The organism is Nocardiopsis salina YIM 90010, from assembly GCF_000341025.1.
In the GTDB taxonomy this organism is placed as follows: domain Bacteria; phylum Actinomycetota; class Actinomycetes; order Streptosporangiales; family Streptosporangiaceae; genus Nocardiopsis; species Nocardiopsis salina.
The window spans coordinates 1-42,086 of record NZ_ANBF01000232.1; the positions used below are offsets into that span (position 1 = coordinate 1).

At 69.4% G+C, this 42,086-nt stretch carries 30 protein-coding genes and 3 pseudogenes; 14 read left to right on the forward strand and 19 right to left on the reverse strand.

The genetic code is table 11. The features are described 5' to 3' along the window. Positions 1 to 99: 99 nt before the first annotated feature. On the reverse strand, positions 100 to 1,416 hold the full coding sequence (locus D474_RS0125375; RefSeq protein ID WP_083931996.1) for an ABC transporter substrate-binding protein: 1,317 nt from the start codon (positions 1,414 to 1,416) through the stop codon (positions 100 to 102). Positions 1,417 to 1,734: 318 nt separating this feature from the next. Between D474_RS0125375 and D474_RS0125380 the strand changes: the two genes are divergently transcribed. The 3 genes from D474_RS0125380 to D474_RS0125390 all read left to right on the forward strand — a co-directional run bounded on the left by D474_RS0125380 (position 1,735) and on the right by D474_RS0125390 (position 4,910). Beyond that, on the forward strand, positions 1,735 to 2,859 hold the full coding sequence (locus tag D474_RS0125380) for a Gfo/Idh/MocA family protein (protein ID WP_017616292.1): 1,125 nt from the start codon (positions 1,735 to 1,737) through the stop codon (positions 2,857 to 2,859). A 50-nt stretch (positions 2,860 to 2,909) separates the two neighbouring features. Continuing rightward, positions 2,910 to 3,797: an NAD-dependent epimerase/dehydratase family protein gene (locus tag D474_RS0125385; protein ID WP_017616293.1), complete on the forward strand. Its 888-nt coding sequence runs from the start codon at positions 2,910 to 2,912 to the stop codon at positions 3,795 to 3,797. A 78-nt stretch (positions 3,798 to 3,875) separates the two neighbouring features. Beyond that, positions 3,876 to 4,910, forward strand: coding sequence for a LacI family DNA-binding transcriptional regulator (locus D474_RS0125390; RefSeq protein WP_017616294.1), 1,035 nt, complete (start codon positions 3,876 to 3,878; stop codon positions 4,908 to 4,910). A gap of 28 nt (positions 4,911 to 4,938) precedes the next feature. Here D474_RS0125390 and D474_RS0125395 read toward each other — a convergent pair. The 5 genes and pseudogenes from D474_RS0125395 to D474_RS0125415 all read right to left on the reverse strand — a co-directional run bounded on the left by D474_RS0125395 (position 4,939) and on the right by D474_RS0125415 (position 11,077). Then, positions 4,939 to 6,016, reverse strand: a pseudogene (locus D474_RS0125395) (mandelate racemase/muconate lactonizing enzyme family protein). A 16-nt stretch (positions 6,017 to 6,032) separates the two neighbouring features. After that, the gene (locus D474_RS0125400) at positions 6,033 to 6,941 is read right to left on the reverse strand and encodes a sugar phosphate isomerase/epimerase family protein (RefSeq protein WP_017616296.1); all 909 of its coding nucleotides are present in this window, start codon (positions 6,939 to 6,941) and stop codon (positions 6,033 to 6,035) included. Then, positions 6,938 to 8,098 carry a dihydrodipicolinate synthase family protein gene (locus D474_RS0125405; protein WP_017616297.1) on the reverse strand — a complete coding sequence of 387 codons (1,161 nt, stop codon included), beginning with the start codon at positions 8,096 to 8,098 and terminating at the stop codon, positions 6,938 to 6,940. The genes D474_RS0125400 and D474_RS0125405 overlap by 4 nt, the downstream gene beginning before the upstream one ends. Next, positions 8,095 to 9,249, reverse strand: a complete 1,155-nt coding sequence (locus D474_RS0125410; RefSeq protein ID WP_017616298.1) for a Gfo/Idh/MocA family protein — start codon at positions 9,247 to 9,249, stop codon at positions 8,095 to 8,097. The genes D474_RS0125405 and D474_RS0125410 overlap by 4 nt, the downstream gene beginning before the upstream one ends. A gap of 559 nt (positions 9,250 to 9,808) precedes the next feature. Continuing rightward, complete coding sequence (locus tag D474_RS0125415) at positions 9,809 to 11,077, reverse strand: ROK family protein (RefSeq protein WP_017616299.1); 1,269 nt, start codon at positions 11,075 to 11,077, stop codon at positions 9,809 to 9,811. Positions 11,078 to 11,651: 574 nt separating this feature from the next. Between D474_RS0125415 and D474_RS30070 the strand changes: the two genes are divergently transcribed. From D474_RS30070 to D474_RS0125435, 5 genes are all read left to right on the forward strand, one after another. Further along, complete coding sequence (locus D474_RS30070) at positions 11,652 to 12,602, forward strand: extracellular solute-binding protein (protein ID WP_051051123.1); 951 nt, start codon at positions 11,652 to 11,654, stop codon at positions 12,600 to 12,602. After that, on the forward strand, positions 12,587 to 12,946 hold the full coding sequence (locus D474_RS30670; protein ID WP_051051124.1) for a hypothetical protein: 360 nt from the start codon (positions 12,587 to 12,589) through the stop codon (positions 12,944 to 12,946). The genes D474_RS30070 and D474_RS30670 overlap by 16 nt, the downstream gene beginning before the upstream one ends. A 281-nt stretch (positions 12,947 to 13,227) precedes the next feature. Then, on the forward strand, positions 13,228 to 13,899 hold the full coding sequence (locus D474_RS0125425) for a carbohydrate ABC transporter permease (RefSeq protein ID WP_449289374.1): 672 nt from the start codon (positions 13,228 to 13,230) through the stop codon (positions 13,897 to 13,899). Between the two features lie 30 nt (positions 13,900 to 13,929). Next, complete coding sequence (locus D474_RS0125430; protein WP_051051126.1) at positions 13,930 to 14,799, forward strand: carbohydrate ABC transporter permease; 870 nt, start codon at positions 13,930 to 13,932, stop codon at positions 14,797 to 14,799. Positions 14,800 to 14,867: 68 nt separating this feature from the next. After that, positions 14,868 to 16,274: a glycoside hydrolase family 5 protein gene (locus D474_RS0125435; protein WP_017616302.1), complete on the forward strand. Its 1,407-nt coding sequence runs from the start codon at positions 14,868 to 14,870 to the stop codon at positions 16,272 to 16,274. A 180-nt stretch (positions 16,275 to 16,454) separates the two neighbouring features. Here the strand turns inward: D474_RS0125435 and D474_RS0125440 are convergent, their stop codons facing one another. From D474_RS0125440 to D474_RS0125475, 8 genes are all read right to left on the reverse strand, one after another. Next, positions 16,455 to 17,456, reverse strand: a complete 1,002-nt coding sequence (locus D474_RS0125440) for a DUF6807 domain-containing protein (RefSeq protein WP_017616303.1) — start codon at positions 17,454 to 17,456, stop codon at positions 16,455 to 16,457. A 47-nt stretch (positions 17,457 to 17,503) separates the two neighbouring features. Then, the gene (locus tag D474_RS0125445; protein ID WP_017616304.1) at positions 17,504 to 19,420 is read right to left on the reverse strand and encodes an ABC transporter substrate-binding protein; all 1,917 of its coding nucleotides are present in this window, start codon (positions 19,418 to 19,420) and stop codon (positions 17,504 to 17,506) included. Between the two features lie 68 nt (positions 19,421 to 19,488). Next, on the reverse strand, positions 19,489 to 20,493 hold the full coding sequence (locus tag D474_RS0125450) for an ABC transporter ATP-binding protein (protein WP_017616305.1): 1,005 nt from the start codon (positions 20,491 to 20,493) through the stop codon (positions 19,489 to 19,491). Next, positions 20,483 to 21,556, reverse strand: a complete 1,074-nt coding sequence (locus D474_RS0125455; protein ID WP_017616306.1) for an oligopeptide/dipeptide ABC transporter ATP-binding protein — start codon at positions 21,554 to 21,556, stop codon at positions 20,483 to 20,485. Before D474_RS0125455 ends, D474_RS0125450 begins: the two co-directional genes overlap by 11 nt. Before the next feature lie 13 nt (positions 21,557 to 21,569). Beyond that, positions 21,570 to 22,724 carry an ABC transporter permease gene (locus D474_RS0125460; protein ID WP_017616307.1) on the reverse strand — a complete coding sequence of 385 codons (1,155 nt, stop codon included), beginning with the start codon at positions 22,722 to 22,724 and terminating at the stop codon, positions 21,570 to 21,572. A 5-nt stretch (positions 22,725 to 22,729) separates the two neighbouring features. After that, positions 22,730 to 23,731, reverse strand: coding sequence for an ABC transporter permease (locus tag D474_RS0125465; protein ID WP_017616308.1), 1,002 nt, complete (start codon positions 23,729 to 23,731; stop codon positions 22,730 to 22,732). A gap of 70 nt (positions 23,732 to 23,801) precedes the next feature. Continuing rightward, positions 23,802 to 24,917, reverse strand: coding sequence for a Gfo/Idh/MocA family protein (locus D474_RS0125470; RefSeq protein WP_017616309.1), 1,116 nt, complete (start codon positions 24,915 to 24,917; stop codon positions 23,802 to 23,804). A gap of 158 nt (positions 24,918 to 25,075) precedes the next feature. After that, positions 25,076 to 27,550, reverse strand: coding sequence for a beta-xylosidase/alpha-l-arabinosidase (locus D474_RS0125475; RefSeq protein ID WP_017616310.1), 2,475 nt, complete (start codon positions 27,548 to 27,550; stop codon positions 25,076 to 25,078). Between the two features lie 309 nt (positions 27,551 to 27,859). Between D474_RS0125475 and D474_RS0125480 the strand changes: the two genes are divergently transcribed. Further along, entirely contained in the window at positions 27,860 to 28,858 is a 999-nt protein-coding gene (locus tag D474_RS0125480) for a LacI family DNA-binding transcriptional regulator (RefSeq protein ID WP_083932000.1), read from the forward strand. 10 nt (positions 28,859 to 28,868) lie between these two features. Here D474_RS0125480 and xylA read toward each other — a convergent pair whose 3' ends face one another. The 4 genes and pseudogenes from xylA to D474_RS33720 all read right to left on the reverse strand — a co-directional run. Next, positions 28,869 to 30,026: a xylose isomerase gene (gene xylA / locus D474_RS0125485; protein WP_017616312.1), complete on the reverse strand. Its 1,158-nt coding sequence runs from the start codon at positions 30,024 to 30,026 to the stop codon at positions 28,869 to 28,871. Between the two features lie 447 nt (positions 30,027 to 30,473). Beyond that, on the reverse strand, positions 30,474 to 32,783 hold the full coding sequence (locus D474_RS0125490) for a rhamnogalacturonan lyase (protein ID WP_017616313.1): 2,310 nt from the start codon (positions 32,781 to 32,783) through the stop codon (positions 30,474 to 30,476). Positions 32,784 to 32,854: 71 nt separating this feature from the next. Then, on the reverse strand, positions 32,855 to 34,678 hold the full coding sequence (locus D474_RS30075; RefSeq protein WP_239647185.1) for a beta-galactosidase: 1,824 nt from the start codon (positions 34,676 to 34,678) through the stop codon (positions 32,855 to 32,857). Positions 34,679 to 34,710: 32 nt separating this feature from the next. Next, a pseudogene (locus D474_RS33720) lies at positions 34,711 to 34,764 on the reverse strand (hypothetical protein); the annotation flags it as partial. A 521-nt stretch (positions 34,765 to 35,285) separates the two neighbouring features. Between D474_RS33720 and D474_RS0125500 the strand changes: the two are divergent. After that, positions 35,286 to 36,515 carry a hypothetical protein gene (locus D474_RS0125500; RefSeq protein ID WP_017616316.1) on the forward strand — a complete coding sequence of 410 codons (1,230 nt, stop codon included), beginning with the start codon at positions 35,286 to 35,288 and terminating at the stop codon, positions 36,513 to 36,515. 58 nt (positions 36,516 to 36,573) lie between these two features. On the opposite strand, the pseudogene D474_RS30080 reads toward D474_RS0125500, so the two are convergent. Then, positions 36,574 to 37,799, reverse strand: a pseudogene (locus D474_RS30080) (Gfo/Idh/MocA family protein). Between the two features lie 440 nt (positions 37,800 to 38,239). Here D474_RS30080 and D474_RS0125515 point away from each other — a divergent pair. From D474_RS0125515 to D474_RS30085, 4 genes are all read left to right on the forward strand, one after another. Then, on the forward strand, positions 38,240 to 39,205 hold the full coding sequence (locus tag D474_RS0125515) for a carbohydrate ABC transporter permease (protein ID WP_017616319.1): 966 nt from the start codon (positions 38,240 to 38,242) through the stop codon (positions 39,203 to 39,205). Further along, positions 39,195 to 40,082, forward strand: a complete 888-nt coding sequence (locus tag D474_RS0125520) for a carbohydrate ABC transporter permease (protein WP_026118796.1) — start codon at positions 39,195 to 39,197, stop codon at positions 40,080 to 40,082. Before D474_RS0125515 ends, D474_RS0125520 begins: the two co-directional genes overlap by 11 nt. Before the next feature lie 27 nt (positions 40,083 to 40,109). Further along, positions 40,110 to 41,249 carry a Gfo/Idh/MocA family protein gene (locus D474_RS0125525; protein WP_040704482.1) on the forward strand — a complete coding sequence of 380 codons (1,140 nt, stop codon included), beginning with the start codon at positions 40,110 to 40,112 and terminating at the stop codon, positions 41,247 to 41,249. Beyond that, a partial coding sequence (locus D474_RS30085; RefSeq protein WP_017616322.1) for a DUF6807 domain-containing protein occupies positions 41,242 to 42,086 on the forward strand: 845 nt, incomplete at its 3' end. The genes D474_RS0125525 and D474_RS30085, both read left to right, overlap by 8 nt.

Consider the following 42,086-nt stretch of genomic DNA (forward strand, 5'->3'; position numbering starts at 1 on the left):
CGGGCAGAGGGCTTACGGGCCCGCCGCTTGACATAGAAGCGTCCCCGACCCAAAACCGACCATGAGGGGGCCGACCGGGCCGGACCGGCGCTCGACGGGTCAGGGGCCGGACGGTTCCGTGGCGTCCTGGACCTCGGAGGTGAACTGTTCGCTCGCCTGGTCCGGGGTGATGTCGCCGAAGCCGAGCGCCTCGATCACGCGCAGGTTGATGTCGACGACCTCGCCCGCGCCGACGGGCTGGGGCGGATTGCCGTCGATGACGGAGTCCTCGATCGCGTCGATGAACTCCGCGGCCTTGGTGTCGGCTTCCCCGAGGTCGTCGGCGATCGTGTCCCGCACCTCCAGGTTCGGGGGGATCCCCATCTCCCCCTGGGTCACCTCCGCGGCCGCGGGGTCGTTGAGCAGGTGGTCCACGAACTGCCCCGCCTCCTCGGGATGGTCGCTGCCGGCCGCGACCGAGTAGTAGATGCCCGGCTTGTAGAAAAGCCCGGTGCGCTCGTGTTCGGTCTCCCCGGGCATCCGCAGCAGTTCCAGATCACGCCCGGCGGCGGCTTCGATCGCGACGAGCTGGTTGCTCCAGAAGAAGGCCATCGCGCCCTCGTTGAGCCCCACGAGGGACTGTTCGGGCCCGGCTGCGGTCAGTTCGACGCTCCGGGACGCGCTGGGCTGGACGCCCTCGTCGACGAGGCGCTCGTTGAATTCGTACCAGGAGGTCAGGGTGGTGTCGCTGTAGGCCGTGTCTCCGTCCTCGTCGAAGAGGTTCTCGCCGTGCTGGCGCGCGTAGACCTGGAAGACGTTCTCGTTCGCGGGGCTCTGGGTGCCGTAGACCTCGCCGTCGGTGGCCTCGGTGATCTCTGCGGCGGTCTCGGCGTACTCCTCCCAGGTCCAGTTCTCGTCGTCGGGCATCTCGACCCCTGCCTCTTCGAACGCCTGCGGATCGGCCACGATCGTCATGGCGTTGACCCCGCCCACGGCTCCGATCGTCCCGTCGTCGGTGTCCCCGCTCTCTGCGACGAGCGGGTCCAGGTCCGTCAGGTCGACCGTGTCCAACTCCCCGAGGTCGGCCAGGGCACCGCGGTCGCCGTACTCACGCAAGTAGGCGTCGTCCTGCATGATGATGTCGGGTGAGTCGTCGGCCGCGGTGTTGGTGGCCAGACGGTCCCAGTAGTTGGCCCAGTCGGTGTAGTCGCCGGTGACGCTGATCCCGGGGTTGTCGGCCTCGAAGTTCTCGATGACCTCCTGGAGCGCGGCGTGCCGGCTGTCAGAGCCCCACCAGGAGAAGCGGAGTTCGACCGTGCCGTCGTCCCCGTCCCCGCAGGCGGTGGCCAAGAGCGCGAACACACCCCCTGTGGCGACCGCCCGGAGGAGCGGATTGCGGCGGTGTCCCGGCGGGTGTGCGCGGAGTCGAGGTGGCATGGGGGGTCCCTCCGGTCGAAGGTTTGGTAAGCGCTATCCCTTGTGGGTGTGCAATTTCTACCCCTGCCACACGACGACGTCAACGGGGGGAACGACTCCCCACTCTCCGGCGAACCCTCCCCTCAGCCGCTCGGACACCCCGATTCAGGGGCCACTTCGGGCGCAACCGCCGAGCCGCACAAGTGACGGCAACTCTTGCCCGAGCCTCGGTAACCGCTTACCATCCAGTCCGTGCAACATGGCCACACCCCTCAGCCCCCGTCCCCCGACACCGACCCACGCAGCACACTGCCACCGGACCCCGTACCGGTCCTCCTGGTGGGCGTGCACGGCTACGGACGCGTGTACCTGCGTTCACTCCTGACCCTCGCGCACAGCGGGGCCATCGACCTCGCGGGCCTGTGCGACCCGCGCCCGCCCGGACCCGACGACGACCTCGAGGGCCACGGATTCCTCCCCTGCTTCTCCGACCTGGACGAGGCCCTGCGGCACACCGGCGCCCGGATCACCGTGGTCGCGACGCCGATCCACACCCACCTGCCCTTGGCGCTGACGGCGTTGCGGCACGGCTCCCACCTGATGTTGGAGAAGCCCGCCACACCCTCGCTCGAGCAGTTCGACCGGCTCACCGAGGCCCTGTCCGGTTCCGGCCTCGTGTGCCAGGTCGGTTTCCAGAGCCTGGGGTCGGCCGCGATCGGTCGGGCGCGCCGGCTCGTCGCCGAGGGCGCCGTGGGCGAGCTCCGCGGTATCGGGACGGCCGGAACCTGGAAACGCACCTCCGCCTACTACGAACGCGCCCCCTGGGCGGGACGGCGCCGCATGGACGGCGCCGACGTGGTGGACGGTGCGCTCACCAACCCGTTCGCACACGCGGTCGCCACGTCTCTGGCCCTGGCCGGGGAGGGCCACCGCGCACCGCAGCGGACCGAGGTCGAGCTGTACCGCGCACACCCGATCGAGGGTGACGACACCTCGTCCTTGCGCCTGCACACGCGCTCGGGCACCCCGGTCACCGTGGCTGTGACCCTGTGCGCCTCCGGGGACCCGGCCCCGGAACTGGCCGTGCACGGGGACGCCGGGCGCATAGAGCTGTCCTACACCGAGGACCGTCTCACCCTGCGCCGCGAGGGACAGGACCCGCACACCGAGGCCCTCCCCCGGGCCGACCTCATGGGGAACCTCGTGGCGCACCTGCGCGACGAGGCTCCGCTGCTGTGCCCGCTCGAGGCCACCCGGGGTTTCGCGCACGTGGTGGAGGCCGTGCGCACCGCACCGCCACCCCGCCCGATCGGCACCGAATACCAGGAGGTGTGGCGGGAGAGCGGCCACACCCACCGGACCGTGCACGGGATCACCGGCCTGATCCGCCGCAGCGCCGAGTCCCTGGCCCTGTTCAGCGAGCTCGGGGCCCCCTGGGCGCGATCGAACGCCTCCGCGATCTGACCGGCCTGTCCCCCGACGGCCCCTGCCCGGGGCCCGGAAAGGAGCGCTCCATGCGCGTACTCGTCACCGGCGGCTCCGGACGCCTCGGCAGCAGCACCGCTGCGGTGCTCGCCGCCCGGGGCCACGAGACGGTCTCGGTGGACAGTCGGCCCGGCCCCGCGGCTCCGGGTGTGCAGCAGCGCACCGCCGACCTGCTGGACGCGGGGGCGCGCGGGGACCTGTTCCGGCGGACCGCCCCCGAGGCGGTGGTGCATCTGGCGGGGATCGCCGTTCCCTTCGCCGAGCCGGACGATCGGACCCTGACCGTGAACGCGGCGCTGGCCTGGTCGGTGTTGTCCGAGGCAGCAGCGGCGGGAGCACGGTGTGCGGTGGCGGCGTCGAGCCCGACCGTCTACGGGTACAACCGTCCTTCGTGGTCGCCGCTGTGGTTGCCCCTGGACGAGGCACACCCGGTCGCGCCCTGGCACGCCTACGGGTTGAGCAAGGCGGTGGTGGAGGAGACCGTGCGCACGCTCGCACGCAGCGGCGGGGACTGCGTCCTCAGCGCCGTGCGGCCGGGGTACGTGATCACGCCCGAGGAGTGGGCCGGGGCGCTCACCCAGCAGGGGCACACCGTCCGTGAGCGGCTCGAGGACCCGTCCCTGGCGGGTGCGTCGTTGTTCAACTACGTGGACGCCGAGGACGCGGCCCTGCTGTTCGCGTTGATCGTCGAGAACCCCGACCGGGTGCGCAACGGCGGTGTGTACAACGCCGTGGCCCCCGACCCGCTCTGGCCGGGTCCGGTGGACGCGCTCGTCGCGGATCTGCATCCGGGCACGGCTCCCTCCGCCGGGTCCCTGGCCGACGGCCGGGGTGTGTTCTCCTCCGAGCGGGCCCGCAGCGAGCTCGGGTGGCGCCCGGAGGGGACGTGGCGTTCCCGGCTCGGTACCGGAGGTTGACGGGGAACAGGTGCACGTACGGGTTCGGTTAATGTGGGAAACGATTTCCCATCACGACGAGCGAGAAGGACGCAGGGGTTGAGTTCGGGGTACGTGACTCTGGGACAGGTGGCCGAGGCGGCAGGTGTGTCCTTGGCGACCGCCTCGAGGGTCCTCAACGGCAGCACCAGCACCCGCCAGGTCGGCGAGGAGCTGCGGGAGCGTGTGACCTCGAGCGCACGGGCGCTGGGATACCTGCCCAACGCCTCGGCCCAGTCACTGGCGCGCAACTCCAGTTCGCTGGTGGGGCTGGTCGTGCACGACATCGCCGACCCCTATTTCTCTTCGGTGGCCGCCGGGGTCACACAGATGGTGGAGGAGCACGGCCTGGTGTTGGTGCTCGGGACCACCGACCGCGCCCCCGGCAAGGAGAGCACGATCCTGGCCGCGCTGCGCTCGCACCGTGCCAAGGCGGTGGTGCTGGTGGGGTCCCGTTCCACCGATGCGGAGAGCACGGAACAGCTCACGCGCGAGATCGAGATGTTCCGGCAGCAGGGCGGCCGTGTGGCGTGTGTGTCGCAGCCGGTGCTGCCGGCCGACACCGTCTGCCCCGACAACCACGCCGGCGCGGCGGAGTTGGCGCGGCGCCTGATCGAGCAGGGGCACCGCAAGTTCGCGCTCCTGGCGGGTCCGAACAACCTCAGCACGGCGCGCGAGCGCATGGACGGTTTCCACTCGGCGCTGGCGACGGCGGGTCTGGAGCCGGACCACCAGGACGTCATGCACGGGGACTTCACCCGCGACGGCGGTTACGCATCGACCGAGAGGCTGATGAAGCTGGGCACGGAGGCCACGTGCCTGTTCGCGGTCAACGACGTGATGGCCACGGGGGCGATCGCTGCGCTGCGCGACCTGGGCGTGCAGGTGCCCGGGCAGCTGTCGGTGGCCGGTTTCGACGACATCCCGACCCTGCGCGACCTCACACCGTCGTTGACCACGGTGCGTCTGCCCTTGGAGCAGATGGGGCGCCAGGCAGCCGAGCTGGTGCTCGGCGAAGAGGAACACGACGAGCCGCGCCTGATCGACGTGCACGGCGAGGTACTGATCCGGGAGAGCACCCGGCCCCCCACCTGACGCCCCGAGGCGGAGGACCTGGGGTCCGTCATCCCGTTGCGCACTCCGGGCCGGTGAAGACCAGGCCGTGGCCGGGCGCGGTCTCGGCGCTGAGCCACCCGTTCCCGATGGTGACCCCGGTCGGTTCGGCCAGGGCCCCCAGGTCCGCGAACCAGGCGTGGTCGATGTCCTCGACCATGGCCACCCGCGGCAGGCACAACGCCAGCTGACCGGACAGTTCCGGGAGCAGGTGCGGAGCCACGGGCACGCTGCGTCGGGCGGCTAGTTCGGCGATGCGCAGGAACGGCGTGATGCCCCCGACCCGCACGACGTTGGGCTGGACCACGTCGCAGGCGCCCTCGTCGAGGTAGCGCTCGAACTCGTCGACGGTGCGCAGGTTCTCCCCCAGCGCGAAGGGCACGTCGGTGCGCGCACGCAGCCGCACGTGGGCCGCCAGGTCCCCGGCCGGGAGCGGTTCCTCCACGAACAGCGGGTCGTACTCGGTCAGGTGTTCCAGGGCCCGGACGGCGCGCGGCACGTCCCAGCGCTGGTTGGCGTCGACCATCAGCAGACCTTCCGGGCCGAGGAGTTCGCGTACCGCGGCGACCCGTTCCAGGTCCCGACCGGGGTCGGCCGACCCCACCTTGATCTTGACGGCGTGGTGCCCGGCCCCGGTCCAGGAGCGCACCTGCTCGAGCAGGTCAGGCAGGGTGCGGTCGAGGTTGACGCCGCTCCCGTAGGCGGCGACCCGGTCGCGGCGCCGGCCGAGGAGGGCGACCAGCGGGAGCCCGGACGCTCTCGCGGCCAGGTCCCACAGGGCGATGTCCACCCCGGCCAGCGCCATGAGGGTCAGCCCGCTGGTGCCGGCCTCTCGCAGGGACCACAGGAGTTCGTCCCACAGGCACGGGTGAGCGCGGCGGCCCTCCAGCAGCGGAGCCAGGTCGCTTGTTGACCAGCGCCTCCACCGCGGCGCCGCCGACCACGGGTGTCCAGGAGAACCCGGTTCCGCTCACGCCGTCGTCGGTCTCGACACTGACCACGACCACGTCGTTGCGGTCCACGCCGCCGTCCCAGACCCGGTGCAGTCCGAGCCTGCGCAGGTACGCGCACACGCGGGTGACCCTCATGGCTGCCCACACCTCCTCAGTGCACGTACTGGACGTGTCGGCGCACCATCGTGTCGATGACGTCGTCGCTGTCGGCCGCCCAGATGTCGGCGTTGAAGATCTCGACCTCCACGTCGCCCTCGTAGCCGGCGCGCTGCACGGCCCGGTGCAGGGAACGCACGTCGATGTGGCCGTCGCCGACCATCCCGCGGCCCAGCAGGGGGTCCTCGGGCAGGGGCAGGACCCAGTCGCACACCTGGAAGGAAGCGATGCGCCCGAGCGAACCGCCCCGTTCGATGTGGTGGTACACCTCCGGGTCCCACCAGACGTGGTAGGCGTCCACGACCACCCCGACGGTCTCGGTCGGGAACCAGGTGGCCAGGTCGAGCGCCTGGCCCAGGGTGGACAGCACCGCACGGTCGGCGCAGAACATCGGGTGCAGAGGTTCGAGGCCGAGTTTGACGCCGCGGTCGGCGGCGCGGGGCACGAGGTACTCCAGTTCCCGGGCCACCCGGTCCCGGGTAGCGCGCAGGTCCCGTTCGCCTTCGGGCAGCCCGCCCACGACCAGGACGAGGGTGGCCGCGTCGAGGGCGGCTGCCTCGTCGATGGCTCGCAGGTTCGACTCGCGGGCCTGTTCGGTCAGGGCCGGGTCGGTGAGGAACCCGCCGCGGCAGTAGGAGGACACGCGCAGCCCCGCGTCGCGCACCATGCGGGCGGCGCGTTCGTGTCCGGCCTCCTGCACGTGTTCGCGCCACAGGCCTATGGAGGGCACGCCGGCGCGCAGGCACCCGTCGACGGCCTGGGCGAGGTCGGCCCGCTTCACGGTGGCCTGGTTGAGGGAGAGCCGTTGGATCCGCGCGTCTCCGGGTGCGGGGGTGGGCAGTTCGGAGGACCGGCCGGAGGGGATGTCCACCGGTCGGGGACCGGATTCCGTTTCGGTGTTCACTGCGGCACCCCCGAGACCTCCAGGAGAAAGCGCATGCGGGCGGTTGCGCGGTCGGGGTCGTCCAGGAGCCCGGCGCGGTCGGCCAGCCGCATGACCTCGGCCAGGTGCGGCAGGCTGCGTCCACTGTGCAGGCCCGTCACCATGTGGAAGCCGTCCTGGTGGCCGTTGAGCCAGGCCAGGAACGTGATCCCGGTCTTGTAGTAATAGGTGGGCGCGGCGAACAGGTGCCGGGACAGCGGCACGGTGGGTTCGAGGATCTCCCGGAACCGGGCGGTGTCGCCCTCGTCGAGCGCGGCCAGTGCCCGGGAGGCGGCCGGTGCGATCGCGGCGAAGATGCCGAGCAGGGCGTCGGAGTGGCCCTGTTCGTCCCCCTCGATGAGTTCGGGGTAGTGGAAGTCGTCGCCGGTGTAGAGCCGCACCCCCGCGGGCAGCAGGCGGCGCAGGCGGACCTCGTGTGCGGTGTCGAGCAGCGAGACCTTGATGCCCTCGACCGCGTCGGCGTGCTCGGTGATGAGTTCGGCGACCGGTTCGACGGCGTCGGCCGGGTCGGCGTGGCCCCAGTACCCATCGAGTGCGGGATCGAAGGCGGTGCCGAGCCAGTGCAGGACCACGGGCCGCTCGGTCTCGGACAGCAGTGCGCCGTAGACCCGTCTGTAGTCGGCGGGCCCCTCGGCCGCGGCCGCGAGGGCGCGCGAGGCCATGATCACGGGGGTCGCGCCCGCCTCGGTGACCACGCGGAGCTGTTCACGGTAGGCGTCCAGGATCCCGTCGGTCCCGGGAGCGGTCCGGGTGAGCTGGTCGGTGTTGACTCCGCAGGCGAGGGGGGCCGAGCGTGCCGAGGCCTCCTTGCCGGAGCGGCGGACCAACTCGGCGGTGGCGACCCAGTCCAGACCCATCCCGCGTTGTGCGGTGTCCATGGCGTCGGCGACCCCGAGCCCCTGGTCCCACAGGTGGTGGCGGAAGGCCAGCGTGCGGTCCCAGTCGAGCGCGGCGGGCTCACCGGGAGCGTTGTGGCCGCGGGCGTCGGCGACCACGTGAGCGGCCGCGTAGGCGGTGCGGGTGCGCGGTGCCGGCATGGGAGCGGCCCCGAGCGGGGTTCCGGTGAGGGTGTGGGGGGCGGTCGTGCCGTTCTGCGTGGGCAGGTTCAGTGTGTTCACGTGTTCGGGACCTCGTCGAGGACGATGCGTTCGCCGGTACGGGCCGAGCGCAGACCCGCCTCGGCCATCTGCAGGCCGCGGGCTCCGGAGAGCAGGTCGTGGGGGAAGGGGGTCCCCGCTGCCACGTGGCGCAGGAAGTCCTCCCACTGGGCGCGGAACCCGTTGGGGAAGTCACGGTTGTCGGGCACCTCGGTCCAACCTGCGCGGTGGTCGACGGGGTCGGCGACATCGGGGTCCCAGACCGCCTTGGGGGTGGCCGTTCGGTGCTGGATGCGGCAGCCGCGCAGCCCGGCGACGGCGCTGCCCTCGGTGCCGTCGACCTGGAACTCCACGAGTTCGTCCCGGTCGACCCGCACGCTCCAGGAGGAGTTGATCTGGGCGATGGCGCCGCCCTCGAGGTCGAAGATGCCGTAGGCGGCGTCGTCGGCAGTGGCCTCGTAGGGCTCGCCGTTCTCGTCCCAGCGGCGGGGGATGTGGGTGGCTGTGCGGGCGGTGACGGTTCGCACGGCGCCGAAGAGGTGCTCCAGGACGTAGTGCCAGTGCGGGAACATGTCGAGCACGATGCCGCCGTCGTCCTCGGAACGGTAGTTCCAGCTGGGGCGCTGGCCGGGCTGCCAGTCGCCCTCGAAGACCCAGTAGCCGAACTCGCCGCGCACCGACAGGACCTCGCCGAAGAAACCGCTGTCGATGAGTCGGCGGAGCTTGAGCAGGCCGGGCAGGAACAGCTTGTCCTGGACCACGCCGTTGCGCACGCCGGCCTGTTCGGCCAGCTTGGCGAGCTCGAGGGCCTCGTCGAGGGTCGCAGCGGTGGGCTTCTCGGTGTAGATGTGCTTGCCTGCGGCGATGGCGGCGCGGACCGCGGACTCACGGGCGTGGGTGATCTGGGCGTCGAAGTAGACGGGGATGCCGTCGTCGGACAGCACCGAGTCCAGGTCGGTGGTCCAGCGCTCGATGTCGTGGCGCTCGGCGATGGTGCGCAGCTTCTCGGGTGAGCGGCCGACGAGCACGGGTTCGGGTATCACCCGGGTCCCGTCGGCGAGCTCCACCCCGCCCGCGTCGCGGATCTCCAGCACGGACCGGCTCAGGTGCTGCCGGTAGCCCATCCTGCCGGTGACGCCGTTCATGGCGACACCCAGTGTCTGGACGGTCATGGGTCGGTACCACCTTTCTGTGAAAGCGCTTTCCAGGCTAATCCACAGCGACGCCGCGCGCCAGCCCCAGGATGACCGGATCCGGTCGGCTCCGCGGAAGCGGCGATGACCGGTCGGGGGTCGCACGCATCCCGCCGTATCCCGCCCCGACCGCGGTACCGGTATGAAAGATGGCTGCGCAGGTCGGCCGTACACCGCCCGCTGGCAGGCGATGCCCACCGGCACCGGGGTGTTGGACGACCCGGGCACCGACCAGATCCCCCGACCCTCGCCCGGGGCCGAAACCTCCCACGCGCTGGGCGTCACCGTGGCCGGGGCCTCGGACTCGCCGAAGGGGCCGTTAGGGGCACATGCCCGCTGCCGGCGGCCCAGCATTCCTGAATGCGCTTTCCATCGACGTCGTGGCCGACCAGGGCGGCGTGTGCGGTCTCCGCGCCGAGACCGCGGAGGACTCGCAACCGTCGAGGCGGGCCGCCCCGGCCAGGCACCGCTCCCCCGGTCGGCACACCCGTTCCGGTTCAGGAAACCGCCACTACGGGGCCCGAGAGCCGAACCGCGCTCAGATGACCAGGACTGGGGTGTCCTCCGCCCGAAGACGGGTCACCCGTGCGGGATCGTTCATGACGGCCTCGATGCCCAGGCCCGCCGCCCCGCGCACCGCCGCGTCGGAACCGAGCACGGAGACGGCGACGCGGGGCGGCGACCACCGGGCGGCGATCGTCTGGCGGTGCAGGGCATCGGTGAAGCGATCGACGAGCCAGGGGGCGAGAGGCGCGAAGACCCCTCCCAGGACAACGGTGTCGGGGTCGACCGTGTTCACCACGTTGGCCATCCCCACCCCGAGGTGGTCGGCCGCCCGACCGACCGCCTCGAGCGCCTGCGGCTCCTCACGTTGCAGGGCGGCGACCAGCTGGGAGATCGGACCGGTGGGGTCGCCGATGCTGGTGGTCAGTTCCGCGGGGGACAGGCCCGCGCCGCGCAGCATCGCCTCCAGGCCGCAGTACCGCTCCAGGCATCCGCGCCCGCCGCAGCCGCACGGCTCACCGTGAGGGTCGACGCTGATGTGCCCGATCTCGCCGGCGAACCCCCGGGATCCCCGGTCCATACGGCCTTCGGTGATGATCCCTGCACCGACGCCGATCTCTCCGGAGATCTGCACGAAGTCGCCCCAGTCGCCGCCCCCGCCGAAGGAGAGTTCTCCCAGGGCCGCGAGGTTCGCCTCGTTCTCGACCCGGATCATCTCGGGCCGCAGGTCCAGCCGTTCGGCGAGCATGTCGGCGATCGGCAGATCGCTCCAGTCCAGGTTGGGGGCGTGGAGCAGGTGGCCCTCCGCGACGTCGACGAGGCCCGGCAGGGCGAGGGCGATCCCCACCGGTTGCAGCTCTGCCTCGCGCGCGGCGTTCAGCGCCTGGCCCAGAACCCGGGAGAGCCGGTCGAGCACCGCTCGCGGAGCGCCCCGGTTGTCGGCGCACTCCACCCGGTGGTAGCGGATCCGGTGGCCCAGATCGCTCACACAGGCGGCCAGGTAGTCGACGTTGACCTCGAGGCCGATACTCGCGTGGGAGCCACCGCCCATGTCGAGCACACTGCCCGGGCGCCCGGCGCCACCGTTCGCCCGCACGCCCAGTTCGGTCAGCAGCCCGGCCTGGGTGAGTTCGGCTACGAGGCTGGAGACCGTCGCCTTGGTCAGTCCAGTGGCCGCCGCGAGCTGTGCCCGCGTGGCGGCGCCGTGCGTGCTGACCCTGCGCAGGATCATCCTGAGGTTGTTCTCGCGGACACCGCGCTGGTGCACGGAGGCACCTGTCGGGACGGGCGTGTGAGCGGCCATGGACCCGATCCTCTCCCACCACGAGCGGGACACCAAAGCGCCGGGAGCGCCGCGCGGGCCGGCATGCGCCCTCGAAGCAGATTTCGTTTGGCGCGCGAATGATTGATGCTCCACTCACCTTAAGGCACGCGGCCATCCCGGCGAGCTCCCTGGGCAAGCCCTCGAGGAACGGGGGTGTCCATGTGGTCCCTGAACAGACGGGGGGCCGGACCTCCGCGATCCCGAGCAGGCGATTCTGTTGACCCCACTCTCTTGACACCCGTGTTGCGCCGATATTAGTTTTCTGGCCATACAAATTAGATACATCACACCCCCCGGGGCGGATCGCCTGCCTCCCCCACTTTCGGCCGCTTCACCGGAGGATCCACCGCGATCCCCTCCCCCGCCTTCGCAACGCCTTCGAGACGAAGGCCATCGACCGTGACCGCACCACAGCGATGCGCACTCCCCCGAACCCTCCACCGCACGAGCCAACACTTCGACCAAGACCGTCGCGGTCGTCCCCGGTGACCGTCCAGTCACCCGGGACGCCGTTCGACCTTCGGGATGCCGGACCCGGGAAGGAGGATCAGCCATGGTGAGGCGGTCCACGCGCCGGGAACTGCTGTCCGCGGGCGGAGCGGCCGCTCTCGCCCTGGCGCTCCCCGGCTGCGGATTCGGCGTAGGTGGCTCCCGGACGGAAACGGGCGTCACCGTCTGGGACATCTCCACCGACGGGGAGCAGGACCTCATCAAGGACGTCGCCGCTCGGTTCAACTCACGGCACGACGGGGTTCCCGTCACCGTCCAGTTCTTCCAGAACGACCCGTACAAGAACCGGCTCCGCACGTCCGTGATCTCGGGGACTCCGCCCGACCTGTTCTACGGCTGGGGCGGCGACCAGCTGAAGGCCTTCGTCGACGCCGGAGAGGTGATCGCGGTCCCACCCTCAGTCGACACCGACCGCTACCTCCCCTCCGTCATGGACGCGGTCACGTTCGACGGACAGATCTACGGCGTGCCGAAGGCCGGGACCCAGCCCAAGGTCTTCTTCTACAACAAGGAGGTCTTCGAGGAGCACGCCCTCACCCCGCCCGCGACCTGGAACGAGCTGATGGGAACGGTCGACACCCTGTCCCGGGCCGGCGTGGTCCCCATTTCGCTCGCCGGCCAGAACATGTGGACGAGCATGATGTACCTGGAGTACCTGGTGAACCGGGTGGGTGGACCGGACCCCCTCGACAGGGTGATTTCCGGAGACCCCGGCGCGTGGTCCGATCCGGCCTTCGTCGAGGCGAACGCCATGATCCAGGACCTGGTGTCCGCCGGTGCGTTCCCGGACGGGTTCGCCGCGCTCAACGCCGACACGAACCAGGACACGCAGCTCCTCTACTCCGGGCAGGCGGGGATGATGCTGCACGGCGCGTGGACGTACGGAAACCTCCTGAACGACGCGCCGAATTCGTGGACAACGGACTCGGATGGTTCCCCTTCCCCGCCGTCGAAGGGGGCGCGGGGGATCCGGCGACCGTGGTCGGCAACCTGACCAACTTCTACTCCCTCACCGAGTCGTCGAGCCACAAGGACCGTGCCACGGAGTTCCTCGACGGGGCGGTCTTGGACGATTTCATGATCGACAGGCTCATCGCCATGGGGCTGGTCCCTCCCGTGAAGGCGCTCGAGGACAGGCTAGCGGACGAGGAGAGCTCGGAATGGCTTCTTTTCGTCTACGAGACCGCGAGGGACACCCCGCACTTCGATCTGTCGTGGGATCAGGCATTGGACCCCGAGGCCGCGCAGAACCTGATGACCAACGTGGAGCGCGTCTTCTCGCAGGAGATCACCCCTGACGAGTTCTCGCGGAACATGAACCAGGCCATGGACCTGTAGGCAGCGTTCCCCAACCGACGCCCGCCCGATGTCGTTCCCAGCCCCCGGCCCGAGGACAGGTGAGTCGAGTGGATCACAGACCTGACTGGAAGATATGGGCACTGCTTCTTCCAGCGGTGTCCTTCTTCCTGGTCTTCGCGCTCGGTCCGCTGGTCGCCGCGTTCTACATCAGTTTCCTCGAATGGGACGGGATATCCGACCCCGAGTGGGCGGGGGCGGCGAACTGGACCCGGGCCCTGACCGACCCGGTGACCCTGAAGTCGATACTCCTGACACTGCAGGTGATCGTCCTGTCCTGGCTCATCCAGACGCCGTTGAGCATCCTGCTCGGCACCTTCACCGCCGGCTACCAGCGCTACCGCGCGGTGCTGAGCGTCTTCTTCTTCCTGCCGCTCCTGTTCTCGGCGGGGGGCCTCNTCATCTGGCAGGCGATCCTGAGCCCCGGGGGCGCGGCGAACTCGTTCCTGGAGGCGATCGGGGCGTCCGCGCTCACGGAGCCCTGGCTGGGGAACCCGGACACCGCGCTCTACGCCGTCATCATCGTCATCGCCTGGCAGTTCATCCCTTTCCACACGCTGCTCTACCAAGCGGGTGTCCGGCAGATCCCCACGGTTCTCTACGAGGCCGCCCGTATTGACGGCGCCGGCGCGGTGAGACAGTTCTTCACCATCACCCTGCCCCAGCTCAAATACACGGTCATCACGTCGACGATCCTCATCGTCAGCGGATCCGTGACGTATTTCGACATCATCTTCATCATGACCGGGGGCGGCCCCGAGAACGCCACCCGAATACTGCCGATGCACATGTACACCACCGCGTTCCAGGAAACCCAGATCGGTTACGGGAGCGCGATAGCCATGCTCCTCATCGCGCTCGGGCTCATGTTCTCCCTCGTGCTGCTCAAGATCTCGGGTTTCGCACGCATGGAGAGTCAGGCGGAGGGGGCGTAGGCCGTGGTAACCAAGACCGACATTCGCGACGTGCGACCGACCCGCGACCAGGGCGGGCCGCCCGGCGCCCGCACCCGGAGGAAGCCCACCCCGAGAGCTGTGGTGGCCGCCCTCCTCGGACTCCTCTGGTTCGCGGTGGCGTCGTATCCCGTCTACTACATGCTCGTCAGCAGTCTCAGGCAGCAGGGGGACCACCTGGAGGGCAGCCCCTGGTTGCCGCCCCTCCAGCCGGTCTTCGAGAACTACCTCTCAGTCGTGCGCGGCGGTCTGGGCCTGTACCTGCTCAACAGCCTGTTCGTCGTGGTGCTCTCGGTGGCGCTCATCGTCTTCGTGAGCTTCCTGGCCGCCTACGCGATCACGCGCACCCGCAGCCGGACCGTTCGGCTGGTCTTCAAGACGTTCCTGCTGGGCCTGGCCATCCCGCTCCAGGCGGCGATCATCCCCGTCTACCTGCTCATCGTGCAGCTCGGCCTGTACGACACCCTCTATGCGCTCGTCCCGCCGCAGGTGGCGTTCGGAATCCCACTCACGGTGCTGATCCTGGTGACCTTCATCCGGGACATCCCCGACGAGCTCTACGACTCCATGAAGCTCGACGGAGCGGGGCACAGGAGGATCCTGCGTGACCTGGTCTTCCCGTTGTCGCGTCCCGCGCTGGTCACCGTGGTCATCTACAACGCGCTCCAGGCGTGGAACAACTTCCTGTTCCCGCTCATCCTCACGCAGAGCTCGAACGTCCAGACGGTCCCGCTGGCCCTCCAGCAGTTCCAGGGGCAGTACGGCGTCAACGTTCCCGGGCTCATGGCCGCAGTGTTCCTGTCGACACTCCCCCTCATCCTGCTGTACATCGTCGCCCGGCGGCAGCTCCTCGGCGGGCTGACCGCCGGTTTCGGAAAGTGAGAGATCGGCGGCGTTCCAGAGACCCCATGGCTCTGGCAGACACGCCGCCCCGATCGGAAGGACCCCTCTTGCCCAAGGACCCCTCCTCGACCGACGCCGACGCACTGCTCTCCGTCCGGGGATCGCACCTGGTGAACCAGCGAGGTGAGACCGTCACCCTGCGGGGGTTCGGGCTCGGCGGCTGGATGAACATGGAGAACTTCGTGACCGGTTATCCGGCCAACGAGGAGGCCCACCGTGAATCCGTGCGCCGGGTGCTCGGCCAGGAGAAGTACGAGCTGTTCTTCGACCGGTTCCTGGAGTACTTCTTCACCGAGGGGGACGCGCGCTTCATCAGCTCTCTCGGCCTGAACCTCCTCAGGATCCCGATCAACTACCGGCACTTCGAGGACGACATGCGGCCCTTCGAGATCAAGGAGGAGGGGTTCCGGCACCTGGACCGGGCCATCGACCTCTGCGCGCAGGAGGGCATCTACACGATCATCGACCTGCACGCCCTGCCCGGTTACCAGAACCAGCACTGGCACTCGGACAACCCGACCCACAAAGCACTGCTGTGGCAGCACAAACACTTCCAGGACCGCACAGCACACCTCTGGGAAGCCATCGCGCGCCGGTACAGGGACCACCCCTGGGTGGCCGGCTACAACCCGGTCAACGAACCGGCGGACCCCTCCGAAGAGGCGATCATGCCGCTGTACGAGCGCCTCTACGAGACGATCCGCTCCGTGGACCCGCGGCACATCATCTTCCTGGAGGGGAACAGGTACTCGCAGGACTTCCACATGTTCGGGGAGCCCTGGGAGAACGTCGTCTACACCAACCACGACTACGCCCTGCCGGGGTTCATCGACGGCGGGCCGTACCCGGGGACGAGCCGGGGCAAGTACGTCGACCGCGACGTGCTGGAGAAGACCTTCCTGAAGCGCAGCGCCTACATGATGGAGAACGGCCTGCACGTGTGGGTCGGGGAGTTCGGCCCCGTCTACACCGGCGAGCCCGAGGCCGACGCGGTCCGATACCAGGTCCTGCGCGACCAGCTGGAGATCTACGACGAGTACGGCGTGAGCTGGGCGATCTGGCTCTACAAGGACATCGGGTTGCAGGGCACCGCCTATGTCGCTCCGGATTCGCCCTGGCTCACGCGCGTGCGCCCGGTCCTGGACAAGAAGCAGCGCCTGGGCACGGACTCCTGGGGCGGTACCGAGCAGGACATCACGGAGGTCATGACGCCGCTCAAGGACCTCTTCGCGCAGGAGTTCCCCGATTACTCCCCCTTCCCCTTCGGCTACACGAGGGAGATCCAGGAGCTCGTGCGGCACATCCTGCTGTCGGAGCCGCTGTCGGAGGAATTCGCGGAACTGTTCCGCGACCTCGGGGAGGAGGAGATCGACACGCTCATGCGTTCCTTCCTGTTCGAGAACTGCCACGTGCGCACGCCCCTGGCCGACCTCCTGGCCGAATTCGCCCGATGAGCTGAGCGGACAGGCGGGCCTGCGGCCGGCGGCCGCGGGCCCGCACATCCATGGTCCGTTCCCACGGTCGGGCCGCCGCCGGCTTCCACGTCCCCGCCCACCCGGAACCCCCTCGCCCCGAACGTCGAGCGGCCCCGTGAGGCTGATCGGTCACGGGGCCGCTCGACGGTCACGGACCGTTCACTCCCAACGCTTCTCCGCCCGTTCGAGCTCGGCCCGGCCCGCCTCCGCGATCAGCGCCGAGCCCTCCCGCTCGCGGTCCCCGTCGGCGATGACGACCGCGTAACTGTAGGAGGAGGTGGCGCCGGGTTCGACCGGTACCTCCTCGCTGAAGAACGGTGCCGGGCAGACACAGGCGTAGATGCCGTTGCGCACGAACCACTGCGTAGGGTGCCCCGGGTTGTCCGGCGCGTCGACGAACACGAGCGTTGAGGAGCGGTCGTGCTCGTCGTGGCGCCCCGCGTACGCCATCCACGGAGCGCGCTCTCCCATCAGGTCGTCGCCGCCTTCGGCGCTCGGTGTGTAGACGCGGCCGCCGCTGAACGAACGGGGCCCCCGCCAGAACAGTCCGCCGTATCCGGCGTTGGGCCTGCCTTCGGTCGTGGGGCTGCCGATGGGGATCGTCCGCTCCGTGAGGTTGGTGAACGACGTCGAAAAGACCAGTGTCCACGTCCCCTGTTCGGGGTCGGCCGTGGCCTGGAACCCCCGGCGCTCCGAGAACCAGGTCTCCCCCTGCTCTGTGACCCAGTCGAGGCTCTCGCCGACGACCGCCGCGTCCTCGAAGGTCCCGACGCGGTCGAAGGAGCGGTGCACCGTGGAACCGTCGTTGTTCAGCTGCTGGTAGCCCTGGTCCCGCAGGTAGGTGGGCCCGCCCCAGAAATTGGCCGACCCGACGTTCGGCAGCGACCAGGCGATGCCCTTGTGCCAGACGTGGTCGTGCGGCCGGTAGAGGCTGACGAGGTCGCCGCTGAGAGTGCGGATCGGGTGGAAGTAGGGGCGCGGGGACTCCAGCTGGGTGTCCCAAGGACGGTAGACGTACCGGACCAGGTCCACGCCGTCGTGGGTGAGGGTCAGTGAGCGCTCGTGCTCGTGCGTCAGCCCGATTCCCCGGGCGGCCGGCTCGGTCCCGTCGTGCGTGCGCGGGTCCGCACCCGAAGGCGCGGCGCTGTGATCGGTGGTCATCCCTGTTCCTGTCGATGTCGGCGGTGAGGATCCGTGTGCGGGGTCGGCTATTCGATGAAGTACTGCTCGGGGTTGCTCGGTCCGGGATCGTTGTAGATGGAGGAGCTGGGCATCGAGCCCGGCACGTTGTGGAAGTCGTCGGCGACGATGCCGTAGCTGGGCGGCGGCAGGCTGACGCCGATCGCGTAGAACTGCTCCTGGGAGATCTCCAGCAGGTCGTGCATGAGCTCCTCCTGCCGTTCGGGGTCCGGTTCCGCCTTCACCTCGTCGTAGATCGCGAGCTGCTCGCGGACGTCCTCCGGCGGCTCCTGGCCGCGGTCGTCATTGCCGCGGGAGACGTACCACTGCGCCCACGGGATGGCGAAGTTCGATTCACCGCCCTGCGTCGGCGCGTACCAGCGCGGGTCGTACAGCAGGTCCTGCGTGCCGTTGTCACCGGAGAACACGTTGGCGTCGTGTTCGTTGTTCTGGTTGCGCTCGACCCAGAGGTCCCGGTCCTCGGCCTGCAGATCCACGTCGATGTCGAGGGCCGCCCACTGGTCGACCACCATCTCCATCGAGTCCACGATGTCGGGGCGGAAACCGGTGGGGACCGAGAGCGTGAAGGAGACACGGGCGCCGTCGGGGCTCATCCGGACGCCTTGGCCGTCGCGCTCCTCGTATCCGGCCTCGTCCAGGATCCGGTTGGCCAGGTCGACGTCGTACTCGGTGTACTGCTCGGCCAGGGTCTCGTTGTAGAACGGGCTGTCCTCGCGGGGCGCCAGCTGCCAGGGCTCGCCCTGCTCCTGGTAGACGACGTCGACGATGTCCTGGCGGTTGATCGCGTGGGACATCGCGATCCGGAAGTCCTTGTCGTTGAAGATCTCCCGGAGTTCTTCGTCCTCGTGGGTCAGGTTGAACGCGATGGCGTTGGTGTTCATCTCGCTGGTCTCGAGTTCGAAGAACTCGAAGCCACCCGGCTCTCGGGCGTGGCCGACCGTCGGCCGGTTGTGGAGGGTGTTGAAGTGGCGGGCGTGCATGTTGATGTCGCCGTTGAGCGCCCGCGTGAGCATCATTTCCTCGTCCTGCAGGATGTCGAAGACCACGCGGTCCAGGTAGGGCAGCTGGTTGCCCTCGGAATCGACCTTCCAGTAGTAGGGGTTGCGATCGAGAACCATGCGCCCCGCGTCCGACAGCGCTTCGGTGGTCTTCCAGGGGGCCATGGTCGGGATGTCCGGGTTCTGCCAGTACCTGGCCGAATTGCTGACACCCGCTTCGCGCTCGAACAGGTCGACCCAGCTGCCGTACCCCTCCTGCTCGGCGAGCGCGTCCGCGTCGGGGTTGTGATCCTCGTGGAACCTTTCGAGGTAGTGCTTGGGTTTGGTCACGACCTGGTACTGGAGCAGGCTGTGGCCGGCCCAGAGCGCATCCGGCTCGCTGAAGAAGATGGTGAAGGTGAGGTCGTCGGTCTTCTCCGCCGATATCGGTTCCACCCCGGGCGCGAGGTCGTCGTGGTCGAGGACGTCGTTGATGGCGAAGACGACGTCATCGGAGGTGAAGGGCTCACCGTCCGACCACTTCAGCCCTGCCCGGAGTGTGAACGTGAGCTCGGTGGCGTCGTCGTTGTACTCCCAGTCCTCCGCGAGGTTGGGGATCGCCTCCTCGAACTCGGGGTCCCACCGGGTCAGCTCCTCGTAGCCGACGGTCCGCCCCAGCCACGGCCAGTCGTTGACCCCGAGGGTGGCCGAGTTCCACTCACCCCCGTAGCGACCGATGCGTTCCACGGGTTCGACGACCACGGGGTCCTCGGGCAGGCGCTCCTCCACCGCTTCGAGCTCGCCCGACTCGACGAGCTCGGCGAGCGCGGGGGCCTCACCGGACGCCTCCACGGTGCTCTGCTCCCCGCCCGCCCCGGCCGGGCCCAGCGTGAAGAAGCCGCAGCCTGGGACGAGCACCAGCGTGAGCGCAGCCGCGCACGCAGGCACGACCGCTCGTGATCTCTGCTGCCCAAACACTGGCACGCGCATGTTCGCTCTCCCCTCGTGTGGCGCCCTCATCCGGCACCGGCGAGCTTCAGTTCGTCCGCGTAGTGGCAGGGGGNNTCGGTGGCGTAAGCGCACCGCAGGTGGAACGGGCAGCCCGGCGGTGGGTCGGAGGGGTCGGGGACGTCTCCGGCGAGTCGGATCCGGTTCTTCCTGCCCCGCGCCCGCGGGTCCGGGACCGGTACCGCGGAGATGAGTGCCTCGGTGTACGGGTGGCGCGGCTCGGCGTAGAGCTCAGCGGTGTCGGCCAGCTCGACGATCCGGCCGAGGTACATGACCGCGACGCGGTCGCAGAGGTGCTCGACCACCGAAAGATCGTGCGAGATGAACAGGTAGGTCAGACCGAGGTCGTCCTGGAGTTCCTGGAGCAGGTTGAGGACCTGCGAGCGCACAGAGACGTCCAGGGCGCTGACCGCCTCGTCCGCCACCACCATCCGGGGACCGGGGACCAGCGCCCGGGCGATACTGACGCGCTGGCGCTCCCCTCCGGAGAATGCGTGCGGATACCGGCGCAGGTGGTCGGGGCGCAGCCCCACCTTTTTGAGCATGCCGGCGACCCGGTCCTCCAGTTCGGGCCCCTTGAGGCCGAGCAGCACCCGCAGTGGTTCGCCGATGATCTCCAGGAGTGTCAGCCGCGGGTTCAAAGAGGCGTGCGGATCCTGGAAGATCATCCGAACCTCGCGGTAGTAGTCCGCGAGATCGTCCCGTTCGAGCTTCGCGGCGTCCAGGACCCGCCCGTCAGCGGTTCGGTACAGCACCCGTCCGGTCATCTCCGGACGTGCCCGCATGATGCTGGAACCGAGGGTGGACTTCCCGCACCCCGACTCGCCCACCAGCCCGAGGGTCTCCCCCTTCTCGATCCCCAGACTCACGTTCTCCACGGCTTTGACCTTCCCTGTGCCCCGGCGGCCCGAGCCGCCTCGCACCGGGAAGTGCACCCTGAGGTCCCGGACCTCGAGGAGGGTGCGTTCGTCCTTCATCACCGACTCGTCGGGCGCCTTGCGCTCATCGGGCATCGGGTGCCTCCTGTCCGGGCATGGACCCCGTCACCGTCTCGGTCCCCTCGTAGAGCAGGCAGCGGACCTGCCGGTCGGGACCGATCGCGATCGGGGGCGGTGTGATCCGGTCGCAGCGGCCGGCCATGAACTCCTCGCACCGGTCGCCGAACACGCATCCGGTGGGCTGGTTCGCGGGATCGGGCACGGAGCCCCGGATGGTGGTCAGACGCCCCCGCCCTCCGCTGCCCAGACGCGGGATCGAGTCCAGCAGGGCGCGTGTGTAGGGGTGCTTCGGGTCGTGGAAGATCTCGTCGACCGGCCCCTTCTCCACGACGGACCCCAGATACATCACGGCGACGTCGTCGGCCAGCTCGGCCACCACGCCCATGTCGTGGGTGATGAACATGATGCCCATCCCCCGTTGCTCCTGGAGCCCGGTCAGCAGGTCGATGATCTGCGCCTGCGTCGTGACGTCCAGAGCCGTGGTCGGTTCGTCGGCGATGAGCACGCGGGGCTCGCAGGAGAGCGCCATCGCGATCATCACCCGTTGGCGCATACCTCCGGAGAGCTGGAAGGGATAGGCGTCGATGAGCCGTTCCGGGTCGGGGATGCCCACCTGGCCGAGCAGATCGACGGCCCTCCCGCGTGCCTCCTTCTTGCTCATCCGCATGTGCACGCGGATCGCCTCGCCGATCTGGTTGCCGACCCTGTGGACCAGGGACAGGGACGCCATCGGCTCCTGGAAGACCATCGCGATGTCCCGGCCGCGGACCTGGCGGATCCCGCGGTCGCGGTGGCCCATGGCGGCGACGTCCACCGTCGTTCCGGGTTCGCCCTCACGGCCCTCGCGGTGCAGAAGGACCTCACCGCCGACGATTCTGCCCGGCGGGTCGATGAGCCGCAGGATCGAACGCGCGGTCATGCTCTTACCGCATCCGCTCTCACCGACCACGCAGAGTGTTCGGCCGCGCCGGATCGTCAGGTCCACCCCGTTGACGGCCTTGATCTCCGCTTCGTCCGTGAAGAAGTGCGTCCTCAGACCCTTCAGCTCGAGAAGCGTCTCATCGGTCGCGATACTCACGTGTGTCACCTCCTTACCGGTAGGGGTCGGCGGAGTCGCGGATTCCGTCGCCGACGAAGTTGAGCACCAGGACCGCCACCGTCACGGCCACACCGGGCAGGAGTGTCCAGGGCGCGTTGGCGATCGAGTGGATGTTCTGCGCCTCCTGGAGCAACACGCCCCAGCTCACGACCGGTGGCTGGAGTCCCAGCCCCAGGAAGGAGAGCGCGGTCTCGGCCAGGATCATCAGCGGGATCGCCAACGTCAGGGAGGCGACGATGTGGCTGGTGAACGAGGGGAGCATGTGCCGGCCGATGACGCGTGGGGCCTTACAGCCGTCCATGCGCGCGGCCAGCACGAAGTCCTCCTCCCGTAAGGAGAGGAAGCGGCCGCGCACGACACGGGCCAGGTCGGTCCAACCGATCAGCGACAGGATCACGGTGATCGCGAAGTAGGTCTGAAGCGGACCCCAGTCATTGGGGATCGCGGCGGAGAGCCCCATCCACAGCGGAATCGTCGGGATCGACATCAGGAGTTCGATGAGCCGCTGGATGGCGGTGTCGGTGCGGCCCCCGACGTATCCGGAGATGCCCCCGAACACGACTCCGAGGACGAAGGCCATGCTGACCCCCGCCAGACCGATGGACAGCGACACCCGCGTGCCGTGGATGATGCGGGAGAGCAGGTCCCGGCCGTTGCGGTCGGCTCCGAGGAGGTACATGGGCTCCCCGGGCTCCTTCGGCCCGATCAGGTGGCGGTCGGTGGGAAACAGCCCCCACATCTCGTAGGGCTCACCCTCCACGAAGAGACCCACGGGGATCTTCTGGGACTCGTCCGGCGCGAACTCCCGCTCGAACGTGTCCTCGTCCCTGGTGATCTCGTAGCCGTGGACGTACAGTCCGAGGTCGAAACCGTCCGACGTGTCCACCACATGCAGCCTCTGCGGCGGCGCGAAGGTGTACTCGGCGTCGTAATCGGTGGGTGTGGTCGGCGACAGGAACTCGGCGAAGACCGAGACCAGGACGAACAGGAACACGATCACCGCGCTGGCCATCGCGAGCTTGTGCTTGCGGAAGCGTCGCAGCACGAGGCGCCACTGGGAGGCCGTCGCGGCCGTGTTCTCACGGCCGGGCCCGGACTCGGTGCGGGCGCCCGAGCGTCGCCTTCCGAACGGGACTCTGATTCCCATGTGCCTCACACCTTCTCGGCCTGCGCGTGGCGGATGCGCGGGTCCCACCACGCCAGCAGGAGATCGGAGAGCAGCGTGCCGACGACCGTCAGCGCGCCGAGGATGAGGATGAACGCCCCCGCCAGGTACATGTCCTGGCTCTGGAGAGCGCCCATCAGGAGCGGACCGGTGGTCTCCAGGCCCAGCACGATGGAGACCATCACCTCGCCGCCGATGAGCGTGGGCAGGATCCACCCGATGGTGCTGATGAACGGGCTCATCGCCATGCGAACGGGGTACTTGAGGATGAGCCGCCACTCGGGGAGGCCCTTCGCCCGAGCCGTGGTGACGTAGGGCTTGCGCAGCTCATCGAGGAGGTTGGCGCGTAGCACGCGGATCAGGACGGCCGTGCCGGCCGTGCCGATGATGAGCACCGGGATCCACAGGTTCGACACCACGTCGAGGACCTTGCCGAGGTTCCACGCGGCATCCGCGTACTCGGGCGAGCCCATCCCGCCCACGGTCTGACCGAAGTACCGGTAGGAGACCCACACGAAGATGAGCGCGAGCAGGAAGTTCGGGGTGGCGAGACCGAGGAAGCCGAGGAAGGTGAAGGAGTAGTCGGCGACCGAGTGCTGTCGCACCGCGGTGTAGATACCGATGGGGAAAGCGATGAGCCAGGTCACCAGCATGGTGATGACCGACAGTGCGATGGTGAGCCCCAGCCTGCCCCAGATGAGCTCCGATACCGGTTGCTGGTACTGGAAGGACTGGCCGAAGTCACCGTGCAGCACGATGCCGGAGATCCATTTCATGTACTGGACGTGGAAGGGGTCGTTCAGCCCGTAGCGCTCCTCCAACGCCTGGATCTGAGCGCTGTTCACGTCCTGGCCCTGGGCGGAGAGTTCGGCGACGTAAGTCGTGAGGAAGCTCCCGGGCGGGAGCTGGATGATCGCGAACGACACCAGGGAGATCGCGAAGAGCATCGGGACCATGTAGAGGACGCGCCGGATCACGAAAGCGCGCATGATGCCTCCCAGCGGGGGACGGTGCCGGGACGCCCACCGGCGTGTGCGTCCCGGAGGAACCGGGCCGCGGTCACCATCGCGGGCCGTCACCGTTCATGCGGTCGTGGAAGGGCGATCCGGGGACCAGATCAGCGGGGCCGACCGGGCGCCGCTGGAAGGCCGACGCGTAGACACCCGCCACGAGCCGCAGCGTCCGCAGCGATTCGGTCGAGGTGACGGGCGGTGCCTCCTTCTCCCGCAGGGCCCGGACCACGTGCGTGAGCTGGGCGGCGTGGCCGCTGTTCACACCCGACTCACCGTTCTTCCAGGCGGAGGTCACCTTCTCCTCGAACCCGGGGGCGGGGGTGATCCGCCAGTCGTCGTCCCCGTAGCCGTAGATGTGGGTGAGTTCGACGGTCGCGTGTTCGAAGTCGATCCTGATGTAGCTCTCCTCGCGGGGCGACACCAGGCTGTTGACGATGCTGGCCACGGCTCCGTCGGCGAAGACCACGTGGGCGAGGGAGACGTCCTCGGTCTCGACGTCCCGGGCCTGCTGGTGGGCGGTGGCCGAAACCTCGACCCATTCCCCGAGCAGGGCGGTGAGCAGATCCATCTGGTGGATGCCGTGCCCCATGGTCGGTCCGCCGCCCTCGGTCTCCCAGCGGCCCCGCCACGGGGCGTCGAAGTAGGACTGCTCCCGGTACCAGGACGTGTGGCACACGGCCACCAGCGGTCGGCCCAGCTCGCCCGAGTCGATCAGGGCCCGGAGGCGGCGCGCTCCGGAACCGAACCGGTGTTGGAAGAGCGTGGCGACCCAGGGGCCGCCCTCCCCCTCCGCGGCGGCCATCTCCTCGAACTCGGCCAGGCTCAGCGCCGGAGGCTTCTCCACCAGAACGGACGAGCCGGCCTTCAGGCACGCCAGGACCTGCTCGTGGTGCAGCCCCGGCGGCGTGCACACGTGGACCAGGTCCGGCTCGGCCCGGCGCAGCATCTCCCCGATGTCGCTGTAGTGGTCGTGGACCCCGTGGTCGTCTCCGAACCGTGCGAGGTTCTCACCGTCGACATCGACGGCGGCGACGATCTCGGCCTGCTCGGGCATCGACCGCAGCGCCTGGGCGTGGAAACGGGCGATGTTGCCCGTACCGACGACAGCCGCGCGTACGGGGGGTGCTGTCGATCCGATGTCCGCTGGAGTGTGGGGGGCCATTCTTCTCCTCCTCGGTCGGTCCCGGCCGGCACGGTTCGCCGGACGGGGCCGCGTCGCCGCGGCTGATCTTGGTAATCGCTTTCCAGAACGGCGTACTCCGCTGCTCCGGACGGGTTCTTCTCCGGTGGTGGGACGTTGCTGTGCCCGGCCGCGGGGCCTCAGGGGTGGGCGAAGGCTCCGCGCGGGTCACCCAGGTGGGCGCCGGTCGTCAGGTTCCTGGTGTGATCGACGGTGCGGACCGCGCCTTCGAGGCGGACCCGGACGGTGTGGCGCGTCTCGGCGCTGGAGGCAGCCAGCGACAGTTCCAGGTCACCGGGTTCGACGATGCGGCGGCCGTCCTGCCCGGTGTAGGCGGACAGGTCGGTGTGTACGGCGAACTCGACGTCCCGGGCCTCCCCCGGCTCCAGGTGGATTCGGGCGTAACCGATGAGCTGCCGCGGCGGGCGGGTCACCTGGGCCACCGGATCGCTCAGGTAGAGCTGCACGACCTCGGTGCCCGGGACGTCGCCGGTGTTGCGGACCGTGCAGCCGACCGCCACCGACGCATCCGTGCCCACGACCACCGGCTCCTCGGCGTCGGCCGCACGGCCTCCGGCCCTCGGCGACTCCCAGGAGAAACGCGTGTAGGACAGGCCGTGGCCGAACGGGTAGAACGGGGTGGGGTCGACCGAGCTCACCTCGCTGCGGTGCGCCAGGGGCGGGCCGATGTAGGACGCTGGCTGTGCCCCCGGGCCCCGGGGCACGCTCACCGGCAGCCGCCCGCTCGGGTTGACCCTCCCCGAGAGGACCCCGGCCACGGCCGGCCCCCCTTCCTCGCCCGGGAAGTAGGCCTGGACCACCGCGGCGAGCCGGTCGGCGACCCCGCCCAACGCGTAGGGCCGGCCGGAGGTGAGCACCAGGACCACCGGGGTCCCGGAGGCGATCACGGCTTCGAGCAGTTCGCGCTGGACGCCGGGCAGGGTCAGGTCCTGGGCGTCGCACCCCTCCCCCGAGGTGCCCCGGCCGAAGAGGTCGGCCCGGTCGCCGAGGAAGACGAGGCACATGTCGGCCAGGCGCGCGGCGTCCGCCGCTTCCCGGATGCCCGACCTGTCGGCCCCGTCGACCTCGCAGCCGTGCCGGTGGTCGATCCGGACCCCGGGCATCTCGGCGCGCAGCGCGTCGAGCATCGTCGGTATGCGCACCCCGAGGGGGACCTCGGGAAAACGGAACCCGACGTGGCTGGGGAAGGAGTAGCACCCCAGCATGGACGTGGTGGTGTCCGCGCACGGACCCACCACCGCCAAGCGGTGCGCGCCGTCCAGCGGGAGCGCTCCTTCACTGTTGGCGAGCAGCACCACGGACTCCTCCGCGAGCCTGCGGGCGGTTTGCCGGTGCTCGTCGGGGTCGAGGTCGACGCCGTCCTCTCCAACGGGGCGGCCGCCCTGTTCGCCCGGGCCACGGGCCGGACTCGGGGCCGCGCCGCCGTGGAGCGGGTCCCACCCGGGGTCGAGCAACCCCAGTTCGAACTTCTGGGCCAGCACGCGCCGGGCCGCACGGTCGACCAGGGACTCCGGGACGTCTCCGCGAAGGACCGCCTCGACCAGCCTGGCCCCGTAGCAGTGGACCGTGGGCAACTCGACGTCCACGCCGGCCCCGAGCGCGATGGCACCGGCCCGTTCCGGGGAGTCCGCCACCCGGTGCAGGGTCTCCAGGAAGCTCACGCCGAAGTAGTCGGCGACCACGGTCCCGTCGAACCCCCACACGTCGCGGAGCAAGCCGGTGAGCAGGGCGTGGTCCGCGGCCGCCGGGACCCCGTCGTTGTCGTTGTAGGCGTGCATGAGGGACTTCGCACCGCCCAGGCGCACCGCCATCTCGAACGGCGGCAGCAACACGTCGAACAATTCGCGGGGACCGACGGAGGCCGGTGCGAGGTTGCGCCCAGCACGGGAGGCGGAGTAACCGGCGAAGTGCTTGAGCGTCGCGATGACGCCGGAGGACTGCAGGCCCCGGACATAAGCAGTACCGACCGTTCCGACCAGGTAGGGGTCCTCGCCGATCGTCTCCTCGGTACGGCCCCAGCGCGGATCCCGGGCGACGTCGAGCACGGGTGCCAGCCCCTGGTGGACACCGACCGCGCGCATGCTCTCACCGATCTGCGCGGCCATCCGCTCCACCAGTTCGGCATCGAAGGACGCGCCCCATGCCAGCGGGACCGGATAGACGGTCGCACCCCAGGTCGTGAACCCGGCCAGGCATTCCTCGTGGGCCAGTGCCGGGACACCGAACCGGTTCGCGGCCATGATCTCCCGCTGGGAGCCGGCCAAGGCCTCGCGCCCGGCGGCCGGGTCCACGGGGACGGTCCCGAAGGGGCGGGTCAGCTGACCGAGTCCACCGGCGATGAACTCGTCCCAGGCCGTCGACCGACCGGCCATGTCGTCCTGGTGCGGCGCCACCTCCCCTCCGGAGTCCGACCCCACCCAGACCCCGTGGAGCTGGGCGACCTTCTCCTCCAACGTCATGAGCTGGAGCAGCTGTTCGGTGCGCTCATCGACCGGTCGTGACGGGTCCCGCCACGGTGCGGTGTCGTCCGCCGCGCCCGCGGTGCTCCCGTCGGTGCTGTGCGCATCGCCGGCGGAATCGGGCGGAGGCGTCATGGGATCACCCTTCTACGTCAGTCATCGAACCGTGGGCGCGGGGTGGAACAGAGGCCCGCCTCCGGAGCGCTCCGGTCGCGGCGGAAGGTTCGGCCGTCCTCGGATGGCTTTCGAAAGTTTCGACGGTATTTCCGAAACATTGAAGGCCGATCCTAGGTACGGCCATCTTCGAGGTCAATACTTATCGGAGATCCACCTCACATCCCGGCCATCGCCCGCCGATGAACAGGCCCCGACAGCCGGGTAAGGTCGGATGGTGTGACTTCAGATGCGACATCCAAGTCCCGAGAATCCACCGAGTCCGAACCGATGACGATCGCGAAAATTGCGGAATCGGCGGGTGTCTCGGTGTCGACGGTCTCCAAGGTGCTCAACGGCCGCGCCGACGTCTCCCCCGCGACGCGGTCACGCGTCGAGGAGCTGATCAGCGAGCAGGGGTACCGGCGGCGCCGCTCCTCGAAGAGGACCAGTTCCCCGACCATCGACTTGGTGTTCCACGAGCTCGACAGCGCGTGGTCGATCGAGATCATCCGCGGGGTGGAACAAGCGGCCCGCGCCGCGGGCCTCAGGGTCGTACTCTCCAGTTCCGGCGGGCAACAGAGCCCTGAGGACGCCTGGATCGGCTCCGTGCTCGCACACCGGTCCACGGCAGCGATCCTCGTGCTCTCGAACCTCTCCCCGGAACAGCACGAGCAGCTGGCCACCCGTGGCATCCCCTTCGTCGTCATCGACCCCAACGGCGACCCCGGGGACGGCGTCCCCTCGGTCGGCGCGACCAACTGGAACGGCGGCCTCGCGGCCACCCGTCACCTCATCGCCCTCGGGCACGAGCGGATCTCCGTGATCGGCGGCCCGAAACAGTTCCTCTGCAGCCGCGCGCGCGTCGACGGTTTCCGTTCCGCCCTGGAGTCCGCCGGCCTGGAGGCGGATCCCGCCCTCGTCCAGGAAGGTGACTTCAGCGTGGGGAGCGGACACGACCGGGCCGAGGAACTGCTGTCCATCGAAGATCCTCCGACGGCGATCTTCGCCGGCAACGACCTCCAGGCCATGGGCGTCTACGAGGCGGCGCGCGAGTCTGGGGTACGCATCCCGGAAGACCTGAGCGTGGTCGGGTTCGACGACCTGCCCACGGCACGCTGGGTCGGACCGCCGCTGACGACCGTGCGCCAACCACTCGTCGAGATGGCCGAGGAGGCCACCCGCCTCGCACTGAGCCTCAGCCGAGGCGAGCGGCCCGCCAACCTGCGCCTGGACCTCGCGACCGACCTCGTCGTCCGTCAGAGCACGGCCGTCCCGCGGTCCGGCTGAGCACGATTGCTCAGCGCAGGCCGAACAGGTGCTCCAGCGCAAGCTGGTCGAGGCGCTCGACGTGGTAGCCGCGCTCCCCGGCGCTGTCGATGTCGAGGGTGCCGCTCAACAGGTCCGCCACTGTCTCATCGGGGCCGAGCGTGGGGCGGGACAGCTCCTCGACGCCGGTGACGGCCCGCGCCTCGATCACCTCCGGATCGGCTCTGAACGCAGCGGCCTTGTCCTTCAGGATCAGGTAGTTGCGCATGCACGCCTCGGCCGAGGCCCATACCCCGTCGAAATTCTCGGTCCGGGCCGGTTTGAAGTCGAAGTGCCGGGGGCCGGTGTAACCCGCGTTCTCCAGAAGGTCCACCAGGTAGAAGGCCTCCTTGACGTCCCCGGCCCCGAAGCGCAGGTCCTGGTCGTACTTGATCCCGCGCTGGGAGTTGAGGTCGATGTGGAAGAGCTTGTCGTGCCACAGCGCCTGGGCGACACCGTGCGCCGAGTTCAGTCCCGCCATCTGCTCGTGTCCGACCTCGGGGTTGACGCCGACCATCTCCGGGTGCTCCAACTCGGAGATGAACGCCAGGGCGTGGCCGACCGTCGGCAGCAGGATGTCACCGCGCGGCTCGTTGGGCTTGGGCTCCACCGCGAACCGCATGTCGTAGCCCTGCTCGCGCACGTAGTTGCACAAGACGTCGAAGGCCTCGCGCAGCCGGTCGAGGGCGGCGCGGCTGTCCTTGCCCGCCTCGCTCTCCGCCCCGTCCTGGCCGCCCCAGCAGACGAAGGTCTTCGCACCCATCTCGGCCGCCAGGTCGATGTTGCGGATGACCTTGCGAAGCGCGTAGCGGCGTACTTCCCGACTGTTCGAGGTGAACCCGCCGTCACGGAAGAGGGGGTGGCTGAAGAGGTTGGTGGTGACCATCGGCACGACCAGTCCGGTCTCCTTCAGCGCCGACCGGAACCGGCGCAGGATCGAGTCGCGCGTCGCGGCGTCACTACCGGGCGGGACCAGGTCGTCATCGTGGAAGGTGACTCCATAGGCCCCCAGGTCACCGAGGTTGCGGACCGCGTCAGCGGGGTCGAGCGGCGGCCGCACGGCCGAGCCGAAGGTGTTGACGCCCTGCCAGCCCACGGTCCACAGGCCGAAGGTGAACTTGTCGTCAGGGGTGGGGCGGAAGTCGCTCATGATGGATCCTCGTTCTCTGGTCGGTTTCCACTGGTTGCACAGTCGGTTCCGGCCTGTGGGCTTCTCGGCGCCTCACTCCCGGGGCACTCCACACGGCCGATGCAGCGGCCCTGGCCCGCCATGGCGTCCCGGGCCGACGCGTACTGGTCACGGAGTGCCGGCGGCGCGGGGCCGGCGAAGGATCTCCGGGTCGGTCGTATCGGGCCACACCGGGACACTGGAAAAATTAGTTTGGTTACTAAACGAACTATTGTCAAGAGGATGCCCGGCCTGATCGGGAGCCGACGTGCGCGGGCTGCGGATCCGGTCACCGGACAGAACGCGGGCCCCCGATGAGCCGTGTGCGACCGGTTCCCTCCGGCGGTGTCCGGACCCCGGAATCTGCCGAGTGGGAGACGTATTGCTCGACGACTTCAATTCGAGTGCTTCCCGGGGCCCGGGACGGCGTTACCGGTCGGGGTAGTGGATCTGCGGTTCGGGCACCTGCGACCAGTCCGTGCCGGAGGCCAGCATGAACGAGGGATAGGTCGGCTGGTTGTAGGCCGTCTGCTGCCAGGCGATGCCCACCCGGTACTGCGGGTCGTGCATCAGCGTGTGCACCTTGAGGTCGGTGACCTCGGGCGAGCTGAAGATGCGCAGCGCCGAGCTGTCCTCGGTCCGCACGATCAACTCCTCTCGCCAGTCCCCCAGCACGTCCGCCACCAGAGACGGGGTGCCCTTGGTGTCGTTGTTGGTCAGCGTGCCCTCTGCGGTCAGGAGAGTGCCCTCGTTCCAGTCCTCGATCCGGGGCGGTTCGGAGCCGTCCTCGGTGTCGGCGCCGTGCACGATCTGGGTGGTCATGTCGCCCGACCAGCGAATACTCATGTTGGTTCCCGGCACGTCCTCACCCAGGAACTCGCCGTCGGCCGTGTACGATCCGGCCTCGCCCTCACCCGGACCCATCTGGTACCAGGCCTCGACACCGGCGCGATCGGGGTCGATGTCACCGACCATCCCCCGGCCCACGTCACCGCCCACGAAATCACCGAAGAGCACTTCGCCGGTCTCGGCATCACGCATGGCGTACCCGTAGGGGGCCGTGGAGTCCTCGTGGACCGACCAGATCTCCAGACCGTCCCGGTCCGGGTCGAAGTCGCCCACGTGCAGAGCGTCCCCGTGGCCGAACTTCACGCACTCGTCCCCGTCCACGGCCGGGCTCTCGCCACAGGAGGAATGGAGCAGGGAACCGTCGTGGTCGAGAACGGCCGAACCGTAGACGATCTCCTGGCGCCCGTCGCCGTCCACGTCGGCCACGCTCAAGGAGTGGAAACCCTGTCCGGCCAAGACCCCCAGCTCCGGGTCGGCCGCGTCCCGCATGTGGATGCCGTCGTCGTCGAAGGGGTTGTCCATCTCGACGTGCCCGCTGTCGGAGGACCATCGCTTCTGAATGCGCTTGCCGTCGAAGTCGTAGGCGACCACGGCCGTTCGCGTGTAGTAGCCGCGCGCGAAGACCGCTGAGGGGGCCTCCCCGTCGAGGTGGGCCACGCCCGCGAGGAACCGGTCCACCCGGTTGGCGGGTTCGATGCGTTCCATCGCGTAGTCACCCCAGCGGAGACCGTCGTCGCCGCGCTCGGGTTCGTAGCGCACGGTGTCCAGTTCCGCGCCGCTCTGACCGTCGAAGACCGTCAAGTACTCGGGCCCCTCGACGACGAACCCTTCGAAGCCGCGCAGGTCGTTGTTCTCGTTCCTGTCCGGGGCGTACTCGTCGATGAAGAAGTCGGCCAGTTCCCGCGCCTCACCCTCGCCCAACGGGTAGTCGTAGCGCGGCTCCTCACCCAGACCCTCCTCGATCGTCGCGGGCCACTGCCCGGCCTCGACCTCGGGTTCGGCGTGCCAACCCTCGAACCTCTCCACCAGGTTCTCGTAGTAGTCGTCGGCGCTCGAGCGGTGGTCGTCCCCGTGGGAATGGCCGGCCTCCAGGTCCTCCTCCGGCATGGTGATGTACTCGGAGCCGGCCTCTTCCCCGTTCTCGTCGAGCTCGACGGTCCGGGTACCCGGCGCGGTCCTGAACATCAGCTCCGCACGGCCGTCCCCGTCGAAGTCGTGGACCAGGAACTGCGTGTAGTGCGCACCCGCCCGGATGTTCGGGCCCAGATCGATGCGGTTCAGCAGCTCACCGCCGAGGGTGTAAGTGTCGATGAACACGTTGCCTGTGTAGCCCGTGTGCGAGTTGTCCTTGGAGTTGCTCGGGTCCCACTTGACGACGAACTCGTACTGCCCGTCGCCGAGCACGTCGCCCACACTCACGTCGTTGGCGGAGTACTCGTACTCCACACCGTCGGGCGTCGTCCCGCCCTCGGGGCGCTGGAGCCCGATGTCGTGGAACCCGTCCTCCCACACCGACGCCTCGCCCTCGGGGCCCTCGCCGTCGACGCGAGCCACGGAGTAGGCGGCCTCGGTGCTGCCGTCCTCGTCGAGGAAGTTGGTGCTGTCCCCGACCACGCCGAGGGACTCACCATCACGGAAGACCTCGAAATCCGGGCCCTCCATACCGTTCTCACTCTGCCCGGACACCTCGTGGCCCAGCAGGCGCCAACTCAGCAACACCCCTTCGTCGGACTCCACGGCCACCAGGCCGCGGTCGAGGTCTTCCATCTGTGCATGCGGATCCTGTTCGGGTCGGACGGTCGGCGCGTGGGTGGCGCCCGCGGTGAGCAGCACACTCATACCGGCCGCGAGCACGCTTGCGCTGCGCAGCCTGTGTCGGGGGACGGACACGGTCGATCAGCCTCCATGGGGTCGTGATCGGATGGGGGAGAAGCAGGCCCGGCCCCGCGGCCGGGCCTGTGTCAGGGCCGCTCCGCACGCAGGACCGCCACCCCGTCGGGCGGCAGCAGCGCTGCGGCCCCGGTCAGCGGGGTGCCTCCAACCCCGGCGAGGTCCACGGGTTCGCCGGTGCGGCTGGACAGGAACCAGTACTCGGTCTCCTCCGTGGCGCGCACGGCCAGCTCGACGCGGCCCCGCAGGGGTTCGGGGAGTTCGGAGCCGATCCCGGCCTCCTCGGTCAGGCGGCGCACGAACCGCTCCCGGGCCTCGGCCGAGAGCCGGGTGGAGGTGTAGGAGGCCGTACCGCCGCCGGGGAGGCGGCGCAGCGTGCAGGCGGGTGTGCCCCGGAGCGGTCCTTCGCCGTACCGGGCGAGGGTCTCCACGCCCTCCCCGATCACGGTGGTGTGCTCGGTCCACAGGTCGCCGCTGCCCCCGGTGTCCAGTGCCACCGACGCACCGCAAGGCAGAGGGGAGAACTCCTCCACCCGGACCCCGAGCACGTCCCGGAAGGCGCCGGGATAGCCGCCCGGGTGCACGTGGTCGTCGGTGTCCACCGTCCCGGAGAAGTAGGTGGTGACCAGGTGGCCGCCGCCCTCGGCGTACCTGGCCACCCGGTCGGCCAGGTGGCCCGGCACGATGTGCAACAGCGGCGCGACGACCAGGTCGTAGGACTCCCAGTCGGCGTCGAGGGGCACGATGTCGGCACGCACACCGAGGTCGAGGAAGGCCTGGTACCACTCCAGGGCCTCACGGTGGTAGTCGACCTCGTCCGAGGGCAGGGAGAGGCGCTCCACCGCCCACCACGAGGGGTGGTCGAAGACGATCGCGGCACGTGCGGGACTCCGCCGGGAGCCGACCACCTCGGCCAGGTCCTCGCGCAGGACACGGCCGAGCTCGACCACGTCGCGGAAGACACGGCTGTCGGGTCCGGCGTGCGGCACCATCGCCGAGTGGTACTTCTCCGCCCCTGCGCGCGACTGCCGCCACTGGAAGAAACAGACGGCGTCGGCCCCGTGCGCGACGTGCAGCAGGGAGTCACGTGCGAGTTGCCCCTCCCCCTTGGGCAGATTGACGGGTTTCCAGTTCACGGCGCTGGTCGAGTGCTCCATCAGGAACCACGGGCGCCCCTGCGCCAACCCGCTCGTCAGGTTGGCGGAGAAGGAGAGTTCGTCGCGGCCGTGCTCGTCCAGGCGCACGTAGTGGTCGTTGGACACGAAGTCGACCTCATGGGCCCATGCTCCGTAGTCCAGGTCGCGGGTGTGGTGGTTGACCATGAAGTTGGTCGTCACCGGGATCCCGGGTGTGAGCCGGTACAGCAGGTCGCGTTCGGCCCGCAGATGCGCCAGCAGGGCATCGTTGGAGAACCGGGTGAAGTCCAGGTCCTGGGTGGGGTTGGGGATGAACGCGGCCGCCCGCGGGGTCAGGATCTGTTCCCAGTCGGTGTAGTGCTGGGACCAGAACGCGGTGCCCCACGCCTGGTTCAGGGTGTCGAGGTCGCCGTAGCGGGAGCGCAGCCAGGCGCGGAAGGCCGCGGCCGCGTCGTCGGAGTGGTCGAAGAGGTTGTGGCAGCCCAGTTCGTTGGACACATGCCAGGCCGCCAGCACCGGGTGCTGTCCGTACCTTTCGGCCAGCGCCCGCGTCAGGCGCAGCGCGTGCTCCCGGAAGACCGGCGACGTGGGACGCCAGTGCTGCCGGCTGCCCGGCCACACGGTCGCGCCCCCGTGCGAGACCGGCAGGACCTCGGGGTGGGCGGTGACCAGCCACGGGGGAGGCGACGCGGTCGCTGTGGCCAGGTCCACGGCGATGCCGCTCTCGTGCAGGCGCGGTCCATCAGCTCGTCCAGCCACGAGAAGTCCCAGCTGTCCGGCCCGGTCTGGATCCGGGCCCAGGAGAAGATGCCCAGGGAGACGATGGTGACCCCCGCCTCCCGCATCAGGCGCAGGTCCTCCTCCCAGACCTCGCGGGGCCACTGCTCGGGGTTGTAGTCGGCCCCGTAGCCGAACCTTCGCCGGTCGGGGTCGCGGGGCCACCGGATCCACCTGTGTGCGGGCCGTCCGTGGGTCACGCCCACTCCTTCCGGTTCGTGTTCTGGAGCTATGGGCCGGCGGGGTCGGCGCCGCCCTCCTCGACGTTTCCGGGCCCCGCCCACGGGGCGTCGGATCCCCGTGGGCAGGTCGCGGTGGAGAGCACCCCGGGGCTGGGGAGGCACTCATGGGCACTCCTCTGGTCGTGTGAGTGACGACCGTAGGCGGAAAGCGTTTTCTAGCCAACCCCCTCACGCGTTCGACACCCCTCCATGCCTGGCCATCACTGCTCTGCTGACCTGGCCCCCGTACCCCGAGCCGCGGAGAAAAAAGAACCCCCGTTCCGGGAAGGAGTCCCGCGTGCTACCTTCCACCCTCACAGGAAGCGCTTTCCCACTCGGAGCGCATTCCGGCAGGACAGGAGAGAACAGTGGCAAGACACGAACGCACGCCCCCCGGTCACGCCCGCCCCCGACGCTTCCGGCCGCCCCTGCCCGTACTCGTCGCCGCCCCCGTGGCCCTGACCCTCGGCGCGGGACTCCTGGCGACCGCGCCCACCCCCGGCACGGAACCCGAACTGACAGCGGGCGGCCCAGGGGCCACCCAGTGCGGCTCCGGCGACCACGCCGCCGAGGTCGAGGGAGGCGACGAGAGCGGCTGGACCGTCACCTCCTCCGGTGAGACGGTGCACGAGGGCGAGGCCCTGCTGGAAGCCATGCGCGCCGCAGTGGACTCCCTGGACCCCGACCGCTCCGAACAGGCAGGGGTCCTCGTCGAGGGATCGGGTGAGGTCCCGGCCGACGCGTCACTCGACCTGCCCAGCCACACCCTGCTGGAGGTGTGCGGCTCCCTCGACGTGGTCGGAGAGACGGACGGCCCCGAAGCCCCGGTAAGCGTTCAGAACGCGACCGACGTGGAGATACCGCACCTGGGCATGACCGGTGCCCCCTACTTCGGGGTGTTCGTGCAGAGCTCTGAGGAGGTGCATCTCGGACAGATCGACCTCGACCTCTCCGGCGGACTGGGCATCCGCATCGACAGCCGGGACGACGAGGGCACACGCGCCGCACGCAACATCAGCATCGACGAGGTGGACGTGTCCGGCGCCTCCAGCCACGGCGTGGAGACCTACGGGGTCGAGGGGTTCACCCTGGGCACGCTCACCGCCCGTGACGTGGGCGAGTCGGGGCTCCTGCTCAACGACACCGAGAACGCCGACGTCGGCCTGATCGACGCCGAGGACGTCGGCGAGGGCACCGGATACGCTGCCTTCCGCATGGCCAACCGCAACGGTCTGGTCGACGGCGCCCACCCGGACAACATCCACGTCGAGCAGGTGCGTGCCCGAGGAGGCGGCCGGGGCGTCTTCTGCGTTTCCGAGAGCGGCGGGGCCACCATCGACCGGGTGGACATCGCCGGGACCGGCAACGACGCCGTGCTGATCGAGAACTGCCACAACGTGACCCTGGCCGCAGAGGAGGGCACTGTCGAGGGCCCTGGTTCCGTCAACATCAGCGCGCGGGACGAGTTCGACAACAGCTCCGACGTCACGCTGTCCAACCTGACGGTGGTCGACTCGGCCCTCGGGGAGGACCCCTGCGCCGAGAACACGGTCGTGGAGAACGTCGAGCTGGACAACAGTGAGGACGGGACCTGCTGAGGCCCGGAACCGGAACACAGTACCCCCGGTGCCCCCGCGTGCGGGGCCACCGGGGGGCTCAGCCCAGGAGCTCGGCCACGCGCACCGGGCGGCCGCTCTCCATGGAGGCGTTGGCGCAGAGCCCGGTGACCAGGGCGTGGGCGCCGTCGGCGTGGTCGGGCCGGATACCGTCGTCGATCCCGCCGAAGAGGGTGTCGAGCATGAGAGCGTCTCCCCCGCCGTGGCCGCCGTCGCCGACCACGACCGGGATCTCCTGGGGCGGTTCCCAGTGCCGGCGCAGCCACAACCGGGCCTCTCCCTGCCGGTGTTCGTGGTCGGGCATCCCCCGCACCGGCGGGGCGCCNCGTTCTCGACCATGTCGAGCTCCAGCCGCCCCCGGCTCCCGGTGAGAGAGAGCCGATAGCCCTCCCAGGGCGCGTAGGCCACCAGGTGGTAGCTCAGTCGGACCCCGGTGTCGTAGCGCACGAGTACCGACAGGTCGTCCTCGATGGTGATGCCGGGGCCGAAGACGTTGAGGTCGCGCCGGTAGCCGTCCTCGTGCTCGGCCTCCAGGTACAGCTCGGTCAGCTCGGCACTGTCGGCCATGTGCAGCGCGAAGGGGTCGGCCTCGGACTCCGGGGAACCGTGGCTGCGCGTGTAGCCGGAGGCGGTGCCGTGCCGGCGCCCGTTCTCGTCCCCGTAGAAGAACAGGCGCCCGGAGGCGTAGACCTCCTCGGGCCGGGCGTTGATCCACCAGTTGACCAGGTCGAAGTGGTGGCTCGCCTTGTGCACGAGGAGTCCGCCGGAGCTGTGTTTGTCCCGGTGCCAGCGCCGGAAGTAGTCAGCGCCGTGGTTGCCGTCGAGCAGCCATTCGAAGTGCACCGAGCCGACCTCGCCGATCGTTCCGGAGGCGACGAGCTCGCGGACCTTGCGGTGGACGGGGTTGTAGCGGTAGTTGAAGCCGACCGTGACGCGGCCGCCGGTGCGGTCCTGGGCGTCGTTGATCCGCTCGAGCCCGTCGAGGTCGGCAGTGAGGGGTTTCTCGGTGATGGCGTCCGCGCCGGCCTCGAGTGCAGCGACGACGTAGTCGGCGTGGAGCCGGTCGACGGTGCAGACGACGGCCTCGTCGACGGCCTGCTCGCGGAGCATGCGGGTGAAGGCCTCGGCGGGATAGGTGGGGACGGGGGCGAGGCCCGCGTCGGAGACGATCCGGTTGTGCACGTCCATACGGGTGCGGTTGGTGTCGCACAGGGCCACGAGCCGGCCCTGGTGGCGGTGTTCGTGCACCAGTGCGTTGGTGTACATCCGGGCCCGTGAACCCGTCCCGACGATCGCGTACCTGCGTTGCTGGCTGGAATCGTTCACCCAGAGAGGGTAAACGCTTTCCAACTCCTGGACAAGACTCGGGTGGAGCGTTCGGACCACGGGCGGGCACGCGACACCGCTGTGCAACACGGCGCGCACCGTCCGACACTTTCCGAGGGGCGGAGAACCGCCGGTCAGCAGCGGAATCAACCCTCCGGCCGAGCTGACGTGACCATTGACACCCACGAAAGCCGGTGTTAAAAAATCCCCAACTTGGATAGCGCTTGCCAGGGCCCGGGCCGAGGTCCCCGAACCCCCGCCGACCAGCCCTTCCCGAGCGCCGAGCCCTTCTTCCCACTCCCACGAGAACGGCGGAACCCGAGCATGACCCCCTATCCGCAGCCCTGTGCTCCGAGCACGGCCAGAGGCGGTGGACCGGTGTGAGCACCCTCCAGACCAGCAGACCGCCGTCGCCGACCGTTTCCGAGGACCCCCGCCCCCGGAAACGCCGTCCCGCCCCGCGCACCGGCCTCAAGAACAAGGACAACCTCGCGGCCCTGGGGTTCCTCGCACCGTGGTTCCTGGGGCTGTTCCTCATCACCGCCGGTCCCCTGGCGGCCTCCCTCTACTTCTCGTTCACCGACTACAACCTGATCGGCGAACACGAGTGGGTGGGCCTGGAGAACTACACGCGCATGCTGGAGGACACCCGGCTGCACAGCGCGCTGTGGGTCACGTTCGTCTACGTTTTCGTCTCGGTCCCGCTCCAGCTCGCCGCCGCCCTGGCCCTGGCGATGCTCCTCGACCGCGGGCTGCGGGGACTGGCCCTTTACCGCTCGGTCTACTATCTGCCCTCCCTACTCGGCGCCAGTGTGGCGGTGGCCATCCTGTGGCGCCAGATCTTCGGTGAGGACGGGCTCATCAACCAGGTCCTGGCCTTCGTCGGGATCCAGGGCGAGGGGTGGGTCTCCCACCCCGACTACGCGCTCGGCACACTCATCGTGCTCAACGTGTGGACCTTCGGTGCGCCGATGGTCATCTTCCTCGCGGGTCTGCGGCAGATCCCTGCGATGTACTACGAGGCCGCGGCAGTGGACGGTGCGGGCCCGCTGCACCGGTTCCGGCACATCACGGTGCCCATGCTGACCCCCATCATCTTCTTCAACCTCGTCCTTCAGCTCATCCAGGCGTTCCAGACCTTCACCCAGGCGTTCATCGTCAGCGGGGGCACGGGCGGACCGTCCGATTCCACCCTCTTCTACACGCTCTACCTCTACCAACGGGGGTTCGGCGCCTTCGACATGGGTTACGCGTCGGCCATGGCCTGGCTGTTGTTGCTGATCATCGGCGGTTTCACTGCGGTGAACTTCCTCGCCTCCAAGTACTGGGTCCATTATGAGAACTGAGACAGCCCCGCCCACCACACAGACGCAGAAGCCCCCGAAGCAGGGGCCGAGCCGGCCGCCACGGCGGTATCTCATGCACGCGGGTCTGATCGTCTTCGGGCTGATCATGCTGTACCCGCTGCTGTGGATGGTCTCCAGTTCGTTCAAGCCCACCGAGGAGATCTTCCGGGATCCGGGGCTGATCCCCACGAACTTCACACCGGAGAACTACACGGAGGGGTGGAACGCGCTCGACCGGCCGTTCCACCACTACATGTGGAACTCGGCCGTGGTCGTTCTGGGATCGATCGTCGGCAACCTCGTCGGGTGCTCGATGGCGGCCTACGCCTTCGCCCGGCTGGAGTTCTTCGGCAAGAAACTCTTCTTCGCGATCATGCTCGGCACGATCATGCTGCCGATCCATGTCCTGATCGTGCCGCAGTACATCATGTTCTCGCAGCTGGACTGGATCAACACGTTCTACCCGCTGATCGTGCCCAAGCTCCTGGCCACCGACGCCTTCTTCATCTTCCTGATGGTGCAGTTCATCCGTGCCCTGCCCAAGGACCTGGACGAGGCCGCCCGCATCGACGGATGCGGGCACGTCCGCATCTTCTGCCGGATCATCCTGCCGCTGTCGCTGCCCGCCCTGGCCACGACCACCATCTTCACCTTCATCTGGACCTGGAACGACTTCTTCAGCCAGTTGATCTTCCTGACCGACCCGGACATGTACACGGTCCCGGTGGCCCTGCGCACCTTCGTGGACGCCACCTCCGACACGTCGTGGGGCCCGTTGTTCGCCCTGTCGGCCATCGCCCTGGGACCGGTCTTCGGCTTCTTCCTCGCCGGCCAGAGATATCTGGTCAAGGGCATCGCCACGACCGGCATCAAGTAGGGCCACACCTCGACCCACGGAGCTTCGATGAACCCTCTACCCTCCTCACCCGTGCGCGCGGCCGTGGTCGGCTGCGGCGGCATCGGCCGGGGCGCGCACCTGCCCGCCCTGGCGGCGCAGGGCGAACGTGTCACCGTGGTCGCGCTGGTCGACCTCGACCCCTCCCTCGTGGAGGCCACGGCGGACCGATGGAACGTACCGGGGCGCTACACCTCGCTCGAGGCCATGCTCACGGCCGAGTCCCCCGACCTGGTCGTGGTGGGCACGCCGCCGTCCGACCACAACCGGGCCGTGTCCGCGAGCCTGGACGCGGGGGCCTGGGTATGGTGCGAGAAGCCCCCGGCGCTGTCCCTGACCGAGTACGACGACGTGTCCTCCCACGAGCGCGAGGGCGGCCCCTACGCCGGTTACGTCTTCCAGCACCGCTTCGGGTCGGCCGCCCAGCACCTGCGCGGCCTGATCGACGACGGCGTGCTGGGCCGCCCGCTCGTCGGCGTGTGCCACACCCTGTGGTTCCGCGGCCCCTCCTACTTCGAGGTGCCCTGGCGCGGGCGGTGGGAGACCGAGGGCGGCGGGCCGAACATGGGCCACGGCATCCACCAGACGGACCTGATGTTCTCGCTGCTCGGCGACTGGTCGGAGGTCACCGCGGTGATGGAGACGAAGGCGCGCGACATCCGGACCGAGGACGTGGCGATGGCCATCGTGCGCCTGGAGTCGGGCGCGAGCGTGTCGGTGGTCAACAGCGTGCTCTCCCCGAGGGAGACGAGCTACCTGCGTCTCGACTTCGAGCACGCCACGGTCGAGCTGGAACACCTGTACGGTTACGACAACTCGCACTGGCGCGTCACCCCGGTGGACCGGGACGAGAGCTCCCCCGCCCCGCAGTGGTGGCCGCCGGACAGGGACCAGGCCGGCTCTCACACGGCCCAGCTCGCCGAACTGCTCGACGCCATGGAGCAGGGACGGCGCCCCGCGACCGGCGGTCGCGAGGGACGGCGCGCCCTCGAGCTGGTGGCCGGCATGTACCGCTCCGCGCTGACCGGCACGACGGTCCGGCGCAGCGAGCTCAGCCCCGACGACGCCTTCTACCACGCCATGCACGGACCGGACCCGGAGGCGGCCTCGGCCGCCCTGGCACGAACGGAGACCCGCACCCATGTCTGAGACCCCCCGCACAGAGCGCTCCGGTGACGTTCTCGCCGTGTCCGTCGGCGAGGTGGAGATCGCCCGCTACGTCCTGCGCGACGACGCCCCGCTGGCGGAGTCGCCCAAGCCGTACCTGCATCCGCTGCGCACCCTGAGCGGTGCTCCCCTGACCGGGTACAGGCCTTCGGACCACCGGTGGCACAAGGGCCTGCAGATGACCCTGTCGCACGTGTCCGGCCAGAACTTCTGGGGAGGGCCGACCTTCACGGCCGAGGACGGTTACCAGTGGCGCGACAACAACGGCAGCATCCGGCACGACCGGATGCGTAGGGCCGGTGGGGACGGCGGCGCGGCCACGGTCGCCGAGGACCTCACCTGGATCTCCTCGACCGGCGAGCACTGGCTGGAGGAGAAGCGCACCCAGCGGTTCCACTCCGCGGACCAGGGCCGGGGCCTGTGGGCGCTCGACTTCTCCTCGACCCTGGCCAACGTCTCAGGCCGGGACCTGCACCTGGGCAGCCCGACCACGGCGGGACGCCCGAACGCGGGTTATACCGGGTTCTTCTGGCGCGGCCCCCGTGCGTGGACCGGCGGGGACCTGGTCTCGGCCGACGGGCGCACCGGAGACGAGGTCATGGGATCCGAAGCGGACTGGGTCGCCTTCAGCTCCGAGCACGACGAGATCGACGGCGGTGCGACCGTGCTCTACCTCGCCGGTTCCAGCAGCGCTCCGGTGCCGATCACATGGTTCGCGCGCACCTCGCCGTTCCCCGTGCTGAGCCCCTCCTTCGCCTTCGACGAGGAGGTCGTGCTCGCGCCCGGGCAGACGTTGTCACTGCAGCACCGGCTGGGGTT

What these genes read in the sequence shown, in the direction of transcription:
- D474_RS0125375 (WP_083931996.1), bottom strand. Translation starts at nt 1,416, where the DNA reads ATGCCACCTCGACTCCGCGCACACCCGCCGGGACACCGCCGCAATCCG.
- D474_RS0125385 (WP_017616293.1), top strand. Translation starts at nt 2,910, where the DNA reads ATGCGCGTACTCGTCACCGGCGGCTCCGGACGCCTCGGCAGCAGCACC.
- D474_RS0125410 (WP_017616298.1), bottom strand. Translation starts at nt 9,249, where the DNA reads ATGACCGTCCAGACACTGGGTGTCGCCATGAACGGCGTCACCGGCAGG.
- D474_RS0125415 (WP_017616299.1), bottom strand. Translation starts at nt 11,077, where the DNA reads ATGGCCGCTCACACGCCCGTCCCGACAGGTGCCTCCGTGCACCAGCGC.
- D474_RS30070 (WP_051051123.1), top strand. Translation starts at nt 11,652, where the DNA reads ATGGTGAGGCGGTCCACGCGCCGGGAACTGCTGTCCGCGGGCGGAGCG.
- D474_RS0125440 (WP_017616303.1), bottom strand. Translation starts at nt 17,456, where the DNA reads ATGACCACCGATCACAGCGCCGCGCCTTCGGGTGCGGACCCGCGCACG.
- D474_RS0125460 (WP_017616307.1), bottom strand. Translation starts at nt 22,724, where the DNA reads ATGGGAATCAGAGTCCCGTTCGGAAGGCGACGCTCGGGCGCCCGCACC.
- D474_RS0125465 (WP_017616308.1), bottom strand. Translation starts at nt 23,731, where the DNA reads ATGCGCGCTTTCGTGATCCGGCGCGTCCTCTACATGGTCCCGATGCTC.
- D474_RS0125470 (WP_017616309.1), bottom strand. Translation starts at nt 24,917, where the DNA reads ATGGCCCCCCACACTCCAGCGGACATCGGATCGACAGCACCCCCCGTA.
- D474_RS0125475 (WP_017616310.1), bottom strand. Translation starts at nt 27,550, where the DNA reads ATGACGCCTCCGCCCGATTCCGCCGGCGATGCGCACAGCACCGACGGG.
- D474_RS0125480 (WP_083932000.1), top strand. Translation starts at nt 27,860, where the DNA reads ATGACGATCGCGAAAATTGCGGAATCGGCGGGTGTCTCGGTGTCGACG.
- xylA (WP_017616312.1), bottom strand. Translation starts at nt 30,026, where the DNA reads ATGAGCGACTTCCGCCCCACCCCTGACGACAAGTTCACCTTCGGCCTG.
- D474_RS0125520 (WP_026118796.1), top strand. Translation starts at nt 39,195, where the DNA reads ATGAGAACTGAGACAGCCCCGCCCACCACACAGACGCAGAAGCCCCCG.
- D474_RS0125525 (WP_040704482.1), top strand. Translation starts at nt 40,110, where the DNA reads ATGAACCCTCTACCCTCCTCACCCGTGCGCGCGGCCGTGGTCGGCTGC.